General features: G+C 65.4%; 55 protein-coding genes (2 of these 55 cut by a window edge). 26 read left to right on the forward strand and 29 right to left on the reverse strand.

Going from position 1 to position 56,465, the window contains the following annotated elements:
* The 13 genes from GT590_RS09795 to hflX form a co-directional block, all read left to right on the forward strand.
* Positions 1 to 716 carry the 3' end of a DNA translocase FtsK gene (locus GT590_RS09795; RefSeq protein WP_009307033.1) on the forward strand. The gene continues 1,813 nt to the left of window position 1, outside the view, so only the last 716 of its 2,529 coding nucleotides appear in the window; its start codon lies beyond the left edge, outside the window; its stop codon occupies positions 714 to 716.
* Positions 717 to 728: 12 nt separating this feature from the next.
* Entirely contained in the window at positions 729 to 1,865 is a 1,137-nt protein-coding gene (locus tag GT590_RS09800) for a RodZ family helix-turn-helix domain-containing protein (RefSeq protein ID WP_009307032.1), read from the forward strand.
* A 144-nt stretch (positions 1,866 to 2,009) separates the two neighbouring features.
* Entirely contained in the window at positions 2,010 to 2,507 is a 498-nt protein-coding gene (locus tag GT590_RS09805) for a YajQ family cyclic di-GMP-binding protein (RefSeq protein WP_009307031.1), read from the forward strand.
* Between the two features lie 14 nt (positions 2,508 to 2,521).
* On the forward strand, positions 2,522 to 3,889 hold the full coding sequence (gene rimO, locus GT590_RS09810; protein WP_009608621.1) for a 30S ribosomal protein S12 methylthiotransferase RimO: 1,368 nt from the start codon (positions 2,522 to 2,524) through the stop codon (positions 3,887 to 3,889).
* A gap of 5 nt (positions 3,890 to 3,894) precedes the next feature.
* Positions 3,895 to 5,121: a CDP-diacylglycerol--glycerol-3-phosphate 3-phosphatidyltransferase gene (pgsA, locus tag GT590_RS09815; RefSeq protein ID WP_009608615.1), complete on the forward strand. Its 1,227-nt coding sequence runs from the start codon at positions 3,895 to 3,897 to the stop codon at positions 5,119 to 5,121.
* A 251-nt stretch (positions 5,122 to 5,372) separates the two neighbouring features.
* Positions 5,373 to 6,431, forward strand: coding sequence for a recombinase RecA (gene recA / locus GT590_RS09820; RefSeq protein ID WP_009608605.1), 1,059 nt, complete (start codon positions 5,373 to 5,375; stop codon positions 6,429 to 6,431).
* A gap of 1 nt (position 6,432) precedes the next feature.
* Positions 6,433 to 7,110 carry a regulatory protein RecX gene (locus GT590_RS09825; protein ID WP_009608696.1) on the forward strand — a complete coding sequence of 226 codons (678 nt, stop codon included), beginning with the start codon at positions 6,433 to 6,435 and terminating at the stop codon, positions 7,108 to 7,110.
* A 272-nt stretch (positions 7,111 to 7,382) separates the two neighbouring features.
* Entirely contained in the window at positions 7,383 to 8,915 is a 1,533-nt protein-coding gene (rny, locus tag GT590_RS09830; RefSeq protein WP_015760673.1) for a ribonuclease Y, read from the forward strand.
* A gap of 12 nt (positions 8,916 to 8,927) precedes the next feature.
* Positions 8,928 to 10,013, forward strand: coding sequence for an ATP-binding protein (locus tag GT590_RS09835; protein ID WP_009307026.1), 1,086 nt, complete (start codon positions 8,928 to 8,930; stop codon positions 10,011 to 10,013).
* A gap of 155 nt (positions 10,014 to 10,168) precedes the next feature.
* A complete protein-coding gene (locus tag GT590_RS09840) occupies positions 10,169 to 10,519 on the forward strand; it encodes a stage V sporulation protein S (protein ID WP_009307025.1) in 351 nt (116 codons plus the stop codon).
* Between the two features lie 10 nt (positions 10,520 to 10,529).
* Positions 10,530 to 11,909, forward strand: coding sequence for a tRNA (N6-isopentenyl adenosine(37)-C2)-methylthiotransferase MiaB (gene miaB, locus GT590_RS09845; RefSeq protein WP_035579108.1), 1,380 nt, complete (start codon positions 10,530 to 10,532; stop codon positions 11,907 to 11,909).
* Complete coding sequence (gene miaA, locus GT590_RS09850) at positions 11,890 to 12,870, forward strand: tRNA (adenosine(37)-N6)-dimethylallyltransferase MiaA (RefSeq protein ID WP_009307023.1); 981 nt, start codon at positions 11,890 to 11,892, stop codon at positions 12,868 to 12,870. The genes miaB and miaA overlap by 20 nt, the downstream gene beginning before the upstream one ends.
* Before the next feature lie 193 nt (positions 12,871 to 13,063).
* Positions 13,064 to 14,374 (forward strand): GTPase HflX, encoded by a 1,311-nt coding sequence (gene hflX, locus GT590_RS09855; protein ID WP_009307022.1) that lies wholly within the window; start codon positions 13,064 to 13,066, stop codon positions 14,372 to 14,374.
* Positions 14,375 to 14,607: 233 nt separating this feature from the next.
* On the opposite strand, the gene lexA is transcribed toward hflX, so the two are convergent.
* On the reverse strand, positions 14,608 to 15,246 hold the full coding sequence (gene lexA, locus GT590_RS09860) for a transcriptional repressor LexA (RefSeq protein WP_009307021.1): 639 nt from the start codon (positions 15,244 to 15,246) through the stop codon (positions 14,608 to 14,610).
* Between the two features lie 124 nt (positions 15,247 to 15,370).
* On the opposite strand from lexA, the gene GT590_RS09865 reads away from it, so the two are divergent.
* The 6 genes from GT590_RS09865 to GT590_RS09890 all read left to right on the forward strand — a co-directional run bounded on the left by GT590_RS09865 (position 15,371) and on the right by GT590_RS09890 (position 19,669).
* Positions 15,371 to 15,655 carry a hypothetical protein gene (locus tag GT590_RS09865; RefSeq protein WP_009608652.1) on the forward strand — a complete coding sequence of 95 codons (285 nt, stop codon included), beginning with the start codon at positions 15,371 to 15,373 and terminating at the stop codon, positions 15,653 to 15,655.
* Positions 15,656 to 16,048: 393 nt separating this feature from the next.
* Positions 16,049 to 17,563, forward strand: coding sequence for an ATP-binding cassette domain-containing protein (locus tag GT590_RS09870; RefSeq protein ID WP_009307019.1), 1,515 nt, complete (start codon positions 16,049 to 16,051; stop codon positions 17,561 to 17,563).
* 104 nt (positions 17,564 to 17,667) lie between these two features.
* Complete coding sequence (nrdR, locus tag GT590_RS09875) at positions 17,668 to 18,114, forward strand: transcriptional regulator NrdR (RefSeq protein ID WP_009307018.1); 447 nt, start codon at positions 17,668 to 17,670, stop codon at positions 18,112 to 18,114.
* Positions 18,111 to 18,560: a dUTP diphosphatase gene (dut, locus tag GT590_RS09880; RefSeq protein ID WP_009307017.1), complete on the forward strand. Its 450-nt coding sequence runs from the start codon at positions 18,111 to 18,113 to the stop codon at positions 18,558 to 18,560. Before nrdR ends, dut begins: the two co-directional genes overlap by 4 nt.
* Before the next feature lie 55 nt (positions 18,561 to 18,615).
* Positions 18,616 to 19,023: a MerR family transcriptional regulator gene (locus GT590_RS09885; RefSeq protein ID WP_009307016.1), complete on the forward strand. Its 408-nt coding sequence runs from the start codon at positions 18,616 to 18,618 to the stop codon at positions 19,021 to 19,023.
* 163 nt (positions 19,024 to 19,186) lie between these two features.
* Positions 19,187 to 19,669, forward strand: coding sequence for a hypothetical protein (locus GT590_RS09890; RefSeq protein ID WP_015760665.1), 483 nt, complete (start codon positions 19,187 to 19,189; stop codon positions 19,667 to 19,669).
* 161 nt (positions 19,670 to 19,830) lie between these two features.
* Here GT590_RS09890 and GT590_RS09895 read toward each other — a convergent pair whose 3' ends face one another.
* A complete protein-coding gene (locus GT590_RS09895; protein WP_015760664.1) occupies positions 19,831 to 20,445 on the reverse strand; it encodes an acetate uptake transporter family protein in 615 nt (204 codons plus the stop codon).
* 282 nt (positions 20,446 to 20,727) lie between these two features.
* On the opposite strand from GT590_RS09895, the gene GT590_RS09900 reads away from it, so the two are divergent.
* From GT590_RS09900 to wecB, 3 genes are all read left to right on the forward strand, one after another.
* A complete protein-coding gene (locus GT590_RS09900; protein WP_009307011.1) occupies positions 20,728 to 21,624 on the forward strand; it encodes a DUF5996 family protein in 897 nt (298 codons plus the stop codon).
* 161 nt (positions 21,625 to 21,785) lie between these two features.
* Positions 21,786 to 22,352, forward strand: coding sequence for a hypothetical protein (locus GT590_RS09905; RefSeq protein ID WP_009307010.1), 567 nt, complete (start codon positions 21,786 to 21,788; stop codon positions 22,350 to 22,352).
* A gap of 281 nt (positions 22,353 to 22,633) precedes the next feature.
* On the forward strand, positions 22,634 to 23,755 hold the full coding sequence (gene wecB, locus GT590_RS09910) for a non-hydrolyzing UDP-N-acetylglucosamine 2-epimerase (RefSeq protein ID WP_114538098.1): 1,122 nt from the start codon (positions 22,634 to 22,636) through the stop codon (positions 23,753 to 23,755).
* Here the strand turns inward: wecB and GT590_RS09915 are convergent.
* Positions 23,752 to 25,887 (reverse strand): phage adsorption protein NrfB, encoded by a 2,136-nt coding sequence (locus tag GT590_RS09915; protein WP_114538099.1) that lies wholly within the window; start codon positions 25,885 to 25,887, stop codon positions 23,752 to 23,754. The genes wecB and GT590_RS09915 overlap by 4 nt on opposite strands.
* A gap of 157 nt (positions 25,888 to 26,044) precedes the next feature.
* Between GT590_RS09915 and GT590_RS09920 the strand changes: the two genes are divergently transcribed.
* Positions 26,045 to 26,869 (forward strand): Ku protein, encoded by an 825-nt coding sequence (locus tag GT590_RS09920; protein WP_114538100.1) that lies wholly within the window; start codon positions 26,045 to 26,047, stop codon positions 26,867 to 26,869.
* A 36-nt stretch (positions 26,870 to 26,905) separates the two neighbouring features.
* Here the strand turns inward: GT590_RS09920 and GT590_RS09925 are convergent, their stop codons facing one another.
* The 3 genes from GT590_RS09925 to GT590_RS09935 are packed head-to-tail and all read right to left on the reverse strand — an operon-like array spanning position 26,906 to position 28,380.
* Positions 26,906 to 27,448, reverse strand: a complete 543-nt coding sequence (locus GT590_RS09925) for a phosphatase PAP2 family protein (RefSeq protein ID WP_009307006.1) — start codon at positions 27,446 to 27,448, stop codon at positions 26,906 to 26,908.
* Positions 27,449 to 27,457: 9 nt separating this feature from the next.
* Positions 27,458 to 27,934 (reverse strand): low molecular weight protein-tyrosine-phosphatase, encoded by a 477-nt coding sequence (locus GT590_RS09930; RefSeq protein ID WP_009307005.1) that lies wholly within the window; start codon positions 27,932 to 27,934, stop codon positions 27,458 to 27,460.
* Complete coding sequence (locus GT590_RS09935) at positions 27,931 to 28,380, reverse strand: thioesterase family protein (protein ID WP_009307004.1); 450 nt, start codon at positions 28,378 to 28,380, stop codon at positions 27,931 to 27,933. The genes GT590_RS09930 and GT590_RS09935 overlap by 4 nt, the downstream gene beginning before the upstream one ends.
* Positions 28,381 to 28,442: 62 nt before the next feature.
* On the opposite strand from GT590_RS09935, the gene GT590_RS09940 reads away from it, so the two are divergent.
* The 3 genes from GT590_RS09940 to GT590_RS14580 all read left to right on the forward strand — a co-directional run bounded on the left by GT590_RS09940 (position 28,443) and on the right by GT590_RS14580 (position 31,583).
* On the forward strand, positions 28,443 to 29,594 hold the full coding sequence (locus GT590_RS09940) for an Mbeg1-like protein (RefSeq protein ID WP_015760656.1): 1,152 nt from the start codon (positions 28,443 to 28,445) through the stop codon (positions 29,592 to 29,594).
* Positions 29,591 to 30,520, forward strand: coding sequence for a prenyltransferase (locus tag GT590_RS09945; RefSeq protein ID WP_114538101.1), 930 nt, complete (start codon positions 29,591 to 29,593; stop codon positions 30,518 to 30,520). Before GT590_RS09940 ends, GT590_RS09945 begins: the two co-directional genes overlap by 4 nt.
* A 625-nt stretch (positions 30,521 to 31,145) precedes the next feature.
* The gene (locus tag GT590_RS14580; RefSeq protein WP_015760654.1) at positions 31,146 to 31,583 is read left to right on the forward strand and encodes a hypothetical protein; all 438 of its coding nucleotides are present in this window, start codon (positions 31,146 to 31,148) and stop codon (positions 31,581 to 31,583) included.
* Here the strand turns inward: GT590_RS14580 and GT590_RS09955 are convergent, their stop codons facing one another.
* From GT590_RS09955 to GT590_RS10060, 23 genes are all read right to left on the reverse strand, one after another.
* A complete protein-coding gene (locus GT590_RS09955; RefSeq protein ID WP_114532789.1) occupies positions 31,584 to 33,140 on the reverse strand; it encodes a helix-turn-helix transcriptional regulator in 1,557 nt (518 codons plus the stop codon).
* 63 nt (positions 33,141 to 33,203) lie between these two features.
* Positions 33,204 to 33,887, reverse strand: a complete 684-nt coding sequence (locus GT590_RS09960; RefSeq protein WP_114552396.1) for a ferric reductase-like transmembrane domain-containing protein — start codon at positions 33,885 to 33,887, stop codon at positions 33,204 to 33,206.
* Entirely contained in the window at positions 33,884 to 34,573 is a 690-nt protein-coding gene (locus GT590_RS09965; RefSeq protein WP_161171062.1) for a molecular chaperone, read from the reverse strand. The genes GT590_RS09960 and GT590_RS09965 overlap by 4 nt, the downstream gene beginning before the upstream one ends.
* A gap of 110 nt (positions 34,574 to 34,683) precedes the next feature.
* On the reverse strand, positions 34,684 to 35,298 hold the full coding sequence (locus GT590_RS09970; protein WP_114550620.1) for a 4Fe-4S dicluster domain-containing protein: 615 nt from the start codon (positions 35,296 to 35,298) through the stop codon (positions 34,684 to 34,686).
* A complete protein-coding gene (locus tag GT590_RS09975) occupies positions 35,298 to 38,126 on the reverse strand; it encodes a molybdopterin-dependent oxidoreductase (RefSeq protein WP_181816808.1) in 2,829 nt (942 codons plus the stop codon). The genes GT590_RS09970 and GT590_RS09975 overlap by 1 nt, the downstream gene beginning before the upstream one ends.
* Before the next feature lie 29 nt (positions 38,127 to 38,155).
* Positions 38,156 to 38,833: a hypothetical protein gene (locus GT590_RS09980; protein WP_114552292.1), complete on the reverse strand. Its 678-nt coding sequence runs from the start codon at positions 38,831 to 38,833 to the stop codon at positions 38,156 to 38,158.
* 358 nt (positions 38,834 to 39,191) lie between these two features.
* Positions 39,192 to 40,133, reverse strand: a complete 942-nt coding sequence (gene gluQRS / locus GT590_RS09985) for a tRNA glutamyl-Q(34) synthetase GluQRS (protein WP_114532800.1) — start codon at positions 40,131 to 40,133, stop codon at positions 39,192 to 39,194.
* Positions 40,134 to 40,143: 10 nt separating this feature from the next.
* A complete protein-coding gene (locus GT590_RS09990; RefSeq protein WP_231566093.1) occupies positions 40,144 to 41,508 on the reverse strand; it encodes a phenylacetate--CoA ligase family protein in 1,365 nt (454 codons plus the stop codon).
* Positions 41,509 to 41,513: 5 nt separating this feature from the next.
* Complete coding sequence (locus GT590_RS09995) at positions 41,514 to 41,948, reverse strand: amino acid-binding protein (RefSeq protein WP_009306992.1); 435 nt, start codon at positions 41,946 to 41,948, stop codon at positions 41,514 to 41,516.
* A gap of 3 nt (positions 41,949 to 41,951) precedes the next feature.
* The gene (locus tag GT590_RS10000) at positions 41,952 to 42,563 is read right to left on the reverse strand and encodes an indolepyruvate oxidoreductase subunit beta (RefSeq protein WP_015760645.1); all 612 of its coding nucleotides are present in this window, start codon (positions 42,561 to 42,563) and stop codon (positions 41,952 to 41,954) included.
* The gene (locus GT590_RS10005) at positions 42,560 to 44,311 is read right to left on the reverse strand and encodes a thiamine pyrophosphate-dependent enzyme (protein WP_035585386.1); all 1,752 of its coding nucleotides are present in this window, start codon (positions 44,309 to 44,311) and stop codon (positions 42,560 to 42,562) included. Before GT590_RS10005 ends, GT590_RS10000 begins: the two co-directional genes overlap by 4 nt.
* A gap of 162 nt (positions 44,312 to 44,473) precedes the next feature.
* On the reverse strand, positions 44,474 to 44,911 hold the full coding sequence (locus tag GT590_RS10010; RefSeq protein WP_114538106.1) for an FHA domain-containing protein: 438 nt from the start codon (positions 44,909 to 44,911) through the stop codon (positions 44,474 to 44,476).
* A 25-nt stretch (positions 44,912 to 44,936) separates the two neighbouring features.
* Positions 44,937 to 46,340, reverse strand: coding sequence for a D-alanyl-D-alanine carboxypeptidase family protein (locus GT590_RS10015; RefSeq protein ID WP_114552296.1), 1,404 nt, complete (start codon positions 46,338 to 46,340; stop codon positions 44,937 to 44,939).
* A complete protein-coding gene (locus GT590_RS10020; RefSeq protein WP_114551428.1) occupies positions 46,333 to 46,761 on the reverse strand; it encodes an amino acid-binding protein in 429 nt (142 codons plus the stop codon). The genes GT590_RS10015 and GT590_RS10020 overlap by 8 nt, the downstream gene beginning before the upstream one ends.
* A complete protein-coding gene (locus GT590_RS10025) occupies positions 46,758 to 48,068 on the reverse strand; it encodes a phenylacetate--CoA ligase family protein (RefSeq protein WP_009306986.1) in 1,311 nt (436 codons plus the stop codon). The genes GT590_RS10020 and GT590_RS10025 overlap by 4 nt, the downstream gene beginning before the upstream one ends.
* Before the next feature lie 16 nt (positions 48,069 to 48,084).
* Positions 48,085 to 50,385: a VanW family protein gene (locus GT590_RS10030; RefSeq protein ID WP_227791215.1), complete on the reverse strand. Its 2,301-nt coding sequence runs from the start codon at positions 50,383 to 50,385 to the stop codon at positions 48,085 to 48,087.
* A gap of 3 nt (positions 50,386 to 50,388) precedes the next feature.
* The gene (locus GT590_RS10035) at positions 50,389 to 51,042 is read right to left on the reverse strand and encodes a CDP-alcohol phosphatidyltransferase family protein (RefSeq protein ID WP_114551430.1); all 654 of its coding nucleotides are present in this window, start codon (positions 51,040 to 51,042) and stop codon (positions 50,389 to 50,391) included.
* Between the two features lie 358 nt (positions 51,043 to 51,400).
* Positions 51,401 to 51,757, reverse strand: coding sequence for a 4Fe-4S binding protein (locus GT590_RS10040; protein ID WP_009306983.1), 357 nt, complete (start codon positions 51,755 to 51,757; stop codon positions 51,401 to 51,403).
* Positions 51,758 to 51,764: 7 nt separating this feature from the next.
* Positions 51,765 to 52,853 (reverse strand): nickel-dependent hydrogenase large subunit, encoded by a 1,089-nt coding sequence (locus tag GT590_RS10045; RefSeq protein WP_009306982.1) that lies wholly within the window; start codon positions 52,851 to 52,853, stop codon positions 51,765 to 51,767.
* A 1-nt stretch (position 52,854) separates the two neighbouring features.
* Positions 52,855 to 53,592 (reverse strand): NADH-quinone oxidoreductase subunit C, encoded by a 738-nt coding sequence (locus GT590_RS10050; protein WP_232453131.1) that lies wholly within the window; start codon positions 53,590 to 53,592, stop codon positions 52,855 to 52,857.
* Complete coding sequence (locus GT590_RS10055; protein WP_009306980.1) at positions 53,589 to 54,032, reverse strand: NADH-quinone oxidoreductase subunit B family protein; 444 nt, start codon at positions 54,030 to 54,032, stop codon at positions 53,589 to 53,591. Before GT590_RS10055 ends, GT590_RS10050 begins: the two co-directional genes overlap by 4 nt.
* Positions 54,033 to 54,045: 13 nt before the next feature.
* Positions 54,046 to 54,915 (reverse strand): complex I subunit 1 family protein, encoded by an 870-nt coding sequence (locus GT590_RS14585; RefSeq protein WP_114513121.1) that lies wholly within the window; start codon positions 54,913 to 54,915, stop codon positions 54,046 to 54,048.
* Between the two features lie 18 nt (positions 54,916 to 54,933).
* A protein-coding gene (locus tag GT590_RS10060; RefSeq protein ID WP_021410215.1) for an NADH-quinone oxidoreductase subunit L crosses the window boundary here: on the reverse strand, positions 54,934 to 56,465 show its 3' portion. It continues 298 nt past the right edge of the window; 1,532 of the gene's 1,830 nt are visible here — the last part of the coding sequence; its start codon lies off the right edge, out of view — the gene reads right to left on this strand; its stop codon occupies positions 54,934 to 54,936.

Here is a 56,465-nt window from a genome sequence, read left to right on the forward strand (position 1 = left end):
AGCTGCCCTACCTCGTCATCATCATCGACGAGCTGGCCGACCTCATGATGAACGTGGGCAAGGAGGTGGAGTTCTCCATCAGCCGCATCGCGCAGCTCGCGCGCGCGGCCGGCATCCATCTCATCGTGGCCACGCAGCGCCCTTCCACGAACGTGGTCACGGGCCTTATCAAGGCGAACATCACGAACCGCATCTCGTTCAACGTGGCCAGCGGCATCGACAGCCGCGTCATCTTGGACACGCCGGGCGCCGAGAACCTCATCGGCCTGGGCGATCTCTTGCTGTCGAAGCCCGAGTTCGCCCGTCCCCAGCGAATCCAGGGATGCTACGTATCGGAAGACGAGATCAACGCCGTGGTGGCCATGCTCAAAGACCAGGGCGAGCCGGAGTACCATTCCGAGATCCTGCAGACGAACCTCATCACGCTGGGCGCGTCGCAACCCGACGGTTCGGGCGGCGGCGTCTCCGACGACGATCCGCTCATCTGGGAAGCGGCGGACATCGTGGTGTCGAGCGGCCTCGGATCAACCTCGAACATCCAGCGCCGCCTGAAGGTGGGCTATTCGCGCGCTGGGCGTATAATGGACATGCTGGAGGAAAAGGGCGTCGTGGGGCCGCCGAACGGCAGCAAGCCCCGCGAAGTGCTCGTAGACGCCATGGAGCTCGAGACGTTGAAGGCCTTCGAGGCGCACGACGCGGCGAACCCTGAGGAATAACGAGGTGGCCAGGTGACATTCGGAACCATATTGAGAGAGGCGCGCGAGCGCAAGGGCTACGATCTCGCGACGGCTGCGCGACGGCTGCGCATCCGACCCGACATCCTGCGCGCTATCGAGGAAGACGATTTCTCCCGCATGCCGCCGCGCGGCTACGCGCGCAACATGGTGAACGCCTACGCGCGCCTCGTGGGGCTCAACCCCACCGAGATGACGCGCATGTACCTGGACGAGGCCTACGCCTACCAGGTGGGACGCGCGCGCAACGGCGCGCAGCCCTCGGGTTTCGATCGAGGAGGATCTTCGCGCACGGGACGCTCGACCTCGCGGCAGGGCGCTCGCCCCTCGCAGCAAGTCGACGAGCGCCCGCCGCGGCAGAATGCGTTCGGGCGTACGATGTACGACGACCGGCGCGACTACGGTCGCGATTACGGCGCGCGCGGGGGTTCGGAGCGCCTCTATTCCGAGGGACGCACGCATCCCAGCCGCCATGCGGCGCTGCCGAACGCCGAGTACACGAACTTCTACGCAGGGCCGAAGGCCTCGAGCGTCGTGCAGTCGAAGCTGCCTTTCGTCATCGCGGGCGGCGTGATCCTCGTGCTGCTCATCGTGGTGCTGGTGCTCGTGTTCGGCAACAACGGCGGGAGCTCGAACGAGGATGTGACGAAGCTGCCGGTGACGGGGCTCGCCGACCCGACGCAGGACGGCAGCGGCACGGAAGGCGGCGAAACCCCCGCGCAACCGCAGGCCAAGCCTGTTGAAACTGCTCCGACCAGCATCAAGGTGACCTACACGATCGCCAAGGACACCCCGGTGTACGCGGTTATCACGAAGGACGGGACGTCCGAAGACCAGATGTTCTCGGGCGGCGAGGAGGACACCGTTGAGCTGGCCGAGGGCGACGTGTGGACGTTCGCCGCTTGGGCGAGCGACGGCGTGACGATCAAGGTGGACGGCGAGGCGGTCAAGTTCGACGGCTCCGATCCGGCTACCGGCATGCCCATGGCCACGGTCGATTTCGACGCCTACCTGGAGAAGTGGTACGAGGATCATCCGGATGCCAAGAAGAAGGGGTCGGCCGACGCGGACGCCGCCGACAAAGCAGCCGAGGATGGCGCGAAAACCGGGGATGGAACATCCGCCGCTTAGGGGTTTCCGCCGGTCGGAGAACCCGTTCGTCATGGAGCGCCTCTGAAATTGCCGGCTTGGGCGCGAAAATGCGCTATGCTGTGCGCAAACGAAAATTCGAGCGGCCCGCCAGTGCGGGCCGCGTCGCGCGGAAAGGAACGTTCCATGGCCAAGGAATCCAGCTTCGACATCGTGTCCACGGTCGACATGCAAGAGATCGACAACGCCTTCCAGCAGGCGAAGAAGGAGCTCGCGCAGCGCTACGACCTGAAAGACTCGGGCGCCGAGATCACCCTCGACAAGGCGGGCAAGTCCATGACGGTGGCGGCACCCGCCGATTTCGTGGCCAAGCAGGTCATCGACGTGATCGGCTCGAAGCTCGTTCGCCGCGGCATCGATCTTGCCGCTGTGCAGTGGGCCGATCCCGAAGCGGCCGCCGGCCAGAGCGTTCGTCAGAAGGCCACCATCGTCGAAGGCATCGAAAAGGACGTTGCCAGCAAGATCAACAAGGATATCAAGGCCGAGAAGTTCAAGGTGAAGGTCCAGATCGAGGGTGACAAGCTGCGCGTCAGCTCTCCCTCGCGCGATGCGCTGCAGGAGGTCATCGCCTTCCTCAAGGGGAAGGACTACGGCCAGCCGCTCCAGTTCGTCAACTACCGCTAGGACGGTCTCGCCATATGGAACGCTCATCTGACGCGGCGCTCGTTGCGCCCTGCGTCGCTTTCGTCACGCTGGGATGCGCGAAGAACGAGGCTGACACGGCGCGCATGCGCGTGCGGTTGGCGGAGGCCGGGTTTCTGATAGAGGTCGACCCTGCCGAAGCGGACGCCGTGGTGGTGAACACCTGCTCGTTCATCCAAAGCGCCACCGAGGAGAGCATCGAAGCCGTTTTCGATGCGGCCGGGATGCCCAACGTCGCGGCGGGCGCGCCGCTCATCGTGGCCGGCTGCATGCCCGCCCGCTACGGCGAGGATCTTGCGGACGAGCTTGTGGAAGCGCGTGCGTTCGTGCCATGCAGCCGCGAGGACGATATCGCCGCTATCGTAGCCGACGCGCTTGGCGTCGACGCCCCGGGCGGGGGAGCCGCCGCCTCCGTGACCCTGAGCGCAAGCGGCGGAGCCGCCGAAGTCGAAGGATCCCGTGCGGCGCTTGCCGCCCTCCCGGCCGCGCCGTTCGCCTACGTGAAGATTTCCGACGGTTGCGACCGGTTCTGCACGTACTGCACCATCCCGTACATCCGCGGGCGCTATCGCAGCTTCCCGCTCGACGACGTGCGCGCAGACGTCGCCGCCCAGGTGGCTGCCGGCGCCCGCGAGATCGTGCTCATCGCCCAGGACACGGGGCGCTGGGGCGCCGACTTCGACGAGCCGTCGTCTTTGGCGGCGCTCGTGGCCGCGTTGGCCGAGGAGTTCCCGCAAACCTGGTTCCGCATCATGTACATCCAGCCCGAAGGCCTTTCCGACGAGCTGCTGGATGCCGTGGCCGCGCACGACAACGTATGCGACTACTTCGACATCCCGCTGCAGCACGTGGACGCGGGCATCCTGCGCGCCATGAACCGCACCGGCTCGCGCGAGGAGTTCCTGGCGCTCGTCGACCGCGTGCTCGCGCACGTGCCGGGCGCCACGCTGCGCACGACGCTCATCGCGGGCTTCCCGGGCGAGACCGAGGAGCAGTTCGAGGACCTGTGCTCCTTCGTCGAGGAGGGGCTGTTCGACTACGTGGGCGTGTTCCCGTACTCGCGCGAGGAGGGAACGCGCGCGTTCGACCTGCCCGGCCAGCTGGACGAGGACGAGAAGAACGACCGTGCCCAGCGCCTGCGCGACCTGGCCGACGCCGTGTGCTGCCCGCGCATCGCCGCGCGCGTCGGACGCGAGATGGACGTGCTGGTGGAGGGCGTCGAAGAGGACGGCCAGCTGTTCGGGCGGGCCATGTGCCAGGCGCCCGAGGTCGACGGCGTCACGTACCTCGACGCCGGCGAGCCGGGCGAGATCCGCCGCGTGCGCATCGTCGACGCTCTGCTCTACGAGATGGAAGGGGAGTGAGCCCGATGGCGCAAGGTGCCGTGCACGAGAAGCTGTGGACCCCGGCGAACGTGGTGACGCTGCTGCGCATCTGCCTCGTTCCCGTGTTCGTAGTGGCCATCATCAGCCCTTGGCCGGAGTACTTCCCGTTCTGGGCGGACGCCGAGGCGTCGAAGCCCTGGATCGCCGCCGGCATCTTCATCCTGCTGGCCGCCACCGACGGCCTCGACGGGTACCTGGCGCGCAGCCGCGGCGAGGTGACGAACTTCGGCAAGTTCATCGACCCCTTGGCCGACAAGATCCTCGTGGCCGCCGCCCTGCTCGCGCTCATCGAGCTGGGCGTGCTGCCCTCGTGGGTAGCGCTCGTCATCCTCACGCGCGAGTTCATCGTGTCGGGCATCCGCATGGTGGCCGCCAGCCAAGGCGTGGTCATCGCCGCCAGCTGGTACGGCAAGGCGAAGACCGTCGCGCAGATCGTCGCCATCGTGCTGTTCATCGTCAAGGACAGCGTGGTGATCACCGATCCGCAGGGCGTGCTGCACAACCCCTTGTACCTCGTGTCGTGGCTGGCCATGCTGATCGCGCTGGCGCTCACCGTGATCTCGATGCTCGACTATTTCGTGAAGGCCAAGGAGATCCTCGGGTTCGCGCCGTCGGGCAAGCGCGCGAAGCGCCGTGCGGGTGCCGGAGAGGCCGCGGCTGCCGATGCGGGAGAGGACGAAGCGGGAGGGCGCGCGCTCAGCGCCCAGGAGGCCGCGAGAATCTCGCCCGAGGCGCTCGACGAGCTGGCCGGGCGCGTGCTCGAGGCGGCACGTGCCGCCGGCGCGACCGTCGGCACGGCCGAGAGCCTCACGGGCGGCCTCGTCGCCGCGACGCTCACCGACCTGCCGGGCAGCTCGGACGTCGTGCGCGGTGGCGTCGTCAGCTACTCCTCCGACGTGAAGCGCGACGTGTTGGGCGTGAGCCGCGAGACGCTCGCCTTGATCGGGGCGGTCAGCGAGGAGACGGCATGTGCCATGGCCGAAGGCGCCCGCGCCGCGCTCGGCTGCGACGTGGCGGTGTCGGCGACCGGCATCGCCGGCCCGGGCGGGGCCGAGCCGGGCAAGCCGGTGGGCACCGTGTGGATCGGGCGCGCGGACGCGTCGCTCACCTGCGCCCGCTGCTGCCATTTTCCCGGCACGCGCGAAGAAGTGCGCCTGCTCGCCGTGCGCGCGGCGCTCGAGTTCGCGCTCGAGGCGCTGGAAACGCGCTAGAACGACGTAGAAGGCGCGTCGGATCGGGTGGCGGGAAACGTGGAATTCGCGTGTCTTCGGCGTGGGAAACGCGCTGGATCGGGAGGTGCTGCGCGCTGGATGCGCGCCATCGGGACGTGAGCCGGCCGCGCTATACTGGGGTTGCAAGCTTCTTTCGCGAAAATGCTTGACCAACAAACATATGTTCGTATAATGGTAAGCGGCAAACGCTCAGCGTCTTTGGCGCTCGCGGCAGGAAGAGAAGGAACCGCATGAACGAAGAAAAATCGAAGATGCTCAAGCTGACCACCGATCAGATCGAGACCAAGTTCGGCAAGGGCTCCATCATGAAGTTCGGCGAGGGCGGTCACGACCTCAACATCGGGGTCATCCCGACCGGCGCGCTGCCGCTCGACGCGGCGCTCGGCATAGGCGGCGTGCCGCGCGGCCGCATCGTGGAGGTGTACGGCCCTGAATCGAGCGGCAAGACCACGCTCGCGCTGCAGATCATCGCGGAGGCTCAGGCCATGGGCGGCATCGTGGCCTTCATCGACGCCGAGCACGCGCTCGATCCCGTCTATGCCGCGCGCCTGGGCGTCGATATCGACGAAGTGCTCATCTCGCAGCCCGACACCGGCGAGCAGGCGCTGGAGATCTGCGACATGCTGGTGCGCTCGGGCGCCATCGACGCCGTGGTCGTCGACTCGGTGGCCGCGCTCGTGCCCCGCGCCGAGATCGAAGGCGAGATCGGCGACACCACGGTGGGCCTACAGGCGCGCCTCATGTCGCAGGCGCTGCGCAAGCTGGCGGGCTCTCTGTCGAAGTCGAACACCACGTGCATCTTCATCAACCAGCTGCGCGAGAAGATCGGCGTGATGTTCGGCAACCCGGAGACCACGACGGGCGGCCGCGCCCTCAAGTTCTTTTCCAGCGTGCGCATCGACATCCGCCGCATCGACTCCATCAAGAAGGACGGCGAGATCGTGGGCAACCGCGTGCGCGCCAAGGTGGTCAAGAACAAGGTGGCTCCGCCGTTCCGCCAGGCCGAGTTCGACCTCATGTACGGCGAGGGCATCTCGCGTGAGGGCTGCATCGTGGACATGGCCGTCGAGGCGGGGGTCGCCAAGAAGAGCGGCGCCTGGTACACCTACGGCGAGGAGCGTCTCGGCCAAGGGCGCGAGGCGGCGAAGCAGACGCTCAAGGAGAACCCGGACTTGCGCGAGGAACTCGAGACGAAGGTGCGCGAATCCTTTGAGATCCCCATCATCACGCGCTCGACCGAGGAAGCCGACGCACTCACGCCAGTGGCAAAGCCCGCGAAGAAGAAGTAGCATGCCCGAATCGCCCGAACAGCTCCGCGCGCGCCTGCGCGCGGAGATCGCCGCGATCGAGAAGGGCGTCCCGAAGCCTTCCAGGGCGCCCGACCTTCCCCACGTTCGCGAGGAGCGGGAGGATCGACGGCCGAGCCGCGCTTCGCGCTCCCTGTCTGCCAGTGCGGCCGGCGGACAGCCTTCCCGCCATGACGCCGGCGAAGTCGACGAGGATGTGCGGCTCTCCGATCCCGACGCCGCTTTCCGCAAGATCGAGCGGCTCTGCCTCGTGCGCGAGCGGGCTTCCGAGCAGCTGCGCCAGCGTCTTGCGCGCGAGGGCTTCGAGGCCGAGGCCGTCGAAGCGGCGCTCGATCGCGCGCTCGCCTGCGGCCTCGTCGACGACGGGCGCTTCGCCGACGTGCTCGTGCGCAGTCGCCTTGCCCAAGGGCGCGGCAGACGCGGCATCGCCGCCGAGCTCGAGAACCTCGGCATCGACGCGGACGGCGTCGAGGCGCTGGCCGCTGCCGACGACGACGCGGGGGAGGTCGACCGTGCGCTCGCGCTGCTCGACCGCAAGCCGCCGCGCGCGAAGAACCGCCGCGACGCCGCCTACCGCCGCCTCGCCCAGAAAGGCTTCAGCGCCTCGGTGTCATCCACCGCCGCCCGCCTCTGGTGCGAGGCGAACCCCGTCGAAGGATGAGCGCATCCGCGCCGTCGGCCGCGCCTGCGGCGGGGGCGCGGCCCTGCATTTCAGATTATTTCTTGTCAGGGCTTTTACAATTCGGGCACAACCTTTATCATATGGTATAGCTTGAATGATCGTACCTGATGAGGGTACTTCCTATAGACAAATTCATACGATGCTGCCCGTATCGCGTGCGTTCGTTCATGCCCGGTTTTTCCGGGATTTTTTATGCCTATGTTCTTTTGAATGTAACGCTCTATCGGAAACTGAAACGAAAGGGGGAGCGTATGCCCGAATTCATCTGGCTGATCATCGGAGCCGTCGTCGGCATCGCCCTCGGCTTCGTCGTCACCCGCTACCTGGTCAACGCATCCACGAAGCGAGCGGCGCAAGAGGCCGAATCCGTGGTGAACGACGCGAAACGACAAGCCGAAACGCTGCGCCGCGAGGCCATCATCGAAGCGAAGGACGAAGCTCTCAAGCTGAAGCAGGATGCGCAAGCCGAGAGCAAGGAGCGTCTGCGCGAAGTGCGTTCCGCTGAGAACCGCATCTCGCAGCGCGAGGAATCGCTCGACCGCCGCGTCGAATCGCTCGACGCGCGCGAGCATCAGATCTCATCCATGCAGGGCCAGCTCGAGCGCCGCGAACGCGATCTCGAAGAGGCTACGCGGGAGGTGAACTACCGCCTCGAGCGCGTGGCCGGCATGACGCCGGACGAGGCGAAGGCGGAGCTGCTCGACACCCTCAAGGACGAGGTGACGCACGAGTCCGCGGCCATCATCCGCGATGCCGAGGCGCGCGCGAAGGCGGAGGCCGACAAGAAGGCCCGCTCCATCCTCAGCCTCGCCATCCAGCGCGTGGCGGCCGACCACTCGGCCGAAACCACCGTGTCCACCATCCATATCCCCTCCGACGACCTCAAGGGCCGCATCATCGGCCGCGAGGGCCGCAACATCCGCTCGTTCGAGCAGCTGACCGGCACGAACCTCATCATCGACGACACCCCGGAGTGCGTGACCATCTCGTGCTTCGATCCGGTTCGCCGCGAGATCGGCCGCGTGACGATGGAGAACCTCGTGGCCGACGGCCGCATCCATCCGGCGCGCATCGAGGAGATGTTCGGCAAGGCCGAGGCGTTCGTGAACCAGCGCGTCCAGGAAGCGGGCGAGCAGGCCACGTTCGACACCGGCATCCACGACCTGCACCCCGAGCTCGTGCGCACGTTGGGCCGCCTGCGCTACCGCACCTCGTACGGCCAGAACGTGCTGAACCACTCGCTGGAGGTGGCCTACCTCTCCGGCGTCATGGCCTCCGAGCTGGGTCTGGACCCCATCCCGGCGAAGCGCGCCGGCCTGCTGCACGACCTGGGCAAGGCGGTCGACCACGAGGTGGAGGGCAGCCACGCCGTCATCGGCGCCGACCTGGCCCGCCGCTTCGGCGAGCGACCCGAGATCGTGCACGCCATCGAGGCGCACCACAACGACGTGGAGCCGTCCAGCGTGCTGGCCGTGCTCGTTCAGGCGGCCGATGCCGTGTCCGCGGCGCGTCCCGGCGCCCGCAAGGAGACGCTCGACGCCTACGTGAAGCGCCTCGAGAAGCTGGAGGAGATCGCCAGCTCGTACAAGGGCGTGGAGCGCACGTACGCCATTCAGGCGGGTCGCGAGGTGCGCGTGATGGTGGAGCCCGACACGGTGGACGAAGCCGCCACCACGGTGCTTGCGCACGACATCGCGCAGCGCATCGAGAACGAGATGCAGTATCCCGGCCAGGTGAAGGTCGTGGTCATCCGCGAGAGCCGCGCGGTCGGCGTCGCGAAGTAGGGCGCACGCGGCATGGCCGACGAAGCGCTGGAAGCCTTCATAGAGAACGTATGCGGCGACAGCCATCTCCGGGTCGAGGCCGACCTCGGGGATGGCTTCGTCCGTTTGAGGAGCGCCGAAGCCGAGCGCAGGCAGGCCGCGCACGACATCCGCTCCACCGAGGATATCGTCATCGAGATGCTGCGCAACGCCCGCGATGCGCACGCCAAGAGCATCTTCCTGGCCGTGTCGCGCGAAGGACAGCGCCGCCGCCTCGTCATGATCGACGATGGCGACGGCGTGCCGGCAGCCATGCACGAGCGCATCTTCGAGCCGCGCGTCACGTCGAAGCTCGACAGCATGCACATGGACAAGTGGGGCATCCACGGCCGCGGCATGGCGCTGTACTCCATCGCGGTCAACGCCGAGACGGCCCGCGTCGTCGCCTCTGACGCGGGCAAGGGCGCCGCGCTTTTCGTGGAGACGAACCTCGACAAGCTCGGCGAGAAGACCGATCAGTCGAGCTTCCCCGTGTTCGAGCGCACCGAATCGGGCAGCATCGCGGTGCGCGGCCCCAAGAACATCCTGCGCACCGCCTGCGAGTTCGCCATAGAATGCCGCCACGATTGCACCGTGTACCTCGGTTCGCTCACCGACATCGCGGCGACGCTGTACGCATTCGGACTGTCGTCGCTCACCTCGGCTATGCGCGCGTTCTGCGCCGATGCCTCCGAGCTGCCGGTGGCCAAGCGCTTGTCGGTGGCCGTGGATCCGGCGAGCTTCGCGGACGAGGCCGAGGCGCTGGGCCTGGTCATCTCGGAGCGCTCCGCACGCCGCATCCTGGACGGCGAGATCGCGCCGGTCGAGCCGCTGATCAACCGCGTCCGCATCGAAGGGGAGGCCGACGCGCGCCCGGCCGCGCGGCCGGCGAAGGCGCCGGCGGGAGATGCGCGCGGTCTCAGAATCGCGCCCGAAGACCTCGAATCGTTCTCGCAACGCGTAGCATGCGCGTTCTCGGATTTGGCGCGCGATTACTACCTGGAATCGGCGGTGAAGCCGGACGTGCGCGTAGGCAAGGATGGCGTGCACATCCGCATCCCGGTTGAAAAGCTACGATGACGAACCTGCTCGATAACAGCATACCCGCAGGTTGCGCACCATACCGCGAATAGGTAGAATAGCAAGGGCGTAAGAGTAACCTATCTATAGCACAACGGAATCCTAACGCAGCATACAAGACGAACCACACGGACTACCAACGACAAAGGATAGGCATGTCCACTTCCGAACAAAAGCCAGACGTTGGCTGCTTGAAGGTATCATCGAAGTCGTCGCCCGCCTCCGTTGCCGGAGCGATTGCCGGCATGGTGAAAGACGGCGTAAGCGTCGAGATCCAGGCCGTCGGCGCCGGTGCGGTGAACCAGGCGGTCAAGGCCATCGCCATCTCCCGCGGCTTCCTGTCTCCGATCGGCATCGAGATCGCCTGCGTACCGTCGTTCGCCGACATCGTCATCGACGGCGAGTACCGCACTGCCATACGCTTCACGGTGGATCCGCGCTATACGCGCGGCGTCGCGCAGTCTCTAGGCGACGATGCCCACCGTCCCGTCCCCGAGATTCGCTGAAAACGAGCCCATGCATACACCATTTACGAACTTGACGTTCTGCATCCGCACGTTCGGGTGCCAGATGAACAAGCACGACTCAGAGCGCATCGCCGGCATGCTCGAGGGCATGGGAGCGCTGCAGGTGGACGCCATCGAGGATGCCGACATCGTGGCGTTCATGACCTGCTGCGTGCGCGAAGCCGCCGACACGCGGCTGTACGGCCAGGTGGCCTCGCTCAAGAACGTCCCCTTGCGCGCCGGCACGCCGCTGTCGAAGCGCATCGTCGCTGTGGGCGGATGCATCGGCCAGCGCGATGGCGAGAAGCTGGTCGACGAGCTGAAGCACCTCGACGTGGTCTTCGGCACCCATAACCTGGGGTCGCTGCCGCGTTTGCTGGAAGCGGCGCTCGAAGAGGGCGGCCATCAGGTGGAGGTGCTCGATGCCGCGTCATCGTTCCCCACCGAGCTGCCTACGGCGCGCGAGCACGAATGGGCGGCATGGCTGCCCATCACCATCGGCTGCAACAACTTCTGCTCGTACTGCATCGTTCCGTATGTGCGCGGACGCGAGAAGTCGCGGCCGTTGGAGGACATCGTGGCCGAGGCCGAGCGCTATGTGGCCGCCGGCGTGAAGGAGATCACGCTGCTGGGGCAGAACGTGAACTCCTACGGGCGCGACCTGTACGGCTCGCCGCGCTTCGCCCAGGTGCTGGACGCGCTCGACCAGACGGGCATCGAGCGCCTGCGGTTCGCCACCAGCCACCCGAAGGACCTCAACGACGAGGTCGTCGGCAGGTTCGCCACGCTGCGCTCGCTCATGCCGGCGCTGCACCTTCCCGTGCAGTCGGGCTCGGATGCGGTGCTTGCGGCCATGAACCGCCGCTACACGCGCGATCATTACCGCGCGCTTGTCGCGAAGCTGCGTGACGCCGTACCCGACATCGCGCTGTCCACCGACATCATCGTCGGATTCCCCGGCGAGACCGCCAAGGACTTCGAGGACACGTACCGCCTCGTGGACGAGGTGGGCTACCACCAGGTGTTCACGTTCATCTATTCGAAGCGCGAGGGCACGCCGGCTGCGTCCATGGACGACGACACACCGCGCGAGGTGATCCAGCAGCGTTTCGACCGCTTGGTGGATCTCGTGCAACAGCGCGCGTTCGAGGCGAACCAGCGCGATTTGGGAAGCACGGTCGACGTGCTGGTGGAAGGCGCGTCGAAGCGCGACGAGCGCCTGCTGGCAGGCAAGAGTCCGAAGAACCAGACCGTCCACGCGCCGGCGCCGGCAGGCGTGCGCGCGGAGGACCTTGCGGGCAGCACCGTGCGCGTGCGCGTGGATGAGGCGAAGACGTGGTATCTCGCCGGCGAGATCGTGGACGGGCCCGATGCTGCGGACGGGCGCTGATCCGACGGGCGGGGGAGCACCGTATCCGCTGAAGGCTCCGGCGGTCTGCGTCGTCGGGCCCACGGCATCCGGCAAGACCGACCTCGCCCAAGCGCTGGCTCTCGAGCTGGACGGAGAGGTGATCAGCGCCGACTCCATGCAGATCTACCGCGGCATGGACATCGGCACGGGCAAGCTTCCCGCGTCCGAGCGCCTCGTGCCGCATCACGGGTTCGACCTCGTCGACCCGGGCGAGCCCTTCTCCGCGGCGCTGTTCCAGAACTATGCGCGCGATCGCTTCCGTGCCATCGACGCGCGCGGCAACCGCTGCGTGCTGGCCGGCGGTACCGGTTTCTACGTGCGCGCAGCCGTCGACGACTACGACTTTCCCGCAGGCGAGCAGGTGGGAAACCCCGTTCGCGAACGCTACCAGGCCCTGGCGCGCGAGCAGGGCGCCGAGGCGCTGTGGAAGCTGCTGGCGGCGCGCGACGAGGCCAGCGCCTCCGTCATCCCGCCCGCCGACGTCAAGCGCGTCGTGCGCGCCTTCGAGCTGCTAGAGGAGGGCACGACCTACGCCGAACAGCGCGCCAAGCTCGCTCACATCCCGCAGTTGGTTCCGGCCGTCTTCTTCGGCATGGCGGTGGATCCCGACGTGCTGCGCGCGCGCATCGACGCGCGGGTGGACGCCATGGTGGAGACGGGTCTCGTGGCGGAAGTGGAAGGGCTGCTCGACAGGGGCTTTCGCGAAGGCGTGACGGCGCCGCAGGCTATCGGGTACAAGGAGATCGTGGAGGCTCTCGACGGGTTCATCTCTCTTGACGAGGCTGCGGAGCGGATCAAGCTGGCCACGCGCCGCTACGCGAAGCGGCAGCGCACCTGGTTTCGCAAGGACGCGCGTATCCGGTGGCTCGATGCGACGTCGCGCGATATTCCGTCGCTCGTCGAAGAAGCGCTCGAGCTGCTTGATGACGGCGTTGCCTGACGGTTTCTCCAGACGAAGGAACGCTTGTGATATGATACGAAGCCACGGGCACACTCCTGCCGTCGAACCGTTCAAGATCGGAGCACCTATCATGCAGACAGCGCACGCCTTTCTCTAGCGGCTCGCCGCCGCTCCCGACTGTCTTCGCACGCCGATGCCGGCGTGCTCGTCTCTGCATCGAAAGGTTGGATCCATGGCGGAATTCGAATCAGTCATCACGCGGGGCATGACCCCGATCTCCGAAGAGCGCCGCGAGCGCGCCGTGCTCGTCGGTGTGGATCGCCCCGGCTCCACGTGGCCGCTGGCATCGTCGCTCGCCGAGCTCGAGCGCCTCGTGGATACGGCAGGCGCCGACGCGGTGGCCACCACCACGCAGAAGCTCGACGCGCCCAATCCGCGTACGTTCGTGGGCACGGGCAAGGCCGAAGAAGTGGCCGAGCTTGCGCGCGCCCACGCGGCCGACCTCGTCGTGTTCGACGACGAGCTGACGCCCTCCCAGCAGGCGAACCTCGAGAAGGCGATGGGTCGCGACGTGAAGGTCATCGACCGTACGGCGCTCATCCTCGACATCTTCGCCCTGCACGCCACCAGCAAGGAGGGCCGGCTGCAGGTGCGGCTCGCCCAGAACGAGTACCTGCTGCCGCGCCTGCGCGGCATGTGGGCCCACCTGGCCTCCAACCGCATGGGCGGCGGCGTGGGATCGCGCTTCGGCGAAGGCGAGAGCCAGCTCGAGGTCGACCGCCGCATGGTGCGCAAGCGCATCACGTCCATCAAGCGCGAGCTCAAGCATCTGGCCGAGGTGCGCGCCGTCCAGCGCGAGAGCCGCTACGAAAGCGGCATGTTCAAGGTGGCGCTGGCCGGCTACACGAACGCCGGCAAGTCGAGCCTGCTCAACCGGCTGACGAATGCGGACGTGCTGGCGTACGACAAGCTGTTCGCCACGCTCGACTCCACCACGCGCAAGTTCGAGCTTCCCGAGGGCCGCGAGATCACCGTCACCGACACGGTCGGGTTCATCCAGAAGCTTCCGACCACGCTCATCGAGGCGTTCAAATCGACGCTCGACGAAATCACGGGCGCCGACCTCGTGCTGCACGTGGTGGATGCCTCGTCGGACGAGTACGAGGCGCAGATCGCGGCCGTCGAGGACGTGCTCGGGCAGATACACGCGCAGGACCTGTCGCGCGTGCTCGTGTTCAACAAGTGCGACCTGCTCGGCGAGGAGCGCCTCGGCGCCCTTAAAGCGCGCCATCCGCAGGCTCAGTTCGTATCGGCGGCGATGGGGGAGGGCGTAGGCGAGCTCGTGGAGCACGTTGCCCGCGTCGCCTCGGCGCAAGACGAGCATCTCGACGTGCTGATTCCCTACAACCGCGGCGACCTCGTGTCGGTGGCGCACGAACGTTGCCACATCCTGTCGGAAACCCATGAGGAGCAGGGCACGCGCATCGTCATGCTGGCGGCTTCATCGTTCGCGAGCATGTTCCGTCCTTACACGGTCGGTTAGAGTAACTCTAAGGTAAGCGAGCCGCCCCGGGCATCGACCCGGGGCGGCTCGCTTCGTCGCAGGGTAGGCGCTTCGTTCTTGCGGTCGGTCTGCGGCGGCGCCTTATCGGACGGCGAAAGCGGGAACCGGCGCAGCGGCACGTTCGGAAAAGACGGAGAAGCCCTGCCGAAGCGGTCGGATTGCGACAGGGCTTCGCGGTTCGACCAAGCTGACGACCAGCGTGCGGTACGCCGCTACAGGCGGCGGAAGACCGCGACCACCTTGCCGGCGATGGCGCAGTCGGTGGTAATGATGGGATCCATCGTGGAGTTCTCCGGCTGCAAGCGGATATGGTCGCTTTCCTTGAAGAAGCGCTTCACCGTGGCCCCGTCGTCGATGATGGCCACGACGATGTCGCCGTTGTTCGCCACGGGCTGCTCCTTGACCACGACGTAATCGCCGTCGTTGATGCCCGCCTCGATCATGCTCTCGCCGCGCACGGAGAGCAAGAACGACGGGGCGTCGCCCACGATCTCGGTGGGAAGCGACAGGGTGTCGGTGATGTTCTCCTCGGCGAGGATGGGGGAGCCGGCGGCCACGTTGCCCACGAGGGGCACGTTCACGATGTTGCTGAAGCTGGGCTGCACCACGTTGGTGGCCAGCGCGGCGTCCTCGAGCTGGTAGGTGAGGGCGATGGAGCGCGACTTGAGCGGATCGCGCTTGATGAGGCCCTTTTCCTCGAGCGCCTTCAAGTGCACGTGCACGGTGGAGGGGGAGGAGAGGCCGAGGCTCTGGCAGACCTCGCGCACGGTCGGGCCGTATCCCTTCTCCCGAATGCACTCCTCGATGCAGTCGAGCACCGCTTGCTGGCGCTTCGTCACTTTCTCGGCCATAGGTAATCCTTTCGTCGCCTCTACGCCTATCGAACAAATGTATGAAATTTCTATTGACATGAACCTTTGTTCGACCTATTATATACGCGAACAAAGGTTCTACGCAAGAGCAGGAGGCCACAAAATGAAGAATTTTGAGATGAACTGCCCCGTCGAGGGAACGTCGGCCCTTCAACCGAAGCTCGATTCGGCACCTGCTCGACGCGCCCGCATCATAGCGTTCCCTCAGCATGCGGTTCTGCCCGACCGCGACGTGCGTGCCGTCCGCGACGGCGCCTCCATCGTTTCGGCCGTGCGCACGGGTTCGGCGCAAGGCGTGGCGTTCGGCCGCGTGCAGCGCTGGCAGGCGGTCGTCGGCGGATGCGTGTTCGCGGCGCTCGCACTCGCCAGCCTGTTCGCAGGGTTCTAGACGGGCCCTTTCCCGGCCCCGCGCGGCCGTTCCATAACCCGCAGATGCTGCGTTTCTGCGGCTGCGTAGCGCCTCCGCCACCCCGGAGGCGCGTCCGTTCGGGGGTTTACGCGCCGCATGCGGCGTGCTAGACTCGGTCGAGCAGCCAATCATGCCGCGCCGACGCATCGTCATGCGGACGGGCGCTTCGCGAAGGAGAAACGGAACATGAAGCGATAACGAAAGCCCTTTTTCACCCCTTGCATTCATTCATCAGCCGCATCGGGTGCGCTTTCGTCATCGTTCTCTACTTCGCCTCGCGTTTCTTCCTCTTCCGATCCGTGCGGCCTTCCTTCATCGGCATCGCCGAACGCTGAGCAGAGCCACCCGTGCGCCTCTTAGACGGAGGTCGCCATGTTCGTTACCGCCCATCATCTTTCCCATACCTACGAAGGCGCCGACCAGCCTGCGCTCGACGACGTCTCGCTCGCGTTCGCGAGCGGCTGGACGGGCATCGTCGGGCCGAACGGCGCTGGCAAGAGCACGCTCGTGCACTGCATCTGCGGCACCCTGGCACCCGATCAAGGCGCCGTGACGCCCCGCGTGCGCGGCGCGGTGTGCCGGCAATCGACCGCGACGCCTCCGGAGACGCTCGAGGAGTTCGCCTGCGACTACGGTTCGACGGCGGTGAAGCTGCGCTCGCTATTGGAAATCGAGGACGAGCAGCTCTGGAGCTACGCTATGCTGTCCCATGGCGAGCGCAAGCGCATCCAGATCGCGTGCGCGCTTGCCGCAGAACCGCAGGTGCTGGCGCTCGACGAGCCGACGAACCACCTCGATGCTCCCACGCGCGCCCTCGTCGCGCAGGCGCTCTCCTCCTTCAAGGGCGTCGGCCTGCTCGTATCGCACGATCGCGCGCTGCTCGACAAGCTTGTGCGGTCGTGCGTGTTCGTCGAGGCCGGCCGAGCGCTCGCTATTCCGGGGACGTACACCCAGGCGCGCCGGGAGCTCGAGCTGCGCCAAGATACCGTGCGAACCGAGCGCCGGCAGGCGCGCGGCGAGCTGGCGCGCATCAAGGCCGAGCGAGATCGTCGCGCCGCCGTGGCCGCTCGATCGGCCGCCCGGCGCTCGGCGCGTCATCTCGACCGGCACGACCGCGACGGGCGGGAGAAGATCAAGCTCGCCGTCTATACGGGACAGGACGGCAAGGCGGGCAAGCTTTCGTCCCAGATGGACAAGCGCATCGAAGCTGCAGAGAAGCGTCTCGAGGGTCTCGATGCGAAAAAGGAGCGTCGCGGCTCCTTGGAGCTGGATACCGGGCCTGCAGCGCGCAAGGTGCTCGCCCGTCTTCCTGAGGGCGGCATGTCGCTTGGTTCGGGGCGCGTGCTGCACCACCCCGAGCTGTACCTGGGCAACGAGGATCGCATTGGGCTCGTCGGCAGGAACGGAGCGGGAAAGTCCACCCTGCTCAACGCCTTGCTTCGCCAGGTAACGCTGGAGGAGGGGGTGGCGTACCTTCCGCAGGAGGTGCTCGCTGCCGAGGTGCGCGCGCTGTTCGGCGAGCTGCAGGCGCTCTCGTCGGCCGAGCGCGGGCGCGTGCTCTCCATCGTGGCGCGACTCGAATCGCCGCCGGCTCGCGTGATCGACGGCGAGGAGCTGAGCCCGGGAGAGGTGCGCAAGCTCATGATCGCGCGCAGCCTGCTCTCGTCGCCCCATCTCATCGTCATGGACGAGCCGACGAACCACCTGGACATACGCTCGATCGAGGCATTGCAGGACGTGCTCGACGATTGCGCCTGCGCTCTCGTGCTCGTGTCGCACGACGAGCAGTTCCTCGACGCGCTCGTGGACGAGCGCTGGGTGTTCGAGGTCGAGCAGGAGAAAGGGGAGGTTGGGCTGGGCGATACTCACGTGCGCGTTGTCCGATAGGAAGGAGCGCTTCTCGTGCAGGTTTTTTGCGCGAATCCGACATGTTGATTGAACCACTATATATTGTATGTTAGGCTGAACCCAAAATCGGCAAAGGAGCAAGTATGCGTTGTCCTTCCTGCGGCAATCCAGAGTCGAAAGTGGTCGACTCGAGGCCTTCCGAAGACGGCACGGCCATTCGCCGGCGCCGCGAATGCCTCGAATGCGGACGTCGTTTCACCACCTACGAACGCCTGGGCGACAATCCGCTCATCGTCATCAAGGCTGACGGATCGTCGGAGGCCTACGACCGTCAGAAGCTCATGCGCGGCCTGCTCAACGCCGCGGCGAAGCGGCCCATCGGGCCCGAGCAGATCGCCTCGCTCATCGACAGCATCGAAGCGGAGCTGCGCAACGCCTCCCGTAACGAGATCGGTTCGAAGGATCTGGGCGATATGGTGCTCGTGCGCCTCGCCAAGCTCGACGACGTCGCCTACGTGCGCTTCGCGAGCGTGTACAAGGACTTCCGCAACGTCGAGGAGTTCGCTGCCGCATTGGAGGGATTGCGTTGATAGAGCGCGTTTCGATTCCTTTGCAGCAGATCGACCCCGACCTGCCCGTACCTGCGTACGCCTACGTCGGCGATGCCGGCGTAGATCTGCGCGCCACCTGCGACGACATCTTGAAGCCCTTCGAACGCAAGCTCGTCCCATGCGGCATCGCCGTGGCCATTCCGAGCGGGTACGCCGGGTTCGTGCTGCCGCGCAGCGGGCTGGCTATCAAGCACGGCGTATCGCTGGTCAACGCACCCGGCCTGATCGACAGCAACTATCGAGGTGAGATCCAGGCCATCCTGGTCAACCTCGATCCGCAGAGCGAGTTCGCGATCAAGCGGGGCGACCGCATAGCGCAGCTCGTCGTCATGCGCGTGCCCGACGCCGCGTTCGACGTGTGCGCGGAGCTGCCGGATACGGAGCGCGGCGCGGGCGGGTTCGGCAGCAGCGGCGTGAGTCTTTGAACCTGATCCTTCCACCCACTTAGAGTTACTCTAAGCAAGAGCGAAAGGGGCATCGATGGACGCGAGCGAGCACGGAGCTCAAGCCGACAACACGCTGCCATGCTTCGGCATCAGCGAAGTCGCCGACATGGCGGGCATCTCCGCGTTCACGATTCGCTACTACGACAAATGCGGGTTCTTTCCCGAACTGGCGCGCGATGCGCGCGGCGTCCGCACGTTCTCGCAATCGGATGTGGCTCAGCTGTACTTCGTCGATGCGCTTCGGAAAAGCGGCCTGTCGATCGAGGGCATCCAGTATTACGTGAAGTTGCAGCGCCGCGGCGCGGCGACGCGCGACGAGCGGCTGGCCATCGTGCGGGCTCAGGAGACGGTGCTCGAGTACCAGCGAGCCGAGCTCGACGAGAGCTTGAAGCGGTTGAGCGCCGCAGGTGTGGAATTGTCGACGGATAGAAAGTCTCGATGACCTTCGTGGTATAGTACTCGCCGAATCCGGTTTGAAGAACCGCGATTTCCATGACCTAGGGCTCGTCCGAAGGCGAAATAGGGCCTTAGAACGGCTCTCAGAGCCTCGTTTGCAAAACCCCAGGTCAATGGCTATGAAATTTTGAGAAATAGGGAAAGAGCGCATGACTGACAACGAACATAGGCCGCCTGAGCCGCCTCAAGGGCGCGATCCCGGGCGCGAGCCTGACGATCGCAGCCGGCAGACGACGCTTAACGGCGTCCCGGTTCCGTCGTCGAACATGAACGACCTTCGCGAGCTGAAAAAGGCTCAGACGATGGTCATGGTGGCGAGCGTGGCCGGACCCGTGTCGCTGTTCATCGGCGGCGTGCTTCTCAGCGGCGTGGGACTGGCCTGCGCCATCATCGCGCTCCGCAAGCTGAACAAGCTCATCGAGAAGCGCACGGACGTATCCGCGCTTGCGCAGCGTCTCAAGCGCTCGGCGATCGTCGGCGTTGCCGTGTGCGGCGTGGCGCTCACGCTCAATGCGATTTCGTTCTATCTGATGATGCCCGTAGTACTCGAGATGATGGAAAGCGGCGATTACGCGGGAGCTGTGACGGATGCCGGGATCGGCGCTGCAGGATCGACCTCGACCTGGGGATAATCTTATCCGCTGTCGAAACCGCATAAAGCGCTGCAGGTTATGCACGGAACCCGCAGCGCTTTGCTTTTTGCTTCCGAATGCTCGCCAGCCCAAACTCCCCCGACCGCTCCTCAATTACCTATTTTATTGATAATATGTCTTATGTAAAGTTATACTGATACTCAGGATTTTTTCGACCAGAAGGGGTTGCCGAGCGATAGGAATTGCTCCCCGAAGTGGTTGTTCAAGATATTGGCGCCCGCGCAGTAGAAGCTGAGGAGCGAAATAACAAGCTCGCTGATCGCGGCGAGCATATGCGTCGCTTCCCGAGCAACCCCGAACGCGCTTAGAGCCAAGCCGACGAACAGAAAATCAATGGCGAGGAATATGAAGAACAGCACTTTCGTGGTACGCAGCGCTCCTATGGTCATAAACGCAGTCAAGATGAGGTACGCCACGAAAGCGGCTCCTGTTTGGCGCGGATCGAACGTTTCGGCCGCATAAGAGCCGAACATGCCGTTGGTCGTCGCCCAGCCGAATGCCATGGCAAGCCAAAACAACCCGTAAGCGATAAACGCGGTGCCGCCGAATGCGTTGTTCTTCCTCAAATCGATCAATCCGGCGATAAGCTGAGCGCATCCCCCGAGGAAAATGGCCCACCCCATGACAGCCGCCGTCCCGTCGGTGATGCCGAGTTTTTGAGAACAGGCCACGAGCGTGACTATCGCCAGCCCGAACAACCCTAGAGCGCTCGGATCAGCCCACGAGCCCCGCTCTTCCTTCTTCATCTCCCCCATGCTCGCAACTCCTTTCGATTAATTCCTACTAAAGTGGTAAATTTTGAGCAATGATACCGGCTTGCGGGCAGCCGAGCACGCCGATGCTTCTTCAGCTACCGAACGTACCTGTTTTGTCGGTGATCGTCCTTTCGCGCATGGGCGAAGGCTCAACTGCGACGTCGGAATAAGCCGGGCAAGCAGTACGGCGGCATCCCGATTTGCCAACGAACGTCTGACGAACCGTCCGCGGCTGGCGGTTCCGGCTTCGTCCGCTCGTAGGATGGCTGCGAGGTGATAGATATGAACGTATTGACGTACGGCGAGTGGCGCGACACGTGCGACACCGTGCATATGCTGCTGCAGATGATGGGAAAAGCGAAGCTGCAATCGATGGATCCGCAACCTGAATGGAAGCAAGTGGTGCTCGATGCCGATGCGAACGGCTTCACCACCGGACTGATCCCGTTCGGCGCGGACGGCTTCGAGATTAAACTGAACATCGCGGATGCCGAGATGGCCGCGATGACCGCGGCAGGCGACTGCGCGCGTTTCCCTATCGAAGAGTGCGTCTCGGTGAGCGAGCTGTACGGCCGTTTCACGGCGATGCTCGAAAACATCGGGCATCCGATAGCCATCAACACCGTCCCGCAGGAAATGCACACTGAGGTTCCGTTCGATCGGCAGAACATCGCGCGCGAGTTCGATGCCGCGGCTGCACGGCGCTGCTTCCGTCAGTTCCTGTTCGCGCGCGGGGCTTTGAGCGGGTTCGCAGCGCCGTTTCGCGGGAAGAAGATCCCGCCTTCGCTGTTCTGGGGCACCTTCGACATGACGACCGTGCTGTTCTCCGGAAAGCCCTGTCCCTTCGAACGCACGGCTTCCATAGTAGAGCGCGTCGCCTTCGACGAGCAGTTCGTGGAATTCGGGTTCTGGCCGGGCGACGATGCTACGAACGATCCTTCCTTCTTCGTACTGGCCTATCCGTTTGTTGAGAAAGGGTCGTCGAGCGATGCGAATGTCGACGAGGCGTTCTTCGATGCCGAGAGCTCCGAGTACTTTCTGCGGCTGAAGGATGCGTTGCGTTACGACGATCCCCAGGCCGCGGTTCGTCGGTTCTGCTCCTCAACGTTCGCGCGCATCATGGAACGGCAGAACTGGGAACGTCGCGACTGGTTCACCGAGCCGTTGCTGAACGGTTAGCCTCCCCCTCCTTCTGCAGCGGTCGATGCGACCGTCTTAGAGCAACTCTAAGACGGTCGCTCGCATTATGCCGTCGCCGATCAGCAAGCCGACAAACCGGGATGGACGCGAGGCTCGCAAGGCCTTATGCTGGAACGACGCATACCAGGAAGGGGAAAACGATGAAACCCATTAAAACGATCGTGGCGGCTTGCCTTGCCGCGGTCGCGCTGAGCGTCGGAGCCCTATCGCTCGGCGCCTGCGGCCCGAGCGCGGAGGAAGTGGTGCGACAGGGGGTGGCCGACGAGCTGGAGCGCCTGAAGACCCACGACGAGGCGCTGCTCGACGAGCTGGCGGCCGACAGCGGGGTGGACCAGCTGGCAACCTACGGCATCGACGCCAAGTCGTTCATAGCCGCTTATCTCGACGGATTCGACTACCGCATCGACGAGGTGAAGGTGGACGGCGACAACGCCACGGCGACCGTGGTGCTTACCTGCAAGAAGTTCGACGCGTTCGCCCAAGCGCTTACGGAGGCTACGACGGCGCTGGCAGAAGATGGGCAGACGGCCGAGCTCGATGCCGACCAGATCAACGAGAAGGTCGGCCAGCTGGTGCTCGAAGCGCTCGGCTCGGTGGAACCGACTGAATCCAACCCGGTGGAATTGCCGTTCGCGCGCACGGACAACGCATGGGGGCCGGCGAGCGGAGCCGAGCAGGCGCTGTCTACCGCGCTGTTCTCAGGCTAGAGTCCGCGTCATCTGCGGCGGTTACGTTTAGGATACTGCACGGTAACCGATATGAACGCTTTGGTGCGTTCGGTCTGCGGAATGGTATCGTGTGCTCCATGGATACCGTAGGCTCTTTGCAAGGAGGAATCATGGGGTACGTGGTTTCCCTGCTGTGCTTCCTAGGCGTGTTGGGATGCGTTTCGCTCGTCCGACGCCTTGCATAACGGGATACGAACGAGAAGGGCCGGCATATGCCGGCCCTTCCTCCGTCTTGGAGCCGCAAGGAAACGGAGGCTTGCATGAAGCGCAGGAAGAGCGTGCTCATCGCGTTCGGCACGCGCCCGGAAGCGGTTAAGATAGCGCCGGTTTTGAACGCGCTCGAAGCCGACAAGGCGTTCGAGGTCGAGGCGCTCTCGACGGCTCAGCACCGCGAGATGCTCGACCAGACGGCGGCTGCGTTCGACTTGCGCATCGATCATGACCTGAACCTCATGCGCGACCGTCAGACGCTCGACGGGCTCACGGCGCGCATTCTGACCTCCGCGACCCCCGTGCTGGAGCTCGCGGCGCCCGACGCAGTGCTCGTGCACGGCGACACCACCACTGCTCTCGCGCTGGCGCTCGCGTCGTTCTACCGACAGATCCCCGTGGGGCACGTGGAGGCGGGCCTGCGATCGGGAAACCGGTACTCCCCCTTTCCCGAGGAGATGAACCGTCGTCTTATCTCAAGCCTCTCCACCTGGCACTACGCCCCCACCGAAGGCAACCGAGCAAACCTCCTCGCGCAAGGCGTCGATCCGGATAGCATCCGGGTAACGGGCAACACCGTCATCGACGCGCTCCTTGAAACGGTAAGCTCTTCCTACCGCTTCGAGGAGCCGGCTCTCGAAGCGGTCGATTTCGACGGATTGCGCGTCTTAGGGTTGACGTGCCATCGGCGCGAGAACCTGGGCGAACCGATGGAGCGCATGTTCGCTGCAGTACGCGACACGGCAGACGCCCACGCTGACGTGCGCGTGGTGTACCCCGTGCACAAGAACCCCGCCGTGCGCGCGATAGCCGAGAGGGCGCTGGGCGGGCATCCGCGCATCACCCTCGTCGAACCGCTCGGATACGCCGATTTCTCCAACTTCATGGCACGATGCGCCTTCATGCTGACGGATTCGGGCGGCGTGCAGGAGGAAGCACCGGCCCTCGACGTGCCCGTGCTCGTGCTGCGCGACGATACCGAGCGTCCCGAAGCGCTTGAAGCGGGCTGCGCCGCCCTGGTCGGCACGACGTACGAAGGCGTGCGCGCATCGTGCGAGGCGCTGTTGGGCGATGCGGCGCTGTACGCGCGCATGGCGGTCGCTCCCGACCCCTACGGAGACGGACATGCGGCCGAGCGCATATGCAGCGCACTCCATGACGCCCTCGACTAGGAGAAACGCGACACGGCGAGGCCCATCTCGCAAGCGATGTCGTCGACCGAGCGGCCGAGATGCAGCGCGTAAGCCAGCGCCATGCCCGCCTGTGGCAGCTCTACGCTCGTCTCCTCCAGAAGCGTCGCCGCCCCGGCAGGTTGCGGAGCTTCCGCCGCGTTGTCGAACGCGAGAGCGCCTTCGAACGCTTCGAGCAGGTCGGCTGTGCTGGAGAACAGGAAGAACGTCGGTTCGCCCAGCAGAAACGCCAGTTCGTCTCGCTCCGCGCACGAAAGGTCGTCGTCCACGGCGACGATCCATCCTTTTTCGCTCTCGACCAGCGGCAGCGCGGCGAACCGATCCGCCGCGGCGAACGGCATGCGATCCATCAGCTCCAGAAGCACGAGGTCGGGCTGTGCGCGCACGTACATCGACTGCTGCTGCAAGGCGTAAGCCTGCGTGAGGTGCCTCTCTTCGACCAATCCCTGCCTCAGCAGCTCCTGCCCCAACCGCACGCCGCGCGCACGCGCCGATCCCACGGCGTCTTCCAGATGCCCTGGCTCCACGAAACCCCTCTCCAGCAGCTCGTCGCCCAGAAGGCGCCGATAGCGTTCGAGCACCGAAGCGGGGAGAAATTCGTGGTCGGTCTTGTTCCATGCGGGACCTTCCTGCGCAGACGTCGCATTCGAGGTTTGCGCGTCGTCTCCGTCCGTTGCAGGCTTTCCTTCGCCCTCCTCCTCTGCCGCGTTGCCCCGATGCTCGACGACCGGCGCGGCGGCCGCCTTGGCCTCTCGTCCGCGCAGCAGCACGTAGGCGATCTTCTGCCGCCATGCGCGAAACGTCGCGCACATGTTGATGAGGTTGCCCCATAGAAGCCTGAGCGGAAACAGCGGCGGCAGCAGGATGGAGAACGCCATCGTCTTCCAGCCGTACACGTTCGCTAGCGCGCGTCCGCGAAGCACCTGCCGTTCCACCATCATGAACAGCAGAAACACGCACATCCACCACGAAGGGCTGTGCAAGGGGTACATGACGGGCAGCTCCAGCTGCGGCGCGAACGTCTGCACGAGGAAGTACGCGAGCACGGCGTAGCCCGGCAGCAGCACGAAGTTCGCGAACTTCGCCTTGAGGTCCTTGTACAGAAACGTGCGCTCGGCGAACGTAAGCTCGCTTTTGCCGAACACATCGGCCATGCTCGCGCTCTGCATCGTGATGCCGTACACCCATCGCGCCTTCTGCCGCACCGCCGCCTTGAACGTCGACGGGAACAGCGAGCGCGTGGCGATGTAGTCCCACACGGTGCGCCCGCGCGCGTCGACGCGCGGCACCTTCTCAAGCACGTAGTGCACGCGGAAGCCGCGCATGCGCAAGGTGAGCGACAGCTTGTAATCCTCGGTCAGGCTGTTGCGCGGCAGCAGTTCCTCGTCGCGAAACGCGTCGAGGACGCGCCGGCCGATGGCGAAGCCCGTGCCCGCCGAAGGAACGAAGCCCAGCTCGTCGCGCATGACCATGGTGCGGAAGTGGTGCTCGGCGAACTCGTCGGCGTAGGTGGACGAGGTCAGCGTCTTGAAGAACAGCCGCAGCCGCGGCATGCGCTGCAGCGGGAACACGGGGAACTGGAGGGCGTCGTAGTCGTCGATCAGGTAGTTCGTCATCTTGAACTCGTTGGGGTGCACCACGTCCTCCGCGTCATGGATGGTGACGCTCGCGAAGCGCACGTCGCGCTCGGCCTCGTATTCCCGGATGGCCCGCACGGTATGGTTGATGTTGGCGGCCTTCGACGTGGGTCCGGGATCGTCTCCCACCACGCACACCACGGTGCCTCCATGGCGCGCCTCGAGCGCGCGAGCCACGGCCACGGTAGCCGCATCGTTGGGGTAGACGCCCAAAAACACCCGGTACAGCGAGCGCGGGTACTGCGCGGAGGCCACGAGGTTGTCCACCACTTCGCCCAACACGGCGTCCTCGTGCCAGGCGGCGATGACCACGGCCAGCATCTTCGGCGGCTTCTCGTTGATGAGCGACAGCTTCACGCGCTTCTTGCCCGTGCCGCGAAACAGCGCGAACACGTCCCACAGCACGTCGTCCGCGCCGAACACGATGAACGCGAGCGCAACGAAGAAGCCGATCCAATAGACGACCTGCTCGTCCATGCCCGCTTCCGCCTCCTTTCCTCGCCTCAGCTCATCTGCCAGCTTGCCCGCGTGAAAACGCCATCGTTGCAGTTCGTCCTCGGTCGATCTCCGAAGCGAGGCAGACGGCAAGCCCGCGCTACGATGCCGAGAAGCATCCGCGAGGAAGGAGCAGGTCATGGCCGGTAGGAAAGGCGCAATCGCGTTCGGTCTCGTGTACATCCCGGTGGAGCTGTTCACGGCGACGCAGGATGACGCCGTACGGTTCAACCAACTTGCCAAAGATAGCATGAAGCGCGTGCGATACGTGAAGACGTGCCCTGACTGTAAACGAGAGCTGAAACCGGAAGACATCGTGAAAGGCTACCAGTACGAGAAGGGCAAGTACGTAGTGGTGGACGACGAGGAGCTGGACGCCATCAAGACCGATGCCGATCGTGCTATGAAGATCGTGCAGTTCTCCGACATCGACGAGGTGCCGCCTCTCTACTTCGAGAAGCCCTACCAGGTGGTAGCCCAGCCCGGCGGCGAGAAGGCGCTCGAACTGCTTCGACGAGCCATGGTGGACGAAGGCAAGATCGCCATCGGCACGACGGTGCTGGGCAATTCGGAAACGCCCATCGCGCTCATCCCCCACGACGATGACCTGGTCATGATGACGCTGCACTATCAGAGCGAGGTTAAGGACGTCCCCAAGACGCTCCAGCACCCCGACGTGGCCGACGAGGAGCTGTCCATGGCGAAGCAGCTGGTGGAGAGCATGACCGCGCCGTTCGATCCGAGCCGCTTCCGCAACACGTACCAGGAGAAGCTCATGCAGCTCATCCAGGACAAGATAGCCGGCAAGCAGATCGTGGCCGAAAGCCAAGAAGCCCAGCCGTCGAACATCATCAATCTCATGGACGCCCTGTCGGCCAGCCTCAAGGCGCGCGACGGCAAGGACGGCGTGCCGAAGAAGCCCGCTCCGGCGAAGAAACCCGCGCGCAAGCGGGCGTCGGCCTAGAGGCTCGCGACGGGAGAGGCCTCTTCGGCAACGCTTTCAGTCTGACGACGATTCGGGCCAGGTCTTCTCCACGAGCCAAACCGAACCGATGCCGACCGCGATGCCGATGACGGCGCCCGCCAGGATATCGGAGGGATAGTGCACGTACAGGTAGAGGCGCGAGAAGGCGATGAGGCATGCGACGGCCACGGCCGAGACCTTGAGCGCCAGCACGCCTCTGCCCTTCCCCGGCAGGCAGCACAGCGCCGCGGCAGCGGCGAACGACACCATGGAGTGGTTCGAGGGGAACGAATCGCCCGACGGCGGCGGGATGAGCAGACCGGCGAACTCGTAGGCGACGAACGGCCGTGCGCGCCCGAACAGCGGCTTCAGCACGAACATGCCGAGGATCGCGGTCGCGACGACGGCCAGGAGCACGGCTACGCCCCACCTGCGGTACCTCGGCTGCGCGACGAGCACGGCGCCGGCGACGAGCCACACGAGGGCGAGGTCTCCCAGATGCGTGGCCAGCAGCATGATCTGGTCGAGCAGCGGCGTGCGCAGATGCTGCTGGATGGCGTCGAGAACGGCGATGTCCACGCGAGGCTCCTACGAGCGGGGCGCGCCGGAATCCAACCACGCGAGAAGCCCCGCGCAACCGGCCAGCACGTCGTCGTACGTGACGTCGAAATCGCCTGTGTACCAAGGATCGGCCACGTCACGCGCGGAATCGGCGAACTCGAGCAGCTTGAAGCAGCGGCCCTCCGCAGCCCGTCCCAGCTGGCGACGCATGTCGCGCATGTTCGCCTCGTCCATGCCTACGAACAGGTCCCATTCGTCAGCATCGGCGCGGCGCAGGCGACGGGCGGTCTTGCCGGAGCAATCGATGCCCTGCGCTTCCAGCACGGCGCGGGTGCCGTGATGCACGGGGCTGCCGATCTCGTCGTCGTGCGTGGCTGCCGACCCGATGACGAAGGCGTCGGCCATGCCTCGGCGCGAGACGAGATCCTTCATCACGAACTCAGCCATGGTTGAGCGGCATATGTTGCCGTGGCACACGAATAGGATGCGATGCGGCGCGCTCATCGGCTCTCCCCCTCCTCGGGTTCGAGGACTTCGAGGTAGCGTTCGTACAGCTCGGGCACGGCGCGCTTCAGGCTGACCGGCTTGAACGTTTCAGCATCAACGAGGCAATGGGTGCTCCGTCCCGTGCAGCAGGGCTTCTCGACGTCGAGATCCTGGCCTTCCCGGAACACCTCGTAGGCGTATACGGTCTTCGTCGGGCGCGAGGACACTACGCGCGTGCGCACGACGGCCGTGTCGCCGTAACGCAAAGGCGCGCCGTAGTCGCATTCGAAATGCGTGACGGGCGACAGGTAGCCCGCCTGCTCGATATGGTCGTACGGAAACCCGATAGCCTCGAGGAACCGCGTGCGCGCATCCTCGAAGTACAGCAGATAGTTGGCATGGTAGACGATGCCCATCATGTCGGTCTCCGCATAGCGTATGGTGATTGGCGTGCAAACCCGCATGGCTTCGCTGTCCGTCCTTTGCAATCGGCTACAATGTTCGCATGAGGAATATCGTAACGTATATGGCCGAAGAGCAGCGCACCTTCGCGGAATCACCGTTTAACCCCGTCGACTCGCTTGTGTTCGCGACGCTCGCGTACTTCAACTACGAGGTGGCGCCCGGCGTCGACCTCGCTTCCCCCGACGGCGTCCTGCTGCACGACGTGGTGATGCTGTCCGATTGGGAAGCGCTCACCGCGCACAGCTGGATGGAGGACGCGAAGGACACCGAGGCGTTTCTGCACGTCCTGTCGGCAAGCCGCCGCATGCGCGACGTGCGCGCCTCGTTCTATGCCAACGAGCGATCGGAGATCGTGGAAAAGCAATTCTCCGCCGTCACGCTGACGTTCCCCGCCGCCGACGGCGAGGTCGCCTACCTCGCGTATCGCGGCACCGACGGCAGTTTCGCCGGCTGGAAGGAAGACTTCAACCTCTGCTTCAAGGAAGTGATCCCTTCCCAATGCACGGCGGCGGCGTACCTGTCGGGCGTGGCGTCGGCGCTCGCCTGCCCGCTCATCGTCGGCGGGCACTCCAAGGGCGGCAACCTCGCCGAGTATGCTGCGCTCGTAGCCGACGAGAGCGCCTTCGAGCGCTTGCGCGGCGTGTTCAACCACGACGGGCCGTCGTTTCTGGACGATCCGTCACCGCGCATCGACGACGATCGGTTCCATGCCCTGCTGCACAAGACCGTGCCCGAGTCGTCGGCGTTCGGCATGATCCTCGAGCGCCGCGCCGACTACCGCGTTGTGCGATCCTCGGCTATGTCGGTGTTCCAGCACGAGCCTTTCACCTGGTTGACCGAAGACGACGACTTCGTGTACCAGGAGGCGCTCAACCCCTCTGCCGTGTTTTTCGACGAGGCGCTTGACGCGTGGCTGCGCAGCAAAGCCCCCGACGAGCGCGAGCGCTTCATCGACACCATCTACGAGCTGTTCGCCTCCACCGAGGCCGGAACCTGGAGCGAGTTCCAAACCAAGCTGTTCGCGAACACGAGGCAGCTTTTAGGCGCGCGCTCGAAGCTGGACGCGGAGACGAAGAGCTTCATCTGGCAGACGCTGGGCTCGCTCGGAGGCATACTCAAGGACGAGACCGTCAAGCGCTTCAAGCCCGCCCCGCCTACCTGGCTTCCCCGACGCCGCGAAACGTACGACCCCGAGAAAGGAACCGAAGCATGACCGCTAGCGCGTACGGACGACTGACCCCCCGCATGGCCTGGCAGCTGGCCGCGCCGCATACCTGGCCGGCCGCCATCCTGCCCGTGCTCGTCGCCGCCGCGGCGGCGGCCGTTACCTCCTTCAGCATCTCGGCGACCATGGTATGCGTGCTGCTAGTCATCTGCGTGCTCATGCAGTCGGCGGTGAACACGTTCAACGACTACTACGATTACGTGAAGGGCGCCGACTCGGCCGACGACAACGTCGACCCGACCGACGCGGTGCTGGTGTACAACAACGTGAACCCGCGCGCGGCGCTGGCTCTGGCCGTCGGGTTCCTCGCGGCGGCGTTTCTGCTGGGGGCGTACGTGATCTGGATCGCCGGATGGATCCCGCTCGCCATCGGCGCGGCGGGCGCCGTCGTCGTGGTGCTGTACTCGGCGGGCAAGACGCCCATCTCGTACCTGCCCATCGGCGAGCTGGTCAGCGGGTTCGTGATGGGCGGGCTCATTCCGCTGGCGTGCTACCAGGCGCTTTCCGGCACGTTCGACCTCCGTGCGCTCTTGTGGGCCGTGCCCACCATCCTGGGCGTGGGGCTCATCATGTTCACGAACAACACGTGCGACGTTGAGAAGGACGTGGAATCGGGACGCCGCACGCTGTCGGTGCTGCTGGGACGCGAGCGGGCGCGCAAGCTGTATCACGGCGTCGTGTACGCCTGGATGGCCGCCATCGTCGTGCTCGTGGCTGCGTTCTTCACGAACGGGCTTCTGGTGATGCCGTTCATGCTGCTGGCAAGCTATCCCCTGCTCAAGGCGCTGCTGGGCAACCCGTTGGCGCCGCAGGCCCGCATCGGCGCCATGGCGCAGGTGTGTAGCGCGAACATCGCATTGGGCGCGTTCTACGCGGCGGCCATCCTGGCAAGCGGCATCGCGGTCGCGCTCTAGCGGAAGGAACGGGATCTCATGGAAGCGACCGTCGCGGCGGGGCTGTAGCGACTCGGGCCGATCTGCCTCGCTCGAAGCACGACGACGCGAGCTCCCTCGACGGGACTGCGGCGATTTCTCGGATCGCGAGGGCAAGCCGCTTCTTTCCGCTTGTGCCCTTCCGAGCAGCCCGCCGTCCTCGAAAAGGCGAGAACACATCGAATTCGGAAGAAATCGCGTACCCTGCAAGAAAGCGAATTCGATGACAAGAACGGATCTTTCCATTGAACAGGCCGTATGCGGAAGCGAGCACGCCAACACGTCTGCTATCCGTTTGAAAACTTCCGAATCCGATGATTTTTCGCCAACGGAGGCGCTTTCGGATGCACCGAGGGGAGGACTCGAGATGCTCGGCGGGAAGGCGCCTCCGACGCGAGCCCCCGAAACATCGTGCTCGCACGACGCACCGTGCGAGAGACCCTTCCGCTTTCGGGACATCTCGCGTCACGTGGTGGTCGGAAGGGCCGTGCATGCCGTATACTTCCAAGGACGTGAAAACGACGAGGCGGGAGACGCCGCCCGGGGCTGCGGCTACGATGCGGCAACGGCGACGGACGCCGCTTGCGAGGAACAAAGGAGAATGCGGATGGAGATCGCTCGTTTGGTTCTAGGCGTGTTGCTGCTGGTCGCGTTCGCGCTGCTGACGGTGCAGCTGTACAACGGGCGCTGGCTGTTCCTCATCGCCAAGCCCGAGAAGACGAAGAAGGGCACGTTCTTCCCCGAAGGAACCGCTAATACGGGAAAGCGCGCGGCATGGGTGATGGTCGCCTGCTTCGCCGTGACGGCCACGCTCATGGCCTACGAGATGAGCAAGATGACCGGCGTGCCGGCGTTCGCGCAAACCTCCTCCATCCTCAACAACATAGCGCTGGTGGCGTTCTGCCTGAGCCTGCTTTGGACGCTGTTCGCGGGTCGCGACGAGCAGAACTATCGGGATCGCTTCAAGAAGGACGGCGCGCGCCTGCTCGTCTTGCTGCTGGGAGCCTGCGCCGTTATGACCGCGCTCTCGATTCTGTTCGTCTGATCAGCGCTCCTGCGTACGTTCGGTGGCGCGGTCGACGAGGTCGATGAGCTCTTGGCGCGAATGGATATCCAGCTTCGCGTACACGTTGCGGGTGTGGGTTCGCACGGTATTCCACGACACCTGAAGGCGCTTGGCTGCGGCGCCGGCATCGTAGCCCATGGCAAGGCAGCGCAGCACGTCCTTCTCGCGTCGCGACAGCCCCGCCTGATCGGCTAGCGCATCGATGGCCAGCCCGAAGCGCCCCTTCTTGTTCGTATGCGCGTCAGCGTCGTCGGGGCGCATACCGGGCAGCTCGTCGCCCAGCAGGTCGTCGAGCGAGGCCTCCCCCTCCCCTTCGGGCTTGAACAGACGATCGAACTCCTTCTCCGAGAACAGCACGAACGCGCAGGCCAGCACTGCGAACGCCAGCACGAGGTACAGCACGATCGAGTTGCCCGTGGCTGCTATCTGCGGAAACACGTGCACGCCCGCCAGCCATCCTGCTCCCGACCCCGCCATGAACGCTCCATAACCGAAGCCGAACACGAGTACGGCCGAGATGTGGCGTTGGTACACCACGAACGCGAGGATGCACCACAGCACGAATTCGAAGACCGCCGAGAGGAACGTGACGAGCGCGCTCCATCCAAGGTGCGTGACGCCAACGATGGGACAGAACGCGATGAGCGCCACGACGGCGGCCATGATGACGGAGTAGATCTTTCCGAAATCGAACCGTTCGCCCTCCACGCCGATGGCGGCCGCTGCGAAGACGAGCGCCATCGCCATGCGCAGCAGCATGACCAGGCGCGTGTTGTCCAACGTGACATCGATCGGCGACACCTCGACGAGCATCGAGCGCAGGGCAACCACGACGAACGAGAACGCGAACGTGACGGCTGCCAGCTTCCAGAACGAGCGCGGGAAGCGGGAGCGGCTCTCGCCGCGCTCCGCCTTCTCGCCCGACGGCGCGATGAACGACAGCGCGGCGGCTCCGGCTGCCGCAAGCGGCATGCCCACGAAGGCGAGGATGCCCGCGAGCGACGGCCCGCCGGGCACGGGCTGCCATGAGGGCGATCCGATGACGGTGAAGTAGATGACTGCGATCGCCACGTGCGACAGCGCCGTGTACAGGATGGCCTTGCGCGGCGCGATGGCGCCGTAGAGCTGCCCGCACTTCAAGCCGACGACGGCCGTGCCCAGCCCCGTGCAGGCGCTGGCGATGTAGAAAAGAGCGGTGATCAGGTCGTACGGAAGCACCTTCGTGAGGTAGTACGGCCCGATGAGGACGATGACGAGGCAGCCGAGCGAAGCGAACGCGCCGCCGGCGATCACCACGGCGGGGCGGTCGAGCAGCTGCCGTATGCGAGCCGCCCGAAAGGTGGACGCCAAGAGCACGATGCCGAACGTCAGCGTGGACACGATGTACATCGTTGATATGTTGGCGCCGTTCATCTCCGTGTCGGAGAGCCATGCCGTGCCGCTGTAGGCGATGTAGGCCCATGCCAGCCAGACGCCCAACGCCAAAAACGGCAGCGACGGGCACGCCTTGACGAGCTTTTCGAAAAATCCCTTCATGAAGCCGTCGACTCCCCCTCCCGAAACGGACGACAGCCCGAACCGCGCGCTTCCCCTCGAGCGTCAGACGGCTTCGCGGATACGGCGTTCCTTCGCCGCGCGGACGAGCCGTAAAACGACGTATGCCGCGAACACGGTCGAGTATACCGCAACGCTTGTCGTCGCCGCAACGCCGCCATGCAGCGCCGAAGGGGCCAGCATCAGCAGTAGGTGCACGTACGTGAGCAGGAAGAACGGATAGGCGAGCTTCTGCACCTTCTTCCAAGTTTCGGTGCGCATGCGCCTCTTCACCAGGTTGAACGACGTGACGCCCAGCACGGCCAGCAGCGCCAGCAGCACGACCGCCACCGCGAACGAGGCGGCCACGTTGCCGTTCGTCGCCCCGCCCGACGCGATGCGCGGCAGGTACGTGGCCCCGTACACGGCCACGTGGCCGAGCGACAGGAGCCAGGCGACGATGGACAGCTCGGCGCGCACGGGCTTGAGCCACATGCAGGCGCGCGAGCCGCGATCCAGCACGCCGATGTACATGACCACGACGAACAGGGCAAGCGGCAGCAGGCATTTCTGGATAAGAACGAAGAACACGCTCCATGCGTCGCGGGGCATGCCCCAGAACGTCCCCGCCACGAAGGCGACGTCCACGAGCAGGGCCGCCGCGTAGAACGCCATCGGGCAGGCTTTGAGGGGGTTGCGCAGCGCAAAGCAGGCGGCAACCGTGCATGCGAGCACCAGCGCGAACGTCATAGCCTCTCCAACTCCTCCGCCATATCGGCCAGCACCTCGGCGTCGAACAGGAAGAAGCCCTTGCTCATCTTCAGCACGCCGCGGTAGAAACGCGTTTTCACCAAGTGCAGCGCCAGCTCCTCGAAGTCGTCGAACCACGACAGGATATGGTCGTGCAGCACGTGCTGCGAAAGGCGCACTTGCTCGAGCGCGCATTCCGCATCGTTCGCTTCGAGCGAGCGCACGGCCCGCCTCGCCAGGAGAGCCTGGAACTCGCAGAGGTACGACAGGTGGTCGTCGGGGAAGTCGTAGCCGGGGCTTTTCCGCACGCTGTTCTGGCGGTACAGGCGGTACACCTCGTGGTAGGAGTCCTGGAACAGCAGGCCTTCCTCGCTCGTGAACACCGACTCGTAGGGCGTGGCGTAGCGGCCTTTCCACGACGACGTCCCGGCGAAGGCGCCCGTGAAGTCCACTGCCAGCTCCTGGCGCGTGCCGGAGTGCCGCTTCGACAGCGCACGCTCCATGTCGTGCAGGCCCTCCGCCATGAGTTCTCCCGCGCCGGCGAATGCCGCAAGGCCTCCCTCGGCGATGCGGTCGATCTGCTCTTGGGCGAGCGGTTTGTAGTACAGCGCCGCCACCACGTCGTAGAAGGCCGCGCGGCCTTCGAGCGCCGAGGCGATGTCCGCGCAGGTCTGCGTCTCCATCATCGTGACTCCCCTTTCTCGTTGCTTCTCGACCCCTGGCTTGGGCGCGCCGCCGCGTCCCGGCAGGCCTTGGGAGGGGTTCGGCCTGCCGGGACGGGTTGCAGCGCGCGGGCTTACGATGCGGACACGCGGTCCGTCGTCACAGGATCGCCCTGCCATGTCGCCGTTGCGGCAGACAAGATGTAGACCGTCGCCGGTTTGAGCCCGTGCGGATCGTCAAGCTGGTGGCAGTTCTCCGCACCGGCCGCCGCAACGGCCTTCGCAGCGGAGCTGTCGGGATCGTCCAGGTCGCCGAAGTAGCGCGCGCCGCAGCAGCAGTTGTGCACGCAGGCCGGCACCCAGTCCTCCTCCTCATGTCGCTGGAAGCACAACGTGCACTTCTCCACCACATTCGTGTTCGGATTGAGCGTGCGCACATTGTACGGGCAGCCCTTCAGGCACGATTCGCACCCGATGCACTCCTCGGCATTGACCAGCACCACGCCCGTGGCTTCGTCGCGGTACGATGCGCCCGTCGGGCACACTTCGATGCAGCCGGGGTTCTCGCACTGCTGGCATTGCAGGGGAATCCAGTACTGCTCGATGTCCGGGAAGGTGCCCGTGGGTCCCACGGCGTGCACGCGGTTGTAGTACACGCCCAAATCGACGTTGTTCTCAAGCTTGCAGGCCGCAACGCAGCCGTCGCATCCGCTGCAGCGGTCGAGATCGATAACCAGGCAGTTTCTCATCAGAACACATCCTTCGTCTGAGCTTCGGACAGCATTTCCTCAGTCGGCAGGAACGGCGCGAACTCCTCGGGCTCCACCCATACGTTCGCGGGTTTCTGGGACTTCTCGATCTTCACCGTGAAACCGCGGTTCGTGTAGGAGCCGTACACTTCGTTGAACGGGGCGTCGTTCTTCGTGAGCACGTTCACGTTGCACTCGCGCCAGCCGGCCGTCGGGTTCGTCTGGGACTCGTCGTAGCACTCCGGGTTCCAGAAGCGCTCCATCCACACGGTTTTCGGATGCACGCCCTCGGTGAGGTAGGCGCGCGCGTGCACCTCGCCGCGGCGGCTGGTCACCTTCACCCAATCCATATGCTCGATGCCCAGCTCCTTGGCGCTCGCCGGATTGATGCGGATCTCGGCCGTGGGGAACAGCTCGCGCGACAGCGCGGCGTGGCGCATGGTGCCATGGTGGAAGTACGGCACGCGGCCCGACGTGAGCACGAAGGGGTATTCCTCGTCGGACAGCGGGCTCTCCGCCGGCTCGATGTACGAGCAGATGGGGCTGTAGTCCTCGCAGGGCTCCTGCGGCTCCGGATAGCAGAACGGATATCCCGTGCGCGCCAGCTTGAGCAGGATCTGGCAGTACACCTCGATCTTGCGGGACTCGGTGCCGAAGCCGGCAGGCAGGCCATCGTCCACCACGGTTTCATGTTGGCCGTAATGGAAGTACTCGCTGGCCGGCGTGACGTAGGGCACGTACTTGTCGGCGTTCTTCACCAGCTCGTCCCAGCTGGGCGCGTGCAGCGTTTCGGCGACGGAGGCCTTGACCTCCTCCTCGGTGGCGCTGCCCAGGTATCCGGGCTTGAGGCCGGGAAGCTCGCCGCCCATCTTCTCCGCGCATTTCGCCACCACCTGCGCGGCTGGGATGGAGTGCGACACCGTCTCGCCGATGTGCACGCACTCGTTCTGCAGCCACTGGGTGTTGAGCTGGGTCATGTTCACCATGGGCTCTTCCAGCCACTCGCGCACGGGGAACACGAGGTCGGCGGCCTCGATGTGGAAGGAGGTGAGCATCGGGTACTGGCCGATGATGTAGTCGACCTCGGGGAACACGTCGTACCACGACTTCGCGTTGCCCAGCATGGCCAGCTTGTTGCCCGACATGTCGAACCACACGCGCGGCTTGTACGGCTCGCCGGTGGCGATGGCCTCGCGCACCGTGGGGATATGGCTGTGGCACCATGCGTACAGACCCTTGTGGTCTTTCATGCCAAGTCGATCGACGAGCAGCTGGTTCGCCAGCTTCTGCTGCGGGTTCTCCTCCCCCAGCTTCTTCGCGCGCGCCTCGTTCTCGGCATCGCTCATGCCCACGACCGCGCCGATGCCGTACATGTCCGAGAACATGCCGTCGAAGCCGTTGTTGTACGTGACCGGGCGCTTCGTCGGCGGCGCGCCGGCGGCGCCGTACTGCGTCATCGTGCAGCCGGGCTTGTTGACGTAGCCCATGATGGAGTCCAGGCCCATGCAGCCCAGCGGCACCTGCGAGGCGGACTCGGTCATGTCCGACGCCACGCCGTTCGCGATGCCGGCAACGGAGGCCTCGGCGTAGATCTTGATGGCCTCTTCGATCTTGTCGGCCTCGAGCCAGCAGTTCTCGGCGGTGTGCTCGAGCGTCCAGGGATCGGCTTCTTCCTTGTAGATCTGGCCGGCGGTCTTGTACGTCTTCCCTTCGAAGTCGCCCGTCCAGAAGATCTCGGGGTCCACTGCGGCGTCGGCGGGCGCGGAGAACTCGAAGGGCGCCACCGCGTTCGTCTTGAGGTCGTAGCAGACGTAGGCCGGGGTGTTCTCGGGCGTGGTCTGCTGGAAGTCGGGGAACAGTTCCTGCGCCTTCACCGGCAGCTTCGTCTCGGGGTCGATAAGGAAGGGCAGGTTCGTCCAGTACTTCGTGAACTGCTCGTCGTAGAGCTTGTTCTCGAAGATGTAGCGGAACCAGCACAGGAGCAGGCCCGTGTCGGTGGCCGGGCGCACCGGCAGCCACACGTCGGCCTTCACCGCGTCGGGCGAGAAGTTGGGATCGACCACGATGGTCTTCACGCCCTTGGCGCGCAGCTCGGCCATGCCGCGGCCCGATTCTGCCGTCTGGCTGACGGAAGGCTGGGCGCCCCACAGCACCACGACCTCGGCCTTGTTGTCGGGGTCGGGACGGAATATCTCCTGCACGGCGTTGTCGGCGATGGACTGGTCGTTGCCGCCGTAGAACAGCTTCGACATGCTCCAGCGCGGCAGATAGCACTGGGCGCAGCCGGGCTCGAACACGGTGGGCGACCCGAACGCCATGGGCAGGGTCATGGCCTCCATGAACGAGTAGGCCCCGCCGCCGCCCACGCTGGCGAAGAAGGAATAGGGCCCGTACTTGTCGATCGAATCGCAGATGTGCGTCGCCGCTTCCTCGACGGCCTCGTCCCAGCTGATGACCTCCCATTTGTTCTCGCCGCGCTCGCCGGCACGCCGAAGCGGATGCAGCACGCGGCGGGGGCTGTACATGGTGTGCAGCTGGTTGAGGCCCTTGATGCACAGGCTTCCGCGACTTACCGGCGCGTCGGGGTCGCCTTCCAGCTTTACGACGACGCCGTCCTTCAGATACGCGATAGCCGGGCACATCTGGATGCAGCCGTGGCAGGACGTCTTCATCCTCACGAGACCCTCGTCGGCGCCGCCGCCGGACGGAGCCTGCTCCTGCGGAGTCTCCTGCATACAGCCGGCCATCGAAGCGCCGAACGCCGCCGTCGCGCCCACCAGAGCGGACGCCTTGACGAAGCTTCGACGTGTCAACGTGGTTTCAGCCATGTTCTCCAACCTTTCTCCTTATGATGGTTCTACTCGCTTGCCTTCAGATCCCGCAGAAACGCGTCCCCCTCCTCCGTCAGACACCAACCTTCTTTCCAGACCAAAGCGCCCGAGCGCTCCAGCTTGTCCACGAACACGCTGGGCTGCATGCGCCGCCGCTCGCCGTCGACGACGGTTTCCAGCACGGGGCGCCCGCGCAGCAGTTCCACGATGTCGTTGTAGGCGCGCGGACGAGCTCGGACGAACTCCAGCAGCTCGATATACACGTCGGCGCGTTCCGGCGCGAGCTGCAGCAACTCCACGAGGCGCGCCCGAGGGCGATGCTGCTCGACGAAGCGCACTCCCGCTTCGGTGGTGCGAAACGCTACGGAACGCACGAGGTCGTCGACGGCGTCCTCGTCGAGCCCCTCCTTGTCCTGTTCCATGACGATGGCGCCGCGCTCGTCTCGCTCGATCCTATCCAGCCCGCCGGCGCGCACGAGATGCTCGGCCAGGCGGTACTGGTTCTGGGTAGCGGTTTCGAATTCGGGCCAGGATGCTGCTTCGCGCTCAAGGTCGTCCAACGCGCGCTCCTCGGCGCAGTACGCGAGCATGCGATAGAGCACCTCGCGGTTGAGCGGATGGCGGCATACCGTGTCCTCGATTGCGGCCAGCCGATCCTCGACGGCTTTCGCGTCGACGACGGCTTCATCTTGCATGGCAGTCATGCGCCTCCCCCTTCGCTGCATTCCTCCGTTGGGCTAACTTTAGGCAGCGAACGATGGCGAAACTATCTGCATTCTGGATGAAATGTGGAGGAATTATGGCGAAAGTTCTCACGCAAAATGCGTGAGTGAGGGAATTTCAGCTGAGAAAACAGGGGGTCGGCGAGCGATTCGCCGTTGTGGGCGCAAAACGGCACCCATGGCAATTTGCGCGTGCCGTGCGGGCGCGACGTCGACCAAAGCCCCTGATGGCGAATTTTTCGATATACGATTTCCCAGTGGATAGCCTCAAGAAAACGTCATGGGTGCCGTTTTGCGCCCACGGCAACGGAGTCGCTGCGGCGGGGCGACTCCGGTAGGCTTACCTCCAGCGCACTTGCACGAGGTCGTCGAAGGTCGTCGGCAGCGCGGCGAGATCGAACGTCGCCAGCAGCTCTTCGGGCGTTGCAGGGTCGCATGCGGGAGCGAGGCCGGTGATGCCGGCGATATGGCCGATGACGGCTTCGGGCGTCTTGAAGCGCGCGAGCAGCGCGTCGAGGGCAGCGTCGCGATCGCGCTTCGACAGGCGACGGTCGCGCTCGGCCACGAGCAGCGGTATGTGCGCGTAGACGGGATGCGGCAGACCGAGCAGCTCTTGCAGGTAGAGCTGCTGGGGCGTGGAGCACAGGAGGTCCACGCCGCGCACCACCGAGGTGACGCCCTGAGCCGCGTCGTCCACCACCACGGCCAGCTGGTAGGCGAACGCGCCGTCCGAGCGCTGCACGAGGAAGTCTCCGCAGTCGGCGGCGAGGTTCTGCGCGTAGGATCCCTGCACCTGATCGACGAAGGCGACCTCCCGATCGGGCACGATGAGACGCTGCGCGGGCATGCGCTGCTGCGCGCGGACGGCGCGCTCCCCGTCGCTCAGATGCCGGCAGGTCCCCGGGTACACCGGCTTCTCGCCGCGATGCGGCGCCGATGCCGCATGCAGGTCGGCGCGCGTGCAGAAGCAGGGGTACACAAGGCCGCGTTCGCGCAGCTCATCGTACGCGGCCCGGTAGGCCTCCGTGCGGTCGTGCTGGAAGTACGGCCCTTCGTCCCAAGTCAGCCCCAGCGCTTCGAAGTCGCGCTGCACGGCATCGATGTAGACGGGCTTCGAGCGCTCGGCATCGAGGTCCTCGATGCGCAGCACGATGCGGCCACCTTGCGACTTGGCCACGAGCCATGCCGTCAACGCCGCGAACACGTTCCCCGCATGCATCCGCCCCGTCGGCGAAGGAGCGAACCGCCCCACCACGGGAGCGGACGACGAGGCGGCTTCCACGCGGAACCCTCTACTTTCTCAAATCTTCGACGTGCTTGGTTTTGCCGGTGCTGCGCTCGATGCCGCCGGGCTCGACGAGCTTCGCCTTCACACCCACCAGCAGCACGCCCTTGAGCTTGTCTTCGATGGAGCGGCGCAAATTCTCCATGTCCTCGTACGAGTCCGAGAACGCCTCGGGCTTGAGCTCCACGTGCACGGTCATGCGGTCGAGGCCGCCTGCGCTCTCCACGACGATGCGGTAATGCGGCGTGACGCCGTCGATGCCGGCCAGCACGTCCTCCACCTGCGAGGGGAACACGTTCGTGCCGCGGATGATGAGCATGTCGTCCGAGCGGGCGCGCACCTTCTGCATGCGGGCCGTGGTGCGGCCGCACGCGCACGGCTCCGTGACCACGCGGGTCAGATCGTGCGTGCGGTAGCGCAGCACGGGGATGGCCTGCTTGCCCAGCGGCGTGAGCACGAGCTCGCCCATCTCGCCGTCGGGGACCGGATCGCCCGTCTCGGGGTCGACGACCTCCCAGAGGAAGTGGTCCTCGGCGAGGTGCTGCATGTCGCGCGAGGCCAGGCACTCGCCCGACACGCCCGGCCCCATGACTTCGGTCAGGCCGTAGTTGTCGGTGCACACGATGTGCATGCGATCCTCGATCTCGGCCTTGAGGCCCGGCGGGCACGGCTCGCCGCCGAACAGGCCCACGCGCAGCGGGGACTTCGCCCAATCGTAGCCCATCTTCTCCCCCACCTCGCACACGTGTAGCGCGTAGGACGGCGTGGCCACCAGCACGGTGGTGCCGTAGTCCTCGATCATGGCGATGTGGCGCTCGGTGTTGCCGGAGCCGGCGGGGATCATCATGCAGCCCAGCTTCTGCAGCCCGTAGTGCAGGCCGAAGCCGCCGGTGAACATGCCGTAACCGAAGGCCATCTGCGCCCGATCGCCCGGCACGACGCCCGCCATCTGCACGAGCCGCATGATGCAGTCGGCCCACATGGCCATATCGCTTTCGTTATAGCCCACCACGATGGGCTTTCCCGTGGTGCCTGACGACGAGTGCAGTTCCACCACTTCGTCCAGCGGCACGGCGAACAGGCCGTACGGGAAAGTGTCGCGCAGCACGGACTTGTCCGTGAACGGCAGCATGCGCACGTCCTCGAGCGTCTTGATGTCGGAGGGGGTCACGCCCGAATCGTCCATGCGTGCACGGTACCAGGGCACGCGCTCGTACGTCCAGCGAACCTGCGCGACGAGCTTCTCCAGCTGGATGGCGCGGATGCGCTCGCGCGAGGCGCATTCGACAGCCGGATTGTGGATGGGCAGGCTTGAGAAATCGCCTGCCGCGACGGCGGCCAAAGCCGCTCCTTTCACGGTGATGTCGGTCACGCGGATCACCGGCTTTCCGGCGCGACGGGGCGGGCGAGGTCGTCCTGCCCGATGAGCTCGACGGGCTGAGCCGCCAACAGCTTCTCGGCGCGCGCGATGTCCTTGACGGACAGCGCGATGTAGGTGGAGATGAGCGAATAGCTGTACGTCACGTTGATGCCGCAGTCGGCCATGATGCCCATGACGCGCGCCAGCTCGCCAGGCACGTCGTCGAGACGCGCGCACAGGACGTCGGTCTGCGTGGCCGCCGCGCCCATATCCTGCAGCACGGCGAGCGCCTTGTCGGGCGCATCCACGATGAAGCGCACGATGCCGTAGTCCCCCGTGTCGGAGGCGCTGTAACCGCGCACGCTGACATGCGCGTCCTCGAACGCATCGAGCACGCGGCGCAAGTGCCCGGGGCGGCTTTCCAAGAATACGCTGATCTGTTGAACGCTCACGCCTTAAGCCCCTTCCCCGCCCGCAGCCTCGCGAGCGAACGCGAGGCCCGCGCGAAACGCTGCCAAGTTGGCATCGACGGTCTTGGGAGGCACGCGGCGCGCGACGACGCGCTCCCATGCCTTTTGCGAGAAGTCGAGGCGGGTCGCCAACGCCCCGAGCAGCACCACGTTCACCGACTTCGGCGCGCCCACGCCGACGGCGATGTCTCCGGCCGGGATGAGCGTGGCGCCCGCAGCGGCCAGCGTCTCGCGCGCATGCTCGGGCATGGAAGCGCGCCCGATGAGCACGGGAAGCGGCTGGATGGACTCGTCGGCAACGAGAAGGTAGCCGCCCTCGCGCACGTTGGGAAGGTTGCGCAACGCCTCGGTGGTCTCGAAGGAGACGACGCAATCGGCGCATCCCGGGTCGGACACCATGGACTGCACGCCCGCGCGCCCGAAGCGCACGACCGTGGTCACCGCGCCGCCGCGCTGCGACATGCCGTGGATCTCGGACACCTTCGCGTCGTAACCGGATTCCAGCGCCGCATGGGCCAGGAGGTCGGCCGCCAGGATGGTGCCCTGGCCGCCCACGCCGCACAGAAGGACGGTGACAGTATCGTTCGAGGTCATCATGCGACGCCTCCTTTCTCCCCAGCGGGTTGCGCGATGGCGTTCCAAGCGCAGTACTGGGCGCACTGGCCGCATCCGATGCACTGGGCGGCATCGATGAGCGCGTGGTCGTTCGCCGGATCCTTCGCGATGGCCGGACAGCCTAAAGTCGAGCACACGCCGCATGCCGTGCAGGCGTCGGTCACCGCGTAGGCGGGCTCGCGATGCCGGTCGATCAGCACGCAGGGGCTGCGGAACACGAGCACGGAAAGCTCCTCCGAGGCCACGGCCTCCTTGAGCGCGCGGCGAACGGCTTTGGCGTCGTTCGGGTCGACGGTGCGCACGTCCTCGACGCCGATGGCGCGCACGACGCTCTCAAGGTCGAGCTCGCGCGAGAGGCGGCCTTGCAGCGTCTCGCCGTTGAAGGGGTTTCCCTGGCGACCCGTCATGGCCGTGGTGCGGTTGTCCAGCACGCAGACGGTTCCGCGTCCTTGGTTGTACACGGTGGAGATCAGCGCCGACAGGCCCGAGTGCGCGAACGTCGAGTCGCCGATGACGCCCACGACGGGACGGTGGTCGGTGCCCGCCCAAGCCAGCTCGAAGCCATGCGACATGGAAACCGACGCGCCCATGTCGATGGTGGTGTCCATGGCGGACAGCGGCGGCAGCGCGCCCAAAGTGTAGCAGCCGATGTCGCCGGTGACGACGGCCTTCATGCGGGAAAGCTCCTTGAACACGAGACGGTGCGGGCACCCGGCGCACAACGCCGGCGGGCGGCCCGGAAGGCCGGCGGGCAACGGCTCGTGAGCAGGCTCCTCGAAGCCGAACGCCGCTCTGATGAGGCCGGGGGTCAGTTCGCCGTCGCGCGGCAGCGGGCTCTCGAACGCGGCAACCTCGATGCCCAGCGCCCGCACGCCCTCGTCCAGGTACTCGGAAGCCTCCTCCACCACGTAGAGCGCGTCCACGCTCTCGGCGAAGTCGCGCAGCGCCTGCTGCGGAAGCGGCCAGGTGAGGCCCAGCTTGAACACGGACGCGTCGGGCAGCGCTTCCACGACGTGCTGGTAGACGGCGCCGGCGCACACCACGCCCACGGCGCTCCCCTTGCGCACGACCTCGTTGTAGGGGCACTCCTCGGCCCAGGCGCGCAGCGCGTCGATGCGCTCCAGCTGCACCTTGCGACGGGGCTTGGCGAACGCGGGCATCATGACCCACTTCGCCGGATCGCTTTCGTAGGGCTTGAGCGCGATCTCGGTGCGCTCGCCGGGCTCCACCGGCGTTTTCGTGTGCGACACGCGCACTGTGGAACGGATGAAGACGGGCACGTCGAAGCGCTCGGACACGTCGTACGCCTCGCGCGTGAAGCGCAAAGCCTCGGCGGAATCGGCAGGGTCGAGCATGGGGATGTGGGCTGCGCGTGCGTACCAGTGGGAATCCTGCTCGTTTTGGGACGAGTACATGCCCGGATCATCGGCAGCCAGCACCACGAGCCCGCCGCCCACGCCCGCGTATGCCGCAGTGAACAACGGGTCGGCCGCCACGTTCACGCCGACGTGCTTCATCGTGGACAGCACGCGCGCGCCGGCGACCGACGCCCCGATGCCCACCTCGACGGCCACCTTCTCGTTGACGCACCATTCGGCGTACACGCCGTCCTTCTTCGCGAACGCCTCGAGCGTCTCCGTCGACGGCGTGCCGGGATAGGCCACGCCGATGCGCGCGCCGGCCTCCCATGCCCCCTGGGCTATTGCCTCGTTGCCTGACATCAATTCCATGAGCGAACCCTTCCGTGTGATAAACCCACTGGGGAATTATACGGCAACGCGCACCGCCCGCCCCGGTCAAACGTCCAAAACCGAGCCGAACGGCGCGCGTTTTGCGCATGTTGCCATCCTGGGTGCAGTGCGAAGCGCGCCTGTCGACACGCGAGATCGCGTCTACTCCTCCTTGTAGACCAGGCAGAAGGCGCCGATCTGGATGACGTCTCCCGAGACGAGCCGGCGCGTTTCCACGCTTTCGTTGTTCACCCATACGCCGTTGAACGAGTTGGCGTCGCGGATGACGTAGCCGCCGTCCGCAGGCTCGACCGAAGCGTGCTCGCGCGACACGGTCATATCGTTGAGGAACAGGTCGCACTGCGGGCTGCGCCCGATGGTGAGCGCCTGATCGCCCAGTTGGTAGGTGACCCCGGTCTGCGGGCCGCGCACCACGTGGAGGGCGGCAGCGGCCTGGGGGGCGGCCGCGACGTGCAGTGCATCGTCGCCGAACGACACCGGCTCGAAACGCTGGGTGGCTCCGAGCAGCTTGAACCCGCAATGCGGGCAGACCGGAGCCTGCGAATCGATGGGGTTGTTGCAAACAGGGCACATGCTCATGGCGTATCCTCTCTTCAGTCCGGCGCTACGCTGCGGACGCGGTCTTGTCGATGACGAGCGGCGTCTCGTTGAGCGTGATGGAACGCGCCACTTCCTGGCCTCCGGAGAAGCTGCGGAACAGGCGGTCCCACCACACGCCCACGCCCTCGAAGAAGTCGGGCGCGTCGACGTCCTCGCATGCCACGAGGTCCATCGTGGCGATGACGGTGTTACGCTGCTTGAAGGTGATCGTGCCCACCTTGTCGCCTTCCTTCACGTTGCCCGCCAACTCGTCGAACTCGAGCGACTGGCTCACGTTGCCGTTCAAGTCGAAGATGGTGACGGCTGCCGCAGGGTCGCGCAGCGTCGCCTTCACCGTCTTGTCGATCCAGCCGGAATGGGCCACCTCGGCCACCACCGGCACCTCGGTGCCGTTCATCGTGGCGGTTTCGGGGCTGTTCGCAAGCTGGTAGGATATCTCGTGCTGGTACACCCATTCGCAGAGGCTCTCGGCGTCTTTGAAACGCTGCGCCTCGGAGGACGAGTTGATGACGATGGCGTACAGCTCGCGGCCGTCCTTGTTGGCGGCGCCCGCGAACGACGGGCCGGCGAGTAGGGTGACGCCGGTCTTCACGCCTATGGCGTACTCGTAGATGTCGAAGAACCCGTCGGTGGTCTCAAGGTAGATGTCGGCCTTCGCGCCGTCGGCGCGCGTCACCTGGATGGTGGTGCTCCCGCCGCCCACAGCCGCGCGAAACGTGTCGTTGGTCATGGCGTACTGCACCACTTTCGCCACGTCGGCCGCCGTGCTGTGCAAATCGCCCGCGTAGGCGTCGAAATCAAGCCCGTGCGGGTTGTCGTACACCGTGTCGGTGCAGCCCAGCTCCTGAGCCTTGGCGTTCATGGCGTTCACGAACACGGCTTCCGGATCGGACGTGCCCGGCTCCATGAGAGCACCGATCGTCTCGGCGATGGCCACGGCGGCATCGTTGCCCGAAGGCACGAGCAGCGCCTTGAGCGCCGCATCGAGATTCATGACGTCGCCCTCTTGCAAGCCCGCCGACGACTCGCCTACCGCGGCGGCGGCGGCGGAAACCGTGACGGGCGAATCGAGCGACAGGAGCCCGTCCTCCACGGCATCGAGGGCAACCACGCCGGTCATGATCTTCGTGATGGACGCGATCTGCGTGGGGCTTTGGGCGTTGCGTTCGAAGTACACGGTGCCGTCGGCCCCCATGACCATGGCGAACTCGGCGTCGATGCTGGGGCACTGCGCCACGGCCAGGCCGCGTGCGTCGACCGTTTGGCCGTATACGACGTCTGCCTTGCGCACGTCGGCGAAGGCGGGTACCGTCCAAGCGGCGCCCGAAAGCGCCAGCGCGCAGGCGAGCGCGCATGCCAGAAGGCGCGCTCGCCCGATTGATGCGATATGCTCGAAGAAGTTAGTCAATGCGGTAGATGTCCTCCGGTCGTACCGGCTCGAAGCCGGCGTCGGTCAGCTTCTGCTCCAGGTCGTCCGAACCGTCGGCCTTGAGCACGTCGACGGCGTAGTCCTCGTTCACCGAGAAGCAGTAGCCGTACTCGACGTTGGCATCCTGCTCGTCCATGAACTCGAGGAGCTTCGCCAGGCCGCCCGGCACGTTGGGAACGCGCACGGCCAGCACCGGGGTGACGGTGGCGCGGTAGCCCTGCCCGCGCAGCGCTTCGGCTGCGGCCTCGGGCGTGTCGGTCAGCATGCGCACCACGCCGAAGTCCGACGTGTCCGCCAGGTTCAGCGCGTGCATGTTGATGCCCGCGTCGGACACGGCGCGACAGGCGGCCGCGAGGCGGCCCTTCTCGTTCTCGAGGAAAACGGTCAGCTGCGAAATCATGCCTTCTTCCCTTCTCTCAGGTCGATGATGCGCTTCGCCTTGCCCTCGCTGCGCTCGATGGTCTTCGGCTCCACGATCTTGATGTCCACGGCGATCTGCAGGTTGCTCTTGAGCTCGGCGGCCAAGCGGCGTTTGAGGTCCTGGAGCTTGCGGATCTCGTCGAACGGGAATTCGGGCACCGTCTCCACGTCCAGCTCGACGTGGTCGAGCGGGCCCTTCGAGGTGAGGATGATCTGGTACTGCGCCGCGATCTCCGGGAAGCTGACGATGACCTGCTCGATCTGGGACGGGAACACGTTCACGCCGCGCAGGATGAGCATGTCGTCGGTGCGCCCCACGATGCGGTCGATCTTGCGGTGGGTGCGTCCGCACGCGCACTCCTCGGGGATGATGCGCGTGACGTCGCGGGTGCGGTAGCGCACGAGCGGGCAGCACTCGCGCGTGAGCGTGGTGAACACGAGCTCGCCGTACTCGCCGTCGGGCAGGGGCTTGAGCGTATCGGGATCCACGATCTCGGCGTAGAAATGATCCTCCGCCACATGCAGGCCGTGCGACTCCGCGCACTCCATGGCCACGCCCGGGCCCATGACTTCGGACAGGCCGTACACGTCGCAGTACTGGATGCCCAGCTTCTTGCGGATGTCCTCGCGCATGCTTTCGGAGGCGGGCTCGGCGCCGAAGATGCCGGCCGAGATCTTGAAGTCGACTGCCGGGTCGTATCCCATCTCGATGGCGGTGTCGGCGATGAGCAGCGCATAGGAGGGCGTGCAAGCGAGAATATCGGTGCCCAGGTCCTTCATCATCTGGATCTGGCGCTTCGTGTTTCCCGAGGAGGTGGGGATGACCGTGCAGCCCGCGGCCTCGCCGCCGTAGTGCGCGCCCAAGCCGCCCGTGAACAGGCCGTAGCCGTAAGACACCTGGATGGTGGAGTCCTCGTTGCCGTTCACCATATGGATGCCGCGCGCAAAGCAGTCGCCCCAGTTCTTGAGGTCGTTCGCGGTATGCCCCACCACGGTGGCCTGGCCCGTCGTGCCCGACGACGCGTGGATGCGCGCCACGTCCTTCTGCGGCACGGCGAACAGCCCGAACGGGTAGGCGTCGCGCATGTCCTGTTTCACGACGAACGGGAACTTCGGCAGGTCCTCGAGGGTCTTGAGGTCGCCCGGCTCGACGCCGGCCTCCTTGAACGATCGCTGGTAGAACGCCACGTTGTCATAGGAGTGCTGCACGGTCTTCTTCATGCGCTCCAGCTGCAGGTCGCGCAGCTGCTCTACGGGCATGGTCTCGATGTCTGGCTGATAGTACACCTTGGATGCTCACCTCTCAATTGCTCGTGACGTTGGATGAAGAACCCTCCGTCGCAGCGTCGTTTTTTCCGTCGCCCGCGACTTTGGGACCCTCGACGACGACCTCCGTTACCGGATCGTACACGGAGCTGAACGGATCTTCGTGCAGAACCTCGCCGGATTCGTCCTTGACCGTACGGATAATGGTGATGGTGCGCCCATCGGTTCCGCGCGTCTTGACGTAGCTCGTGTTCGGCGCGAGCGTATCGTCGATCGTCGTCCTCGTCTCGTACTTCCGGCCTTCGCCCCAGTCGCCCGTCGTCGTGGACACCTTGTATCCGGGGTCGACTCCGTATAGTGTAGCCGTTACGGACCCGTCCACACAAGAAAGACGCACCAAAACATCGCTAGCGGAATCGTTTTGCCATACGAAGTCAAGATCGGGCCAGCTGACCGCCGCATCGCGCCCTGTGGGGTAGCTGGCGATGTACAGCGAGTGGTTGTGCCTCGTGAGCACGGGGAATCCTGCATCGTACACGGCGTTGAACACGGTGGTGGCCACCTGGCAGATGCCCCCGCCGATGGCGTCGTCGTACTCGCCGTCCACGATGGCGCCTGCGCCCTTGAAGCCGCGCTCCTCGGTGCTGCAATCCCCCGCCGTCCCGTTGAACGACCAGCTGTCGCCGGGCTTCGCCACGGAGTCGCTGAGGTACTGGGACACGAGCGCGATGTTGTGGTTGCGCGCCTCGGTGCCGGGGCCCGTGGCGTACTCGGTGGTGTAGGAGGCGATGGCGCCGATCACCCCGAGATCCATCGCCTCGTCGAACGGCATCGCCTCAGGTGCGGGACCGGAGCCGATGGCCACTTCGACCGGCGCGCCCGCTCCCACGCCGGTACGCGCTTTGCCGTCATCGCCGAACAGCGCGGCATCCAACAGCCCCGTAGCTTCCGCGACTAGCGGAATAGCGCCCTCGCCATCGGTGCGGACGATCACATCGTCGTCTGCGACCTCGAACGACACGTGCACGGGATCCCCTTTGCCCACCTCGGCGACATGCGCCAGCAGCGCAGGCTTCGCCTTGGCGGCATCGACGAACGCCGCGAGAGACGACCCGTCGATGCGCGTGGACACCCAGCTGCCGATGTCCGAAGCCGATGCGCTCCAAGCGGCGCCTTCGTACGTGAACCGCGCCCCGTCGGCAATGGCCGCGTTCACAGCGTCGCATGCATCCTGCGCGGCGGACTCGTCGATGCGCAAAGGCGCATGCTCGGCTCGGGCGACGAACGACCCGCTACCGTCCTCCTGACCGAGCAGCAGCTCGTCGAGCGTCCGCCTGAGCTCGTCGCGATCCACCATGAAGCCGTCATGGCCTTCGGTGACCGAAGCCGTGCCGTCCTCCACGACGATCCCGTAGTCGACGCGCGGGTCGCCGATGGCCGCGTCGATGTCGGAAGCCAGCGACTCCACCGCCGTCTCCGCATACGCGGCGCGAGGCTTCAGCTCGCGGCCCGTCGCCAACGCAGCGAGACGCGCCAGGATGCCGCCGTCCTCGCGACCCACGGCGAGCGCCTCGGCGGCCAGCTCGTCGGAAGGAACGCGCGCCTCGAGCGAGGCCGCGTCGGCCGTCCAAGCAAGCTTGTTGGCGCGCGCCTCCTCCAACGCCAGCTGCTCGGCAAGCGCCGCGTCCTGCGCGGCGGCCGTCTCGTCGGCGATGCGCGCCTCTGCTTCGTCGTTCGCGTAGATGGTCACGCTGCCTTGGGCCAGGCGCGCGCCGTAGACCTCGTCGATGAGGGCGGCCAGCTCGTCGGCCGTCTTTCCGGCGGCGTCGATCTGCCCCACCCGCACCCCGGGGTAAGCTTTGTTCGCGTTTACGGCGAAGTCCGCAACGCCGAAGACGAGCAGCGCCGCGCACACGACGACCACGGCGAGCGCGATGCGGCTGCGCGCCACGAGAGCCGCGAGCGCGCGGAGCAACGTCGCGAGCCCCTTGCCGACCAGGGCGAGCAAGGACAGCAGCACGCCGCCGACCGCGCCGAGCGCTCGGCGCGCGGCTCCTCCTGCGGGATTCGAGCGCGGCGCCTCCTTCGTCCAGACGGCGGGCGTGTTGTAGGAACGGGAACCGCGCGGCCGTTGCGCGGAAGAACGAGTCTGCCGCGACCCCTTGCCCGCGTTCGTCCCGCCGCGGCGGGACGGCGTCGTCGGAGCGCGCCGCGGCGCGGAGGCGGCGGGACGCTGGGGGGCGCGCTCGCGCATCTCGCGCGCAGAAGGCGCTCGGCGAGCAGGATCGGGTCGTCCGGTGCGGCTCGCGTTCGCTTTTCTGGGCGTCCGAACGGCCATGCGCTACCGCGTGCTCTCCGCCTGCGCATCCTTGACAGCACGCAGCTTCCGCAGTGCCGCAGCGATGTAATACGCGGTAGTGACCAGCCCCAGCGCAAGTCCGGCATATACGAACCAGATGCCCCACGAACAGGGCAGCCCGTTCAAACCCGGCAACCAAACCGCGTCCACGAGACCGAGTCCCGGTACGAGCGGCCAGTTCAGCAGCAGGCCGGCGAAGCCGACGAACAAGAGCGTCGTGGCCACCTTGCCCGGAAAGATGACGGCCACGCGCACGCGAAAGCGCTTGAGCAGCACCGCGCCGCCCACGAGCAGCAGCAGATCGCGCACGAGCACCACGAGGATGATCCACAGCGGCAGACGTCCCACGAGGAACAGGCCGCACACGCCCGAGATCATGAGGATGCGGTCGACCGCCGGATCGAGCAGCTGGCCCAGGCGGGACACGGCATTCGTCCGGCGGGCGATCTGCCCGTCGATCCAGTCGGTGCCCGCTGCCAGCGCGTACAGCAGCGTAGCCGCGACGTTGAAACCGTTGAGAAGCAGCACGAGGAATACGGGCACGAGGCACAGCCTGACGAACGAGATGATGTTCGGCACGGTGAAGATGCGGTCGCTCACCTGGTCGGCTGCGCAGCCCTCATCCTTCTGTCCCATACGAGCATCCTTCCCTTCCGCGCCGTCTCTCGACGCAAAAACCGGGCCATGCGCTCGGGCCCGGTAGAACGTGTTCCGATTTGCACCATTCTAGCAGGTTTCCCCAGAACCCCGTCCTTGTTCACGTCTTCAACGGGATTTCCATTCGCCCGCGCACCTCGCGCGACGACGGCCAGAGAGTTCCCCTCTGGCGCGTTCGTTTGGTTCATGCACGCTTTTGTCAAGCGAAAGGGATCCATATGCCCGCACCTGGTTGACAAAAGCGTGCATGAGGAACTGCATCCCCGGGGCCGGAAACGAAAGAAGACCCGGGAACCGTCAGGGTTCCCGGGTCTTCGCAGTTCCGACGGAACTCGTCTTACGCCGTTTTCTTGGTCTCCGGAACCTCGAAGGAGTCGACGTGCTTGCTCGTCGCCGGCGGCGTGTACGTGGGCTCCATGGTCAGGCAGTCCTTCGGGCATTCGCGCACGCAGCTGCCGCACTGCACGCAGCGGAAGCGGTCGATGGTCCAGGTGCGCGCCGGCTTGTCCACTACGATTGCGGCGCAGGGGCAGCGCTTCTGGCAGATGCCGCACAGGATGCATCGGTCAACGTCGTTCACCACATGGCCCTTGAGACCCGCGGGAGGGGTTTTCGTCTCGACGGGGTACATGAGCGTCTCGGGCTTCTTGAACAGGCCCCCGAGGGTCATTTTTCCCAGCTTGAAGCTTCCCATGGTCCTCCTACCTTTCCGTGCAGCTGATGCAGGGGTCGATGGTGAGCACGATCATGTTGACGTCGGCCAGGTCGCACCCGGCGAGCGCCGTGGCCATGCCGGCCAGGTTCTGCGACGTCGGCGTGCGCATGCGCATGCGGTCGAGGAACTTCGACCCGTTGCCGCGCGCATAGTAGTAGCATTCGCCGCGAGGCTGCTCCACCACGTTGGCGGCCTCGGCACCGGCCGCAGGGGAGCCCTTCACGTCGACGGCGATGTCGCCGGCGGGGATCTTGGCGATCATCTCCTCGATGATATCGATGGACTGCAGCACCTCGAGCGCGCGCACCTTCACGCGAGCGTAGCAGTCGCCTTGGCCGTCGAGGATGGGCTGGAAGTCGGACAGGAAGCCGTAGCCGCCGTTGCCCAGCATGCGCGCATCGTAGTTCACGTTGGAGGCGCGCGCGAACGGACCCACCATGCTCTGGGCCAGCGCATCCTCATGGCTGATATAGCCCACGCCAACGGTGCGGTTCTTCACCGAGCTGTCTTTGAGGAACGCGTTGCACAGCTGGCGGTATTCGTCCTTGATGCCCTCCAGCACGCGCTTCATCTCGGCGAACTGCGCGTCATCGATGTCGCGGACCACGCCGCCCACCTTGACGACCGAGAAAATGACGCGTCCGCCCGTGGTCTTCTCGAAGATGTCGAGCACGCGCTCGCGCAGGCGCCAGCAGTGCATGAACAGGCTCTCGAAACCGAATGCGTCGGCCGCGAGTCCCATCCACAGCACGTGGGAGTGGATACGCGAAAGCTCGTGCCAGATGACGCGCAGGTACTCGGCGCGCTCGGGGATCTCGACGCCCATGAGCTTCTCGACGGTCTCGGCGTAGCCCATGGAATGCCCGAACGCGCAGATGCCGCAGATACGCTCGGCCACGTAGATGAACTGGTTGTAATCGCGCGTCTCCACGAGCTTCTCGAGGCCGCGGTGGATGAAGCCGATCTGCGGAACCGCCTCGATGACGGTCTCGTCCTCCACCACGAGATCGAGGTGCAAAGGCTCGGGCAGCACCGGATGTTGGGGGCCGAACGGGATGACGGTCGCCTTTCCCATGCTACTCACCTTCCTTTTCTGTTTCCGTCTTCGCCGCTTCGCGCGCGGCCTTGGCTTCCAAAGCGGCCTTCACCTTGGCTGCTTTCTCAGGGTCGAGGTTCGCGATCTTCTCATCGACGGCCGCCTGCTTCGCCGCAGCCTCCTTCTTGGCCTTCGCGGCGATGGCCGCCTTGACGCGGGCAACCTTCTCGGGATCCACGCCGGCCAGGCGCGCGTCCAGATCATCGGAGCCCGAAGGCTTGATGACGTCGCCTGTCGGCTTGGACTTCGCCTCGGGATGGCTCGCCACGTACGAGGCCTCCGCGGCCTTCGCAGCGCGCTCCTTGGCGGCTTTCGCCTCGGCCACCTTCCTCGCCTTCTCGCGAGCCGCCTTCTGCTCCGGCGAGATGATGGTCATGGGCTCTTTCTGCGCGAGCGCGTAGAAGTTGCCGCCGAAGTCGATGGCGATGCCCTCGATGTCCACGCCGAACAGATCGTGCGCCTCGTTCTCGAACACGAACGCCGCCAGGAACTGATCGGTGACGCTGGGTACGGTCGTGCCCTTCTTCACGCCTTTGATCTCATGGTTCGTCAGCACGCCGTCCTTCATGAACGAGTACACGAGATCGATGCCTTCCTCGGTGTTCACGCACAGCATCTGCACGAAGCGCGCGCCTTCCGCCTTCTTTTCCGCTGCAAGCGCCGGCAGGCCCTCGATGGTGAGCGGGATGAATTCCGATTGCAGGGTCACGTTTCTCACGCCCCTTTCTTTTGCGCCTGCAGGGCTTTCGATTTTTCTTCCAGGATACCGAGTCCCTGCACGACCGCATCGATGATGGCTTCGGGACGCACGGCGCAGCCAGGCGCGTACACGTCCACGGGGATGGCCTGGTCGACGCCGCCGATCACGTTGTAGCAGTCGTGGAAGATGCCGGCCGAGCATGCGCAGATGCCGCACGCGATGACCACCTTCGGCTCGACCATCTGGTTGTAGATCTCCTGGACCACGCCGATGTTCTGCTCGTTCACGCTGCCCGTGACGAGGAAGATGTCGGCGTGCTTGGGATTGCCCGTGTTGATGATGCCGAAGCGCTCCACATCGAACCCGGGGCACAGCGCGGCCAGCACTTCGATGTCGCAGCCGTTGCAGCTGGAACCGTCGTAGTGGATGACCCACGGTGATTTGGTTGCATACGTCATAGGTGCAGCTCCTTTACAGGTAGGCCAAGAACGCGATGTTCACGCCGCCCGCGACGAGGGCCACGCCCCACGCCGATGCCAGCAGGGCCTGCCACTTCACGCGAGCGAAGTTGTTGTCGATCCAGATCTCAAGGAAGTACACGAGCACCACTACCACGAGCGCCAGCACGATGGACAGCGGGTTGCCCCAAAGGAAGAACAGCGCGGTCCAGCCGAGGAACAGCACGTTCTCGCACCAGTGCATGATCTCCACCTTCGCCAGCGTCTTGCCGCTCATCTCGGTGGTGATGCCCTTGACGATCTCCTGATGCGCATGATGCGAGTACGACAGGTCGAACGGCGACTTGCGCAGCTTGATGGTGAGCACGAACAAAAAGCCCAGGAATACGAGCCAGATATTGGTCACTAGGGGCGCGTCGAGGAAGAACACGCCTGCGGAGTTGAAGGTTCCGGCCGCCATGTAGAACGCCACGGCCATGAACAGCACCATGGGCTCGTACGCCATGACCTGCAGCGTCTCGCGGTTCGCGCCGATCTCGGCGTACGGCGAGCGCGTGGAGTACGCGGCCACGATGAAGAACAGGCCCGACAGCGTGATCACGAACACGCTCATCAGCAGGTTGCCGCCGGAGAAGAAGATGCCGCCGGCGATGAGGGTGAACACGAGGGCGCACGTGATGTAGGTGCCCTCGGTGGAGTTCACCGACACGTTATCCTTCTCGATGAGCTTGCGGACATCGTAGTACGGCTGCAACAGCGGGGGTCCCACGCGACCCTGCATACGAGCCGAGATCTTGCGGTCGAGGCCAGCGAGTAGGCATCCCAGAACCGGCGCGACGATGGCGAAGACGAGGGTGCCGATAAGAGCGAAGAGCATTGTCATGTCAGATCACACCCTTTCCTAGAACAATCCCGGAACGCCCACGGCCGCCGCCGCGAATGCGATCACGATGATGACGGTGCAGCACGCGGTGCCGAACGGCGACAAGCGCTTCTCGCCGAAGATGCCCTCGAGGTACCAGTTGCGCGCCGATGCGGTGGATTCGCCCGACAGCGAGTTGGAGAACGTGCGCTCGGCGTTGTCGCGGCTCACGCCTGCCAGGTAGATGTCGACCTTCTTGGCCTTCGAGCGGCCGAGTCCGGCGAACAGGACCACGGCGATGAACGCCGACAGGATGGAGGCGATCCACAGGTTGGACGACGAGATGTCCTGGCCCACGGTGCCGAACACGCTGTAGATGTACGGTTCCACCACAGCCCACGAGATGATGGGCAGTCCAATGCAGCACAGGATGACGAGCACGGCCATGACCATGATGGCCACCCACTCGCTGGAATGCACCTTGGCCTCGACGTTCTCGGGACGAGCGGCGATGCCGGAAAGCTTGCCCAGCCACTTCGCCCAGAACATGAACGTGGCCGCGGAGCCGAACGCCAGAAGCACGATGAGCGCCACCTGACCGGTATCCGCGAAGGAGACGAGCGTGGCCCACTTGGCCAGCAGCATGCCGAACGGGGCGATGAACATGCACAGGATACCCAGCATCATGAAGCGGGCTAGACGCGGCATGCGCTCGAACAACAGGTCCATGTCCTCGATGTCGCGGCTGCCGATATGGTGCTCGGCGGTGCCGACGCACAGGAACAGCAGCGACTTCGCGATAGCGTGGAACAGCACGAGGAAGGCCGCGGCCCAGACCGCCTCGGGCGTGCCAACGCCCGCACAGGCCACGATCAAGCCGAGGTTCGCGATGGTGGAGTACGCCAGCACGCGCTTGGCGTTCGACTGCGAGATGGCCATGAACGAGCAGAACAAGAACGTGAGGCCGCCAACGAGGATGACCATGACGGACGGAACGGGACACGCCATCATGATGGGCGCCAGCTTGATGAGCAAGAAGACGCCCGCCTTCACCATGGTCGAAGAGTGCAGCAGCGCGGACGTGGGAGTGGGCGCCACCATGGCGCCGAGGAGCCACGTGTGGAACGGCATCTGCGCAGCCTTGGTGAGGCCGGCGAACGCGAGCGCCGTGACCGGCAGCACGACCATGCCGGGGTTGGCGATGCCGATCTGCAGGAACTCGAGGAACGACAGCGTGTTGAACTGGATGGCCATGACGTACAAGGCCGCCAGGAAGGCGATGCCGCCCAGCAGGTTCATGATAATCTGGCGGAAGGCGTTCTTGATGGCCTCCTCGGTACGGGTGAAGCCGATGAGGAGGAAGGAGCACACCGTGGTGATCTCCCAGCCGGTGAACAGCCACAGCATGTTGTTCGAGAACACGATGAGGAACATGGCCGCCAGAAAGACGAACATGAGGGCGAAGAACGTCGGCCGGCGGTCCTTCGCGCCTTCCGGCTCGTGCGCCTGGAAGTCTTCCATGTAACCGAGAGCGTACACGCAGATGCCGGAGCCGATGACGCCGATGATAA

This window comes from Eggerthella sp. BIOML-A1 (assembly GCF_009875595.1).
In the GTDB taxonomy this organism is placed as follows: Bacteria; Actinomycetota; Coriobacteriia; order Coriobacteriales; family Eggerthellaceae; genus Eggerthella; species Eggerthella lenta.

Excerpts from the sequence above, each read along its gene's own strand:
- GT590_RS09805 (WP_009307031.1), top strand. The coding sequence starts at position 2,010 with ATGGCCAAGGAATCCAGCTTCGACATCGTGTCCACGGTCGACATGCAA.
- rimO (WP_009608621.1), top strand. The coding sequence starts at position 2,522 with ATGGAACGCTCATCTGACGCGGCGCTCGTTGCGCCCTGCGTCGCTTTC.
- pgsA (WP_009608615.1), top strand. The coding sequence starts at position 3,895 with ATGGCGCAAGGTGCCGTGCACGAGAAGCTGTGGACCCCGGCGAACGTG.
- recA (WP_009608605.1), top strand. The coding sequence starts at position 5,373 with ATGAACGAAGAAAAATCGAAGATGCTCAAGCTGACCACCGATCAGATC.
- GT590_RS09825 (WP_009608696.1), top strand. The coding sequence starts at position 6,433 with ATGCCCGAATCGCCCGAACAGCTCCGCGCGCGCCTGCGCGCGGAGATC.
- rny (WP_015760673.1), top strand. The coding sequence starts at position 7,383 with ATGCCCGAATTCATCTGGCTGATCATCGGAGCCGTCGTCGGCATCGCC.
- GT590_RS09835 (WP_009307026.1), top strand. The coding sequence starts at position 8,928 with ATGGCCGACGAAGCGCTGGAAGCCTTCATAGAGAACGTATGCGGCGAC.
- GT590_RS09840 (WP_009307025.1), top strand. The coding sequence starts at position 10,169 with ATGTCCACTTCCGAACAAAAGCCAGACGTTGGCTGCTTGAAGGTATCA.
- miaB (WP_035579108.1), top strand. The coding sequence starts at position 10,530 with ATGCATACACCATTTACGAACTTGACGTTCTGCATCCGCACGTTCGGG.
- miaA (WP_009307023.1), top strand. The coding sequence starts at position 11,890 with ATGCTGCGGACGGGCGCTGATCCGACGGGCGGGGGAGCACCGTATCCG.
- hflX (WP_009307022.1), top strand. The coding sequence starts at position 13,064 with ATGGCGGAATTCGAATCAGTCATCACGCGGGGCATGACCCCGATCTCC.
- lexA (WP_009307021.1), bottom strand. The coding sequence starts at position 15,246 with ATGGCCGAGAAAGTGACGAAGCGCCAGCAAGCGGTGCTCGACTGCATC.
- GT590_RS09865 (WP_009608652.1), top strand. The coding sequence starts at position 15,371 with ATGAAGAATTTTGAGATGAACTGCCCCGTCGAGGGAACGTCGGCCCTT.
- GT590_RS09870 (WP_009307019.1), top strand. The coding sequence starts at position 16,049 with ATGTTCGTTACCGCCCATCATCTTTCCCATACCTACGAAGGCGCCGAC.
- nrdR (WP_009307018.1), top strand. The coding sequence starts at position 17,668 with ATGCGTTGTCCTTCCTGCGGCAATCCAGAGTCGAAAGTGGTCGACTCG.
- GT590_RS09885 (WP_009307016.1), top strand. The coding sequence starts at position 18,616 with ATGGACGCGAGCGAGCACGGAGCTCAAGCCGACAACACGCTGCCATGC.
- GT590_RS09890 (WP_015760665.1), top strand. The coding sequence starts at position 19,187 with ATGACTGACAACGAACATAGGCCGCCTGAGCCGCCTCAAGGGCGCGAT.
- GT590_RS09895 (WP_015760664.1), bottom strand. The coding sequence starts at position 20,445 with ATGGGGGAGATGAAGAAGGAAGAGCGGGGCTCGTGGGCTGATCCGAGC.
- GT590_RS09900 (WP_009307011.1), top strand. The coding sequence starts at position 20,728 with ATGAACGTATTGACGTACGGCGAGTGGCGCGACACGTGCGACACCGTG.
- GT590_RS09905 (WP_009307010.1), top strand. The coding sequence starts at position 21,786 with ATGAAACCCATTAAAACGATCGTGGCGGCTTGCCTTGCCGCGGTCGCG.
- wecB (WP_114538098.1), top strand. The coding sequence starts at position 22,634 with ATGAAGCGCAGGAAGAGCGTGCTCATCGCGTTCGGCACGCGCCCGGAA.
- GT590_RS09915 (WP_114538099.1), bottom strand. The coding sequence starts at position 25,887 with ATGGACGAGCAGGTCGTCTATTGGATCGGCTTCTTCGTTGCGCTCGCG.
- GT590_RS09920 (WP_114538100.1), top strand. The coding sequence starts at position 26,045 with ATGGCCGGTAGGAAAGGCGCAATCGCGTTCGGTCTCGTGTACATCCCG.
- GT590_RS09930 (WP_009307005.1), bottom strand. The coding sequence starts at position 27,934 with ATGAGCGCGCCGCATCGCATCCTATTCGTGTGCCACGGCAACATATGC.
- GT590_RS09935 (WP_009307004.1), bottom strand. The coding sequence starts at position 28,380 with ATGCGGGTTTGCACGCCAATCACCATACGCTATGCGGAGACCGACATG.
- GT590_RS09940 (WP_015760656.1), top strand. The coding sequence starts at position 28,443 with ATGGCCGAAGAGCAGCGCACCTTCGCGGAATCACCGTTTAACCCCGTC.
- GT590_RS09945 (WP_114538101.1), top strand. The coding sequence starts at position 29,591 with ATGACCGCTAGCGCGTACGGACGACTGACCCCCCGCATGGCCTGGCAG.
- GT590_RS14580 (WP_015760654.1), top strand. The coding sequence starts at position 31,146 with ATGGAGATCGCTCGTTTGGTTCTAGGCGTGTTGCTGCTGGTCGCGTTC.
- GT590_RS09955 (WP_114532789.1), bottom strand. The coding sequence starts at position 33,140 with ATGAAGGGATTTTTCGAAAAGCTCGTCAAGGCGTGCCCGTCGCTGCCG.
- GT590_RS09960 (WP_114552396.1), bottom strand. The coding sequence starts at position 33,887 with ATGACGTTCGCGCTGGTGCTCGCATGCACGGTTGCCGCCTGCTTTGCG.
- GT590_RS09965 (WP_161171062.1), bottom strand. The coding sequence starts at position 34,573 with ATGATGGAGACGCAGACCTGCGCGGACATCGCCTCGGCGCTCGAAGGC.
- GT590_RS09970 (WP_114550620.1), bottom strand. The coding sequence starts at position 35,298 with ATGAGAAACTGCCTGGTTATCGATCTCGACCGCTGCAGCGGATGCGAC.
- GT590_RS09975 (WP_181816808.1), bottom strand. The coding sequence starts at position 38,126 with ATGGCTGAAACCACGTTGACACGTCGAAGCTTCGTCAAGGCGTCCGCT.
- GT590_RS09980 (WP_114552292.1), bottom strand. The coding sequence starts at position 38,833 with ATGACTGCCATGCAAGATGAAGCCGTCGTCGACGCGAAAGCCGTCGAG.
- GT590_RS10000 (WP_015760645.1), bottom strand. The coding sequence starts at position 42,563 with ATGATGACCTCGAACGATACTGTCACCGTCCTTCTGTGCGGCGTGGGC.
- GT590_RS10005 (WP_035585386.1), bottom strand. The coding sequence starts at position 44,311 with ATGGAATTGATGTCAGGCAACGAGGCAATAGCCCAGGGGGCATGGGAG.
- GT590_RS10010 (WP_114538106.1), bottom strand. The coding sequence starts at position 44,911 with ATGAGCATGTGCCCTGTTTGCAACAACCCCATCGATTCGCAGGCTCCG.
- GT590_RS10020 (WP_114551428.1), bottom strand. The coding sequence starts at position 46,761 with ATGATTTCGCAGCTGACCGTTTTCCTCGAGAACGAGAAGGGCCGCCTC.
- GT590_RS10030 (WP_227791215.1), bottom strand. The coding sequence starts at position 50,385 with ATGGCCGTTCGGACGCCCAGAAAAGCGAACGCGAGCCGCACCGGACGA.
- GT590_RS10035 (WP_114551430.1), bottom strand. The coding sequence starts at position 51,042 with ATGGGACAGAAGGATGAGGGCTGCGCAGCCGACCAGGTGAGCGACCGC.
- GT590_RS10040 (WP_009306983.1), bottom strand. The coding sequence starts at position 51,757 with ATGGGAAGCTTCAAGCTGGGAAAAATGACCCTCGGGGGCCTGTTCAAG.
- GT590_RS10045 (WP_009306982.1), bottom strand. The coding sequence starts at position 52,853 with ATGGGAAAGGCGACCGTCATCCCGTTCGGCCCCCAACATCCGGTGCTG.
- GT590_RS10055 (WP_009306980.1), bottom strand. The coding sequence starts at position 54,032 with ATGACGTATGCAACCAAATCACCGTGGGTCATCCACTACGACGGTTCC.
- GT590_RS14585 (WP_114513121.1), bottom strand. The coding sequence starts at position 54,915 with ATGACAATGCTCTTCGCTCTTATCGGCACCCTCGTCTTCGCCATCGTC.